Genomic DNA, 52,943 nt, shown 5'->3' on the forward strand with positions numbered 1-52,943 from the left:
TACGAAATCGAGCGGCGCGACGGTTACATATATGAATTCGCTCGTATCCACCCATGGCCTCAACCGAGTTACCATTCCCACCAAGTGGGTAGGCGCTACTTTGAGCGCTCAAAAATCAGAGCATATTCGGGTGGCATCTGAAATAGATAAGAATATTCCATAATGGGAAGGCCGTTGAGAGCTGTTACCACGCATTTATCTGCACCAATAGACGGGAAAACTCTACCAAAATCGCGGCCACAAGTCTTCCCTCTTACCAAATGGAAGAATTATGCGCCGTGTCACTCGACACTGCGACGTCTCTAATACAAGCTGAAATTGTTTCAAAGGAGGGGGAAATGGAACTTAAACGTGATAGAGGGACAATTACGAAGGTCACCCTTGAGGTGACATATCCTGACGGGTCAATCAAAGAAGCAGTGCTTGATGTCGACAACATCTCTGCACTTTACTTCGATGAGGCAGCTATGGATGAGGATACCAAACGCCACTTTTCTACATCTGAAGATTGGAAGGAAAATCCGTCTTTCGTCGGACGATCTGGACCAAAAATATTCAATGGGTGCCGAATAAGCCAGTGCCGAGTTAACTGGCCAGGATAAGGTAGCGAGCGCTATGCCATCTTTGACGTAGCGCTTTATACGGATTGTTTCACTTCTTCACTGCCTTCGAATGGCAGGGGAGCCGCAAAACATATGCGGCTCCTGATGTTCGGGGGAAGTGAGGGGATAGCGGCAATCGCTGTTATTCAGCGTGTGGAGAGGCCCTCCTTCAGCAAGCGCTTCTTCCGTCATGCTTTGGCCCGCTAGGCTTGTAGAGGCCGATGACGGCGCCGACGAGCTTGCTTTCCAGGTACTCGAAGCTGAAAGGCCCTTCAGCCCAGCCGCCGCCCCACTGAGGCACCATGCCTTTGCGGTTCGCTTCGGCGGCGGCGGTAAGCCAGCCCTCAAACTCGGCGGGTGTCGTGGTCCGCATGGAGCCGACATGCCATCGCGGTTCTTCACCGGCCTTCTGCCACGGTCCCGCACTGTGTCGGGCTTGGCAGACATTTCGCCGGCCGCCGATCCACTCAATCACGTAGATATCGCCCACGCGGGGTGTGCGGTCTTCAGTGTCGATCACCACGACCTCCCCCGGCTCGATAAAGGGGAGGCTGTGCCGGTCTGTCACCTCTAAGGCGATGCAGTGCGGCGGCAAGGTTCGGTAGACGTTCAGCGTGTTGTGCTGCTGGGGCCGGCTGGTGAGGGCGCTCATGCAGAAGCCCTCCGGCTTTCGGCGGCAGGCGCCACCATTGCAAAAGCAGCATCGTCGGTGTGCTGGATATGCACGCGCCATGTCATGCCGTGGATTTCCTGCATGAGTTCCGCGAGCTCACCTGCGAGACGCTCGACTTCTGAAAGCAAATTCTCCCCGCCATCCAACTGGCGGGAAATGTCTGGATGAATTGCTGGCCGGGTCTTCATGCCTTCGCCCTCCCAAGAGCAGCAAAGCTTTCCACGAAAGCCTCCGCAAATTCGAAGCCGAGCGAGTGATTGGCATGCAGCGCCGCAAGATAGCGACCCTTCAAAAGGATGGCTTCTGCTGACAAAGCCGGGAAGGATGCCACCTGCATGAGGAGCGCAACTTCCTTTTGCCCTATTTCGCCGCCGCCGGCCTCTTCGAATTCCTCCGCTGTAATAGCTTCGGAAGCATCGAGCGTGGCGCGATGTTCCTTGATGAGAGCAAGAAGTTTTTCGCGCTCCTCACCCTCTGTCATGGCTATACGGCGAGCTTCCGTCGACTGTGCTGCATCCAGATTTGCCATGCTGCCCAAGCAGGTCTGTACAGCCTGCTGAAGGTGATACTCCTGCATGCTGATGAAAGGCAGGGCGTCGATTGCCGTTTCAAGCTCAATGAGCTGTGCCTGAAACGGCTCGGCGGAGGCGTCATCAAGCGTGGCCTGCGCCACATAGAGCGGCAGCCACTTCGCATACAGCGCGGCGATGGTTGGTGTATTCGGGTCGAAAGAGAAAGGCTGGAGGGACTTTTGCATCACGCTTCCCCCCCAAGATCAGACCAAATTGCCTTTGCTATCCACATGCTCGCTGAATGGCGCTCGTCGCCTCCAAGGGTAGCGTAGGCGGCGGTGGCTCGAACCTTGAGGGCGATGCCTTCCAAGGTGCTGGCGCGGATTTCGACAATCTCCCGAACGACGCGGCGCAGTTGCGCTTCCGCATCCCAGTAAGCCTGAAGAGCCGCCTCAAGGCCTGACGCCTGAACTGCCGCCTCGACATCCTGCTCAAACTTAACGGCTTTGGCTCGTATGTCATGGGTGAAGCTGGGGTTCAACGTTCCCGCTTTAATCTGCCGATCAATTGCATAGACGCTGACAACCATCATGCGGCGACCGCTAACCGATTTCAGATCCGCAAATTTCGGGCTGGTTGGGTCGCGATAAAAATCGACCTGATGTCGCCACAATCCAGAATAGTGCTCTTCGAAAAGAACGCCTTCTCCTGTAGGCGCAAGGGCACGGAAAGCCTCTTGGAAGCGAGGCAGATTTTCCTCTGCCGTCAGGTACTGCCCATGCGCCTCATCAAGCGCGACGGTCAGTGCTAACAGTTCAGCGTCTTCGTGCTTCTTTGTCGTGGCGTGCGCCACGCCTACTGTGGTGAGTGCGGAGGCGACAGCGAGGACGCCAAGGAAAGTACGCCGGGTAGGCATGGCTTCGCCAGCGGACGGAATCATATTCGGCATGATGGTTCTCCTGATTGTTCGGTTTGATGCGGTCAGTGCGCCGTGATGGCGGCTATCTCGGTTTTGATGGCAGCACGGCGGGCGGCGGCGCTGTAGCGGAATGAAAGCGTGTCGGTATCGGCCAGAGCGGCGCGGAGAGCGCGGAGACGGTCACCGGCAGGGGTTCCAGCCAGCTTGGCGACCTTGGCAGCGATGGCGGCCTTGGTGCGGTTCTGCTTGGCAACGCGCCATGCGGTCTTGAGGCAGGCCGAGAAAGAGGCATCAACAATGCCGCGCTCGATCTGCCAAGCGGCGTACTGACGGCGGATATAGCGGTAACGCTCCCATGCATCCGACATGATTGCAGCTAGGTCGAATTTGGGCATGCCTTCGGCGGTGGCCGGAACGGTGGTGTTCGGCATCATCAACATCCTTAATTGGTTCTGGAACCTAATTAACTATGTCTAGTAACCTAGTTGCGAAAACTAGTCTTGTCAACAGCCATCTAGTTACGATAACTATTTTTATCAGTTTGAAGCGGAGATATCGATGTTAACAACCGGAAACCAGCTAAAGGCAGCAAGGGCTTTGGCGGACATTGAACAACGAGATTTGGCAGAAAAGGCCGGGCTCAACGTCAACACCATCAGAAACATGGAAGCGGCGGGTGGTGGCGCGATAGCGGGCCGCGCGACCAATGTTCAAACGGTGCAACGTATCCTTGAAGACCTGGGAATTGAGTTCCTAAACCATGGGAACCCCGGCGTTCGCCTTGTAAAGAAGGATACTTGATGCCTCCAGTCTTCAACCCGCGAGACAAAAGCCGGACTTCTGCCGGCAAGACCTACAACATGGTCAAGAAGCACACCCAACCGCCAGCCGATCAAGGCGGATGGATGGCGATAACTCGTGAGCTTCTGGAGTGCGCTGCTTATCGCTCGCTTTCCGTCAACGCTCGCAAGGCGCTAGATCGGCTGATTATTGAGCATATCTCGCACGGCCGAATGGAGAACGGAAAGCTCATCGTAACCTATGATCAGCTTTACGCTTATGGCGTGACCTTCGGAAGCATTGCCGATGCTCTGGAAGAACTAGCCTACAAACGGCTGGTGAAGATGACGAAGGGTCGCGCAGGCAATGGCACCGCACACCCTACAGTTTTCACCCTAACCTTTGACGGCACCCACGACGGTGCAGCGGCAACAAACGAATGGCGGTGGTTCACGATGGCCGAAGCCCGCTTGTGGTCTGAGGTGGTGAGAAAGCAACTGGCCGATGCTCGTTCGAAACCGGGCAGGAAGAAAAAAAGCCCGCTACGGGATTCCGTAGTCCCCCCGCTACGGGTTCCCGTAGTCGGTCGCCAAAACGGGGAGTGATGGGTGAAAAATTATCCTTTGTTTTCAATGGGCCAACCGACTACGGGTTTCCGTAGTGCTATATATACTCTGGTGAGGGAATGCAGCGCATGAGCAACGATGCCGACAAGCTACCTCTGTTCTCGTGGAAGCAGCCGGAATGCAGGCTGATACCCTTTCCCATGGTCAACCGGATAGGGCGCATTCGCGATACTGCAGCCAAGATGCTCGACAAGCCCACGGAAAAGAGCGCGGAGCATTACCGCCGGCAGGTCGATGAAGCCATAACCGGCCAGCTGTCAAAAATAGGCCTGCTGGGCGAAGCGATCGAAACCGAGCGGGCAGCCTTCTGGGAGGCGGTTGAGGCAGAAGTAACGCGGCAGGCTTACGGTTGGCGCTACGAGCCGGATGGCGCGGCTTGAGTTAATGGACTCCGAACCAGTTCCGCAATCGAATGGTCGCTCAAAGTCTCATTAACCCGCCCGCAACAGCTGCGTCCCTCTGACCCCCACCGATTAAACGCAATGGGGGCCAAGGGTAATTTGAATCAGGCAGCCTTTGCCTTGGAAGACGCCTTGTTAATCGAAGTAACTGCCAAGTTGGTGAGCTTGTTGTTTGTCGCCTTTTCTTGGTCGAGAATTTCACTGAGAAGCGTGTGTGCTTCCTCATGACCCAAATCCTTCGCCCATTCACGCAGTGACCCGTAGCGGGCAATTTCATAATGCTCAATTGCTTGGCAGGCAGCCAAAAGCCCTGCATCAAGTGCCGTGCCTTCAGCCTCTTTCATCAGTCCGTCAGCTTCTTTGATCAGGCCTTCGATGGCGTCGCACTTTTCACCTGATGCCTTCTTGCCGATTGATTTAAAGACTTGATCGAGCTTCCTTATCTGCTCCCTTGTTTCCGCAAGATGGCTCTCGGCGGCCTGCTTCAGTTCAGGGCTGGTGGCCGCTTTGGCGACTTTTGGCAGAGCCTTCGTTATTGCCGTTTCGGCGTAATAGATATCCTGCAAGGTATGTTCGAAAATGTCAGCTAGTGATTTCATGGTCTCTCTCCCTATTGTTTGCACCAGACAAACGAGAGACACCGGCAAACGTTCCCGCGCAGCGAAAGTTAGCCCGTCAGTCGCTCGGAGAACGCCAGGCTTCACTGATCAACACTGAAATCTGTCGCCAGACTTATGGATGGTATCACGAGCCGGATGGAGCACTCTAATTCGACTGGATACTGTCCGCACATTGCGTCATAAGCCAAGTTGCAACTTTGGGGGACGCTATGTTTTTTTCACACCTTGCTCGCATTCTGGCGGCGTTGGCCTTTCTCGTGGGTATATATAAAATTGGGCTAGGCATTTCGATCGCACAAGAGTGGCTTCTTCCGTACGAGGAAGCCTTGGCGCGTTATGCGCCTGGGGCAAAAGGCTCGGGCGCCCTGATCGATCGTGGCTTTTATACCCTCATTGTAGCCGTTGTTCTGGGCGCGCTGGCGGAGGTCAGCTTCCGCTTGCGGCAGATGCAACGAGACCGGTGACATGAACAGAGTTCTTTTCTCAATCGCGGTGACTGCTGCGTGGCGTTAAGGTGCTCGGTGGACAGCTTGAGGAAGTATTGGACGAATAGCGCCTTGGCGGGGTCGTTGAAATCTTTCATTATTCGGATGTTAACGCGGAAGGTCGCCTGAGCAATGCCTGCATTTAAAAAGATGGCTTCAGTTTTGCTTCTCTGCTTCGCGTCATCCGCCGCATCAGCCGATGATACTACGCAGAGCGTCTCACGGTCTGACGACTTCGAGAGGTACAAGGGGGCGTTCGTGACGGCTGCGCGGAAATTAATTGATGATGGTGCCTGTAAAGTATCGGACTTCGAATATGTCGGCGGCTTCCTGAAATCGATGAACCACAAGAACAAGCCTGTCTATTTTACGTACTGCGGCGGAATGACGATATCTAATCGGCTCTATCTGAATGTCTCGACCGGCGAGATATTCAGATAATCAGGCCTGCATCCAGTTGGTAGTACGAGGTTGCCGGCGGGTTTTCTGTCGCAGGACCGGATGGGCGGTTAGTTGTATGCCGCCCACTCGACCACAAGTCTGCCGTCAAGTGCCTTGGCCGCTCTTGCGAGCCGACCGTAATTCGGCTTAGAGCGCCTCCAGCAGCCGTTGCGAAAATACCTGCCGGTTTTGCTCTCCTCATCCAAATCCCGGAGGGTCCAGCCTATTTCCTCGATCCTCGCTAATATCGCGTCGATGAGATGGTGACCTGTTCTTTTGTACTTGCGGCGGGCACGCCTCATGCCATGTCTCTTGGCGGCGGCTTCTATTGCCCGCCAGGTCCCGCTCGGAAATTCCTCTCTGATTTTAACGCGTGAAGCGGTTGGATAGAGACGCCTCAACTTTGAAATCTCTGCCCCGGTCCACCAGTGAAGCTTCTTTGCGATTCCAAGCCTCTCGCACCGACCGTGGAGCGCCTTCAGACTACGCTCGGGGAATCTCAACTGCATTTCGGCGTACAAGGGGTAAAGAGATTTTACGATTTCGTCCTCTTCAGCAGTCCAGACTTTGAAGCCGCTCGGCGTGTACCCAGTCCGCCGGATGCGCTCTTTGACCTGCATGCTGATCGTCAGGGTTCTGTTGTGAAAAGAAAGATCCATGGCAACCTCCAGGCCGCAACCGTGACGTTGGATGAGTAAGAGAGCGTGACGAAAAAAGGTTTTCCACGATATCCCCGCTCTTCAGTCTTGGTTTTTATGTCGAGCGTCACCCTTCCAAAAGCAGTCATTGGCTGGCTTGACTCCTTGGCCTATGAGAACATAATAAGAACATCGCTTGGCACGGCGACGTGTGCCTATCGGAAAATTCAGGGACGATGTGAACTCTTGAACCGGAGAATGCGAACGTGCGCCTAGAAAGACGAGAACCGGAAGCCGATCCGGTGGATCACATCATTGCATGGCACGATGGAGACAGCCGCGCTGCGATAGAGACCCTTATGGAAGACATCCAGCATTTGCGGATGCAACTTGCTTTGGCGACCGCAGCAATGGGCAGAGGTTTTACACGCGGCTGGAAGCCCGAGGCCGAGCGGAAATGACATGCGCCATCGTCGGGGGATCGATCTTACCGGCGGCAAGAACCACAATCTGCCGCCAAAGCCCACGGGCATCTTTTTCCCCAACGCGCCACTCCTTCGGATAGCCACGTTCGAGACGCTAAGCAGTAGTGTAACTGCAGTGGGGTAGATCAATCGCTTCTAGTTCGGCGCGATGGGTCAACGCGACAAGGTGAAAAATCATTCAGCTGCGAGGGCATCCACGAGGGACCACTGGTGCGAACACCCCGGCTGTCTTAAATGGTGTTCTTCGGCTTTAGCCGCAAGACAGGCTGGCAGAGACGGGCGCAGGGACAAAATTCATCGGAGGCGCGTATGCATTGGTACAAGCGATTATGCTTTTGCGGCCTTTTAGTTGGTGCAAGGATATTTTTTACTTGGTTTGTCACCGTGGTTTTCTGCTGCCTTGTAACCACCCGCACATATGCATCTGACTCCAAAAAGGATGCCTCAATCAACGCAGTCCTTGAGTCATACATCCTGCGTGCCGCCAAAAAAGGTTCTTTCGACTACAGATCGCCAACTTTTATCAACGTAAGAGCGGGAACTGGCAGTGAGCCACTATTTGAATATATATCTGAATGGTACAAATTTTATGCAGAATTCCTCTCTTTCACGCAGGAAGAAAACAATAAAAATATTGCAATACTCATTGGGAAGGGCGTGTTGAAAGATGCGAAATCCGGCAAAATCACAGGTTTCGGATCCAGTTTCAACGTTGTAGATAGTCGTAAAGACTACTGTTATGTCGGCGCGATAAATGAAAATAATTCTGACGGTATTTTCCGTGAAGCATCAATTTTGATCGACCCAAGCATGGGCGGTGATTCACGAGAATGCCTCCTAGAATCTTTTGTAAGGCTTTTTGGCTTTCATTTTTCTGTGGCGTTGTTCGTTAAGGCGAACCCCCTTTATCATAAAGCGCTTTCAGGAACGCCGATAGATGAGGCGCAGCTGAAGGCATTTCAGATTAGAGAGAAGTGCCAACATTCCGTTGAAACTGCCGATTTCGAGGTCTGTGTCCGGAAGGCAGTAGGAGGCTGAGTTCCAAACCGAGCCGTGCTGCGCTGGTTGGGCTGTCTTTCCACGTCCACTGCTCCCGCAGCCTGTCAGGTTGCACAACTAAACCCTCCATGCGGCGGGTCTTTTATCTTGCTCGATGGAGCTTAAGAAGCACGGGCTTCATATGCTTCTGTCCAGGCCACTAGTTGCTTTTCTTTTGCATCGGCGCTTTTGAAGCTCCCGAACTGCATGCTCAGGCCGATCCAAAACCAGCGAAAAAACCAAGGTGCGACTATAAACAGAAGCGCCGCGGCAGGAATGGCCATTATAAGGTAGGCGACTGTCTCGCTTACCCCCAGAGCTAACAACAGGGCGTATGTCAGGACGACCGGCAAACAAGCCAGAATATACAGAGCCATTATCATCAGCATGATCGGTGGTGGTCGAATGATAGCTGATAGGCTCCGACTGAAACGCAGCGCCCATAGCTCACATCGATGACGGTGGTATGTGATAAGCTGCCAAAGATTCCGGATCATGTGTAAGTTGGCCCCTGCTTGTCCCCACCGCAGGATATCTCCAGAAGTCGGGTGAAACCGCAAGAGCCCAAACGTCTTTTTGGTCTTCCTAATAAAAATTCTAGTTGAGTAGACTCGACTCCAATCTCTCTGCGTGTTTGTCTTGCTGCTTGGGATTGGGGAATCCAATGAAGTATCGAAATTTTGCGATCGGCATTTTGCCTTTGGTTCTATCTGCATGTGGGTCGGTAACTTTGCCGGCAGCAGTGAAACTTGATAGCGGCGAAGCGCTTATCGGCACAACAACTGCTGCTGTGAGCGGCGGAACATTTCAAGTTGCCAATCCAACGGCATCAACGACTTGCACCGGAAACTATGACGCTCTCGACACAAGGCCGATCATTTCGGCTCCGTTCACTTGTACAGACGGAAGATATGGTACCGTTACCGTCTATAGGTCTCCCAACGGCATGGACGGGACGGGCTTGGTAAATCTAGCTGACGGAAACACAGGGCGGGTCGCATTTGGCAGATCAGCTGCTCGCGTTTTAACCGAACCATCAGTGGTGCCTGTTAACGCCAGTACGGCGGCGGCTGTCTCCGTTCCGAGCGTAAATGACACTGGTAATTGTCCCACGCCTGGCAGCATCGCGGCAGACGGCAAACGCTGCGGTGCGCGCGCTTCAGGCGGCGGATACATCACGCCCAGCAAACCCCGGCGCCCTTCCGTGTTCCGGCAATACCATACCGGCCCTCGTGGCGGTTGCTACTATCTGACCGCCAGCGGAAACAAGAGCTACGTTGACCGTAGCATGTGCAGATGAACTTGGGCTGTTGAAAGAGTTAAGGCTGTGAAGATTGCATTCGAAACCGACGGAATTTTCTTACTAGATCTAGTTAGGCGTTGCAGGAAATTGGCCACGAGAAAGGCCGGGAATATAGAGTGATTGGGAAAGTCGGTAATTCTCATCATATTGAGTTCGAAGACGAATGCACGGGTGGTTTGGCGCCTGCGTCTTTTGCTGTCTTCATATCCTTCATGATGCAAGGAGCTTGGCATTCCAAGGTTCGGCCAGTACCTTAAAATGCGAGTGAAAAACCGTCCTCGACGGGTGAAGCGGGACGAGGTGAAGAAGCAGTGAGTAACGGACCATAAATGATGAAACTGGCACGGTTCATCTGCGGGCTGTTTGCAATTGTGGCCCTTGTGGTCTTCGTAGGCTTGCTCACTATCGATCACTGGTTCTCAATCGGTGAGCGGGCGCAGGGAGGATATCCAACTCGGACGCCGGCGGAACAAGCAGAGGCGGAGGCTGGAGCGAGCGCAGCGGCCGACGCAGCCAGCGATGCGGCTAACGAGGCTTTGAAGGCTGCTCAGGACAGAGCCCCGTCAAAAGTAACAATGTGGGGAAACCGTGAGCGCCGAAGGGGATGAAAAGCCGATTGAATCACACGCACCAGCCCGCGAGCCCAGTTTGGGGATCCACGTTACGCTGGTCATCGTTGTTTTGGTCACTTTCTCGACGTTTGCCTGGGAGGTTTACCATGGGGAACTGGGGCGCCTACACAGTTCAGGTTGGCTTCTCAAGGAGGACGATCCGGTTGATTTCTGGATAAGCACCGGAATTTGGACCGCGATATTTATCCCCGTTTGTTGGCAGGCATTTAAGAGTTCGCGTGCCATCTTGCGTATTACGTACGGGAAATTTCGTGGTCTTAAAGACCAGCGACGGGACGAGGTGAAAAAGCAGTGAGCGAGCTGGGGGGCTTGGTGTTAATTCCGGATCACGAATACATTGCATACTTCGATGAGGCAGGAGACCCTGGAATAAAAAAGGTCGTTCCTGTTGATAATTCAGGCGGGACCGAATGGTTCACGCTTGGCTGCGTCGTCATCAAAGCCAGCCGCGAATCTGAACCTATCGATTTCATCAAGCGCGCTCGGTTGAGGATTAATTCCACCCAGCGCCCTGACATTCATTACAAAAACTTGAAACCGTGGCAGCGTGTGACAGTGTGCGCAGAGGCCGCCAAAGAGAACGCAAGGTTCTTTTGCCTCTCCTCGAACAAAATTTCCATGCGCAAATACAGTAACCCAAAGGCGGCGGCGGTCTCTCTGCACCCGAATAATTTTTTCTATAACTACTGTATTCGCATTTTGCTTGAGAGAGTAACCGCATGGGTAGAGGCCAGATCTCTTCAGGACTTTGGTGAGCCAAGAAAAGTTAAGCTGGTTTTCAGTGAGCGCGGCGGCCACTCATACAGGCATGTCGAAACATACACTGAACTTCTTCGGATACAGCAGGAGAAAGGCCGTCTCTTCCAAGATTTCAGGGCGCCAAAATTCAGTGTGCTCGATAAGGACCTCATCGAAGTAATCCGCCACAATCAAAACGCCGGGCTCCAAATGGCCGACATTGTCGCGAGTGCCTTCTACCAAGCGGCCAACGCCCGAGCATTGAACTGGAGCACTGAGCCTGCAAAAGCCTTGAAACCGAGAATGGCGACGGGAAGGTCTGGGGTCGCGAATGTCGGCCTAACGCTGTTGCCTTGGCGAACTTGGACATGCCCTTTGACGGAAGATCAAAAACAAATATTCCGATATTATGGTCACAGGGTGTAGGCGGCGGGCCCCGGCCTTGCTTTCATTGCTCGCGGATAGATCGCAATCCATTGTGCGACCGTCGATGCAACTGCTATCCCCTAATTCAGGATAACCAAGGGTGTTCCGGCGTTTCCCGCCGAATCCAATTATACAGGAATTACGTCCTATGTGAATCCGCTCCGGCGGGTTTCTTTTTTGGTCTGGAATTGAAAGATATTTCCCTTCTCTCCCGTTTCTGCACCTTTGAAGTCTTTGTCTTGAAGGATAATGGGGAAGGATACTCCGAGAGCAACGCCACCAAATTCAGCCCCCAAATCTCAATGGTGGACTCTCGGTTAAATGAGAGTACCTTCATCTATTGCCACCAACCGAATAAGTAGGCGGTGACAACTGAGGTGCTACGTGCTCCGCCTATTCGTGTGGAGGACGGTCGTATGCCCAACCATCAACTTTCAATGATTGTCTGCTGCGACGTGTACTCGCCCGCTGGCCCCCCACGCAATCGCGGTCGTGCCGTCGTAGCCAAGCGCAATCAGACGCCGCCGGATATCTAACGTAGAAATCACAGTAGTGCCCTAGGTCCAGGGAAATAAAAAAGGCCGCCCGAAGGCGACCCTTTCATTTTCTATGTCTTAGCCGTATGCGCGATTAGCTGGTGAATACCAAGTTGCCTTGCTCGGTCACAGATAGCGAAACCGTCGTGTCAGCGCTGGCAACCCCGCCGAAATGGATTCTTCGAACCGGCGATTGATCTACAGAGCCAATCCTGGGGAAGAAGTCAGACAGTTGGAACGAGAACACGCTTGTGCCAACGGGGAAGTCCCGCCACAGATCGGCCTCAGCACCTTCCTCGGTCACAAAACAGAACCGGAGCGAGCAACCGGTGTCGCCGGCCACCGATACCTTAGCGGACATCACCGAGTTCTGATTAACCCTCAGATTTTCAGGGTCGAATACAACATCGTTCCATTCGCCCGTAGCGGTTAAAATGTGTTCGCCAGAAAGGGCGCCCACTGGCAGATGCAATCCTCTCTTCGCGGCGAGATAATTTGACCGTATCTGGTTGACGACGTTCGCATTCCAAACCCGGAGACGGTCAAGAACGTCCAGACCGACATCATAGTTCGAAACAAAAAGCTGGCTCACACCTAAGTCAACGTTTCCGCTTTCGTGGGCGAACGAAACAGATGCGCCCACCGCGTTGAAGCCAATTTCCGAGAACTGCTGACGCCACCAGCCGATACCCTCCAACAGACTATGCGTCGGATCTCGGTGAAGGATTTCATCAACAATTTCCTTCGGTCCCGAATATGGCCCTTCTCCCACAATCGGCAGCATGTGGAGATGAACGGCCTTCTCGCTTACCCGCTTTAACTCCGCGAAAGCGGAATCCTTAAGCGGGGCGGGAATGTGCTCCATGGCATGAACAGAATATACGAAATCGAAATGTCCGTCTGGATAAGGCAACTGTTCGGCACCCGCCAGGACGACGTTGTCGTGCTCTCTGTTGGTAATTGCCCACTCGGAAACATCTATACCATGCGCCTCAACGCCAAGCTCATTCAGATGCTTGACTATAATTCCGGTAGCGCAGCCTATTTCAAGCGTGCGGACCGGGCGGAAGACATTGAAAATGAGTTGCGCAATTTCTCGATAAATCGCCGACGTGCGCGCCACCTCAAGGTAGTTGTTGTAGACTGTCCCCTTCGTCTGTCCGTTCTGGAAATAGTCCGCATCGAAGTAATCGTATTTCATGGCGTCTCCCTTTGGCGGGAAGCTACCACCCGGATATTTCAAACTCAATGTGTTCTATGAGTTCACTGCCTGCCACCTTTCGGAAGTCAATTTGCGATCTATGCACCGCGGCCAAGCTTGGTCGCTACGCTAGCAAACGGACAGCATAAAAGCCGATAGGAGGATTGCAGATCATCATTTTCTGCTGGCAGCGGCTTCGAGCTCTTCGATGCGTCTCAGCAGGTCCGCAGTCTCAAGCGCTTTCCGCTGAGTTTCCATGATCGAAACAACGCCCTGAGCCTCGGAGGGGGATATCTCGCCTCTGCCTACTGCCTGCAAGATGCCAGAGATAGCCGTAGGGATTTCGGACGCTGTGGCAGTGCTGGGGATGCTGATCTGGATCGGTCGTGCAACAGGAGCGGGGCGGGGGTGGATGTAAGCTGATGCCTTTTCGGCGGCCCAATCCCTTCGCTTCTGATCTGCTGCTTCATCCATCATCACCTCCAGCAGATATTCCAAGGGTGATTTTTTCGAGCCGAGGATATCAGCGGCCAGTTCCGCAGTGCGCTGGTTCATTGTTCCCGGCTTCCGGCCTGCTCCTGGTCTCGCTCCACCTATCTTTGCCATGCTCAAATATTTCCTGATTGTTTTCAGTGTACGGAGAGCAGCTCGGGCTCAAAATCCGCGGGAATGTCGTTGCCATCACGATCCAGATAGATCGTGGCGAAGCACACAACCCTATCTGTCGGCGTTTCGGTTATGCCTTTAACTTTCAGCATCTTGGACACGTCAGCCCTCGTATGGCCGGCGCCGGTTTGGACCAAGATGAGGCGTGCTCCACCGGTTCTGTCGCTCTCAAGCTTCTCTAGCCGCGATACGAGGCCTCTCATCTAATCCATCCTCAAAGGCTTACGCTCGCCCGCAATGTTTGCGTGGCCGGCGTTGAAAATAATAATCGGCTGGCGCCCATCTTGGTGAACGCCTTTGTCGGTGAGAAATGCACCGATTTCTTCCTGGGGATGACCATCGGCCATTACGACTACAACTGACCGCCGGAGCTTCGAATGAGACGCATTCTCCAGTCTTCCCACGCGTGCTCGGATACCTGCCATTATCGGACTCCTCTCTATTGTTGAGTTATCTTTGGTGGGTTTTCAAAGAAGGCGTAATCTGACAGCTGCTTCCCGGTCATCCGCTCCAGAGCAACGCCAACTGCCTGAACAAGAGCTGTGATGATGGCTATCGAGTTCAGCATTTCCTCGCGGCTTCCCGCGAACATCGGGGCTTCTTTCAAAAGAGCGATGGCGAACGCCTGCACGGCAAGAGCGTCGGCGGGATCAATCGGATTGGCGTGCATGTTGGCAATCAATCCACCGAGAACCGAAAAGGCGCTCTTGCGGACTTCCGGGTCCGGCTTACATGTCTCGTAGGCCAGAAACTCAAGAAGACCGCTTAGGCTCATCATGTCGAGTTCGGAAACTTGCATCTTTCGCGCTCCTGTAAAATCGGGCATTGTCGCTTGCATGTCGGTTTTTGCTTATCGTCTCGCCTATGTCGTCATCTGCTGCGCCGGAATGCTCGGGCTGTGGTTTGCCGTGCGCTGGCTGGTCTATGGCGTGTCGGATGATTTCGGCATCGGCATCGGCTTGGGGTTCGTCATTGGCGTACTGTTGATGTACGCCGTTGGCATTGTCGATAAACGGAACGCTCAACGTGGCTCCCGCAACGACTGAAGGAAGCCTGGGCTTGCCGAAAGCCCCAACACCTGCGTAGCCGTTCCAGCGCCGCCACCAATCGCAGCGTTCTGCGCCTGAAGCCTGCGAAGCCATGATAGGCTCTGCAATTGGTCCGCTGCCGCTGGTCCCCGAGCCGTGAGGATATCAGCGGCCCTCCCTCGCTGGGCAGCCATGGCAGCTTCGTTCTGGACCTGATTGAGTTTGCCGCCCAAAGCGGCAACGGCATCGCCAAAGTTCATGTTGAGCGCGGCTCGCAATGGGCCCTCTCCGCCCTGTTGGCTTCCCCACCTTTGCTGGGCCGCCTGCCGCCCTGCCGTCACACTATTACCTGTCGCGGCGTAAGAAGTGCCGGCGAATGTAGTTTCGCGATCAAGAGCAGTGATGAAGCGCTTTGCCTCGTCATTTCCCAGCAGTGAATAGAGCTTTGCCTTGTTCGCACCCTTTTCGAACATAGCACGCGCTGCGCCGCCGTCGTTGCGGGCGTTCATCATGACCTCATCCAGCGCGGAGCGTGCGCCCTGAAGGTAGGCGTCTCGGTCGGCACCGCTGAGTGCCTTGATTTCAGCAGCCACTTCGCCAGGGTGAACGCTGCGCTGAAAGACTGAGCGGCCATTGTCCAAGGCGTCAATCATGCCGGAAGGGCCTGAAAACGCCTTCAGCGCTTCCTTGTATTCCCCGGGAGCGCCCTCGATGAGCTTGTTCTTCATTGTGGTCAGGACGCGCGCTTCGTTCTTTTTGCCCGCCCGTTGCGCCACGCTGATTTGGTCATCAATTTCTCGCTTCACGAGATCCAGGCCGCGCACGTCGAGTTTTGCCGGATCGATCGGCAAACCTTCGTTCTGGGCTGTCCTTTGAGCGCTGCGCAAGGCCTTCTGCCCTGCTGGCGTTTTCAGAACGTTGTCCATGGCCTCTGTCTTCTGCAAAGGCACGGCATAAGCCCGGTCGTAAAGGGGCTGGGCGGCGTCGGCGCGTTGCTGCACATAAGCTGCGCGGTCAGCAATAATATCGCCAGCATTGCCAAGCGAGGCGTTTGCATCAGCGGTGATGCGCTGGCCAGCGCCTGCATCTCTGGTGCTAAGCGCGCTTCGTCCTACGGTTTGGCCGCGCCCTGGCATGGTGGTGACGGCCGAGAGGTCACCACGGAGATTATCGCCAAGGTCAGCAATCATGCCTTCGGGGCCAAGCTCGGTAAGACGCGCACGGGCGGCGGCGTCATCGAGACCATCAGCAGCAAGCGACGTGGCGAGGTTGCGCTCGACACCCTTGCCGGGACTGCGCACCCAGTCGAGAATCTTGCGAGTACCTGCGCCGATGGCCGCACCGGCGGCGGGCGCAATCCCCCCAAACAATGTGCCAAGCGCCAAGCCTTTGCCTGTCTCCGTCAAATCGCCACCGCTCCGGGCGGCAGCATCGGAGCCACCAATGGCCCCTCCAGACAGCATACCCGCAACCGTTCGCCCTCCCAGCGTTTCACCCGTAATGCCAAGCGCCCGCGCACCAAGGGCGCTTGAGGCAACGGGAGCGAGTGAAGCAACGCCGCTGGTGAGCTTGGCCCCTGTCGTCATCCACGGGTGCGCGTCCTGTGCCTGCTGGGTGATGTCCTGCGCTTGCTTCAGGTTTTCGTCATAAGTGCCGCCGTTCATGACGGTGGATGCGATGGCCGCGCCACGCTGACCAGCACCGAGCAAGGCAGGCCCGGCAATCGGCACGCCATCGGCAAGGCCGGTCAGTGTCGCACCAATGGTCCCGCTTGCGCCCTGCATGCGCTGCTGCTGTTCTTCGGCGTTGAGGAGCGCTTGCCCCTCCTCGAAAGACGGATGGCCGGCGGGGCTGGGGCCTGCGGATGGCATAAGTTCGAAACCGGGGGGAAGGGGCGGCATTCCGGCCGGGCCGGTGTTACCCGGTTGCTCCAGAACAAAGCCTTCCGGCAGCGGCGGATATGTTTGATCGGCCATTAGCGCACCTCTTCCCATTTACCGTTGCGGAGTTCGATCATTGCGCCAGTCTGGGGATTTTTGGCGCGGGGATATGTCGTGTTTGTACCGGGAGCCGGTGAAGCCGCTTGGCGTTTGGAAGGCGTAGGCGATGGGGTCTCACCTTCGTAGGCCGACGCGTTTTCGAGCGCCTTGCCCATGTTGGCGATTGCCTGCGGTGGCATACCGGCTTTGATAGCCTCCACGGCCAGAGCGCGCCGCTGACGCTTAGCATCGACGGTTGCGGGCTTGTCACCCGGCTGAGGCAGAAAGATTCGGCCATAGAGGTCTTCTTCCGACTTCGTGACGGCAGCGCCAGTGTCCTTGCGGAGAATAGAGGCAAGGAAGTCTTTTCCCGCGTCACGGGCAAGCTGAAATTCCTCAGTCTGCGCGTAGTTGCCAAGGTTCAACGGAATGCCGTTGGCGAGGGTTTCCCCAAGGCTCAACAGCGCCCCCTCGTGCTTGTTCAACAGAGGCATGGCTGCTGTTGCACGGGTGGAATAAACCGTGTCATTGCTCTGGCCTTCCGTCAAAGGCTTGACGCCAGCACCCTGATTGAAAGTGACGGCTCCTGTCGTCGGGTCAACCTGCAAAGACGTGCCAGACGGCGGGTTGATCGGATAGAACTTGCCATCCGGGCCGAACTGCCCAGCCTGAGCACCGTACTTGGTTGCTTCTTCAGGCGTGGCTTGCCGGAACTGCTGGCCAGCATTGGGAGAGGTGATCCACTCTTTGCTGTTCGGGTCGTAAAGAACTCCGTTGCCGGCGTTGACGAGGCCCTGTCGATCGGGCTTTGCAAAATTCCCCACAACGCTTGCGCCGCCCTGATTGTCGGTGCGGATCAAGTCACCATTCTGGCCAAGCATGAAATCAAAGCCCATCTTTCGGCCTTCGGTCGCTTGCTGCCAAAGAGCAAGCCCGCGTTCCCGAGTAATGGGGTTCTGCACCATGCGGCGGATAAGGTCAGCGTTGACGGGGATGGTGGGCTGCGACTGCGGTTGCGAGATGACCCTGCCGGATGAATCCGCAACCTGCATCGGTGCGCCGGACGGCTGGCCGGGAGCCGTGGGCGATGCCATGGTATAGGGCGCGGCGTCGGCGCGCGGTTCAACCTTCACCATGGGATCGACGTAAGCCGTTTCATTCCCGCGGGTGTCGCCCTGTTCAAGCGGGGCAATTGCCTCGATGGCGGCAGCCCCACCATTGGCCGGGGCGTTGCGGAATTCGTTGGCGTAATAGTTCTGAGCCATCGCCATGCGCCGGGCAGCTTCACCGCCGGGGCGGTCGTGACCGGCAAAGGCCCACGCCCTGTTCATAAGCTGCTGCGCTTCTTCGACGCTGCGAGCGTTGTTGAGGGCCTGAATAAGATTCGGGTCTTCCTGAAGGAAAAACCGCGCCTGACCTTCGGGGGAAAGGTCACCAGTCGCTGCAAGGGCCTGATAGCGCGGACCACGCCAAGACATGATACCGCCTGCCGTGCCAGGCTGGCCGCTCTCGCTTGGATCGCTCCATGTCCGGTTTGCGTTGGCAGCCGACCAACCGCTTTCCGCTTTGCCGGTCGATGCGACGGCAGCAAGCCCATACGGGTTCGTCAAGCCGCCAGCGCGCACCGTTTCGATGAACGGTTTGTATGTGTCGCCTTGCAAGTCGGCGCGTCCAGAAATAGCAGGCTGGCCGGGAATCTGTTGGGATGTAACCGGGCCTGTAAATGTGGCCTGCGGCTGTTGCTGGTTGGCTCCCCCGAACAACTTGCCGAGAAAGCCGCCACCGGATTCAGGGGAGGGAGCCAGACCGCGCGCGGCTAAATCCTCGTTGATGATTTTTCCAGCACCGGCATTCACCGCGAGGTTTTGAAGATTGCCTGCCAGTTTATCGAGCCACGAATGGTCGGGCTGGGGAATGATGGGATTGGCGACGGTGAGATTTGCAATTGCCATCAGAAGAGACCTCCGACCTTACCGCCGGTCAAGGCGCTGACGCCGCCGTTCAGGAGCTTGCCCAAGAAGCTGCCGCGCGCCGTGTTGTTCGCCTCCATGCCGGTTGCCCACTGGTTATTTGCGCCCATGATGCCCTGCGTCACGCCGCTTTCGAGGCTAAGCTGATCGTCGGCGGAATCCTGATAGACGCCAGACCTTGCGCCATAGCCTTGAGCCTGCCCACCAGCCGCCTGAAGGCCTTGAGACGAGACACCGGAGAGCCGGTCAAGCCAAGAGCCATACTCCTGATTTGCCAGCCCTTGGCCGTACTGTGAAAGCGCTGTAAGCGTGTTGCCGCTGCTGAGCATGCCAGATGCAGACGCGCCACGCAGAGCCGCTTGCGTGCCCTGATCAAGCGCGAACTGATAACCGGGGCCAGCCTGAAACGCGCTGGTAGCCGCTGCATTACCGTCCGCGCCGTTCAGGCCGATGGCGTTGCCGTACATCGTGTTTGCTGCCGTACCGCTGTCCACCCACGGCTGATAGGCGCCGATGGCCTTGTCCAGTTCACCAAGTGCGGACTTCTCACCATCCGCAATAATGTTGTTGCCGGTCGCCCGAAGCGCAAACAGCGCGTCCTTGTTCTGGTCGGATGCCTGCATGGTGGCTTTGCCGGTCTTGCTTCCGCTAAGGGAACTGAGGAAACCCATTATCTGCACTCCATCGTCTTGAGGTCGCCGGGGGCAAATAAGCCCGAGAAATTGCGGCCAGTTGCCCTGAGCTTCTCGGCGGCTGCCTGAAGCACGAATTCATTAGGGGTCATCCCCGAGCGGTTCGCAGCGTCGAAGAGGTTTTCGCGAAACCCTTCCATGACAGTCGCGCCCCGAAGCGCGATAGGAACGTGCCGCTCTCTCTTGGTTTTCGGCTTTGCGTCGTGGTTAGCCATCAGTCTTTCCCTCGCCGGTCAATGTAGCCTTCGGTGTAGACGTAGATTTCACTTCCTGACGCGGTTTCTCCGCGCGTTCTGATTTGGCCGCTGGAGTTCGTTCGAATGGTGATCGACCCGGCCGCCTGTCCATTGGCAACGCCCGACATGATGCCGCCTGCGTTTGAGTTTGAGCCGGCTGCTTCGTCGTTCTGCGCAAGGCTGCTGGCGATGGTACGGAAGGGTTGGTTCACGCCGACGACAAGGATGCGCAGACGAGCGCGAACGGAGAAGCCTGTTGGAACGGTCAAATTTCTCGTCTTGGCTGAAGTGCCGGGCGCACTGTCGGCCACATCGTTCACGGTGGCCTTCCAAAGGAACTCATCGCCGTCTTGCACAAAGGCTTTGATGACACCGGAGACGCGCACGATGGAGCCTACACGGCGGTATCGGGTATAACCGCTTGGATAGTTCGGCTCCGCCATGGGGTTGAGCGACTTGGAGAAGCCACGAGAAACCGTCGTGCCATTGCTGATGACGAAGCAATGCCAGGTGCCGTCTGATATGGCGCTGTCGAACCGGCCGCCGTTGCCAGAGCCGAAAGCTACGTCAAGCTGAGCCGTGCCGGAAGAATGTGACATAACGGCCGCCACGGCGCTCTCAGACGCGCAGACTCCAGCAGCGAAGTCAATGTCGTTCGTCGCGTCAGTGGCGTTGTTGGAGAGCGTGAGGCCGTTCAGCAGGCCCGTGGCGGCCACAAGGATGCTTGCCGAAAGCGCCGTGTCCGTATTGCCGAGATTGGTCAGCGCCGTTTGCAGGCCTGTGACCGTGGAAATGGCTTGCTCGCCCGTGTGGTTGGCGCGGTCGAAAGCATCATCCTCGATGCCCTGCGGGTCATAGACAGCCTGAAGCATGAAGCCTTCGGTATCGACCACCGCCGCGAAGGTGTCTGCAAAGCTCATGATGGAGTAGGTGTTTTGATCGCTATTCCAAGCAAGGAAGAAAACCTTGTTGTTGTCCGCAACCGATGGCACACGCACGATATCGCTCACGTCGAGCGAAACCGTCAGATCAGTGCTTCCGGCCGGGCGGGTAATCTTGATGCCCGTAGAACCGGAGATTTTTGCCGGGAAGCGCGGCAGGACACGCATGCGTAGGGTCATTGGCTTTTCGCCTTACTGTTTGAATTGATTGATAGAATCGCACATTTCAGCTTCTTTGAAAATTGGAAGCCAGTAGAAGCGAACGGAAGCCACTGGAAGTTTTTCAAACTTTTTTTCGCCTATTCGAACGGTGAAATGCCCAGATGGTCGTAAATCCGGCGCACGCGCGAATCGCTCCGGTTGCCTTCCCGAAGAAGCTCCAGCGCATCCCATAGCCCGTGCATCACCATTTCGAGCGCCGGGGCCGATATCTCGATAGGAACGCCTGAACCGATTTGCCGCCCTATGCCGTGGTCCCGGCAGTATTTCGTTATGGTCTTGCTGCTGCGGCCTGTTCTCCGCACAGCTTCGGCCATGTCTATGACTTCAGAGCGGCGCATGAGGATGGGGAAGGGATGGCTCATGCTGTAACCCTCCCTGTTGAGAGGTGCATGGCAGAGAAACGAGACCTTGAGGCTTTCGCCCCATCAAGAGCAAAAAGACCTTTCGGCGAATGAGCGTCCGATTTTTTCGTTTTCGCGTAAAAAGTCTTTTTCTTTGTTTTTGTCTTTTTCTCGGTCTTGTTTCCATCTCCCTCTACATCTCTATCTCCATCTCTGTATATCGAAAGGCTTTGGATAGGCTTTGCAAAGGGTATCATCGGAGCCCCCCATTCAGGTATCTGGTTGAGGCCAGCCGGTCGGGCATACCGAGCACGTTCGCGGCTGCCTTGTCGGCTTCCTGTTTGTCCAGAAAGTCCCGTGAGACTTCAAACTCCTGTTGGGCCGCTTCCCGCAATACGTCACTCTCAATGGACGCTATGACACGCTGAATGCCGAGCGCGTGCTTTCTGTTGGTAGGCGGATTTGTATCAAACCAACCGCACACAAAAACCTCTAGAGTTTCTGGGTCACTTATAACCAAACCGGAATCCGTCAGGGCGGCTAAAGCGTGACGGTATTGCTCTCCCTGCCATCCCAAATCATCGAGAGCGTAACCCTCAGGCAGGCGAAAGCACCCCGTTATGTTTTGGTGCTCGCATGTGGTCAGATAGAGCATCAAAAGTCGGGCCTCATCGGTCGGCAACGCCTTGAAGGCCCGGTTGCGCCAAATTTTCGGGGAAACCTTTGTAAAGTCACGCATCAGCCGTACACCCTCCGATTAAGCCGGAAGTTCTGTGCCAGCTTGCACGCCTCGCATGCCTGAAGGGCAGAAAGACCGAAATGGGCCTTCAGGGTTGGAACCGCCTGGGGCGGCGGCTCCTTCTGTTCGGCAAGCCATTGGGCTGCCCGTATAACCTCTGGGTTATTATTTGGCTCCCTCATGCTGCTGCCCTCCCATCGGCGGCAGAGGCTTCAGCCGGGATAATCTCGACTTCGGTTCGAATGACGTAACGAGCATGCGAGCCAGGGTATGGACCGCCATGCTTTTCATCTATCGTTTCGATCAGCAGTCCGTAGTCCTTCCTCAAACGGTGAACATATGCGGAATGCCGGGGCGCCGGATGGTCGATAGGGGTGACGCCGCGCTCCCCAGCTTCTACTAAAGCTTTGAGCATCCAGCCGAAGCGGCCGACTACGTTGAAAGGCTGACCATCGGGAAGAATACGAGCGGTGGTTATGATGCGTTTCGTCATGCTGCCAGACCTCCAAGACCTGTGAGCTGGCAAATGGTCTTCGCATGCCAGAAGGATACACGGCACCGACGCATGACGGACTTGACCGCCAGCAATTCAGATTGATTTTCGGGGGTGATTTCTGTAGGGTTCCAAGCATCAAGCCCCTGCGAAAGAGCATTGATATTGGAACCCGGTTTAGCGCCTGCCAGCGCTGCCGGGTTTTCCGTTTTCATGGCGAAACCTCAAGCGGCGCGCTGCTGTTTCGCGGCTTCAATGGCGCCGAGAATATCAGAAAGCGGAAAGCGGGTGATGCCGCCAAGTTTGACTGGCTGGGGAATGATGCCACGCTTGACATGGGCCCATACCGTCTGGCGAGCCACGCCTAGATAGGCGGCGGCTTCCTTGTCCGTCAGGAGCGGATCGGCAGGCTGAATGCGAGATGGTGTCATGGTGTGACCTCGTTTGTCGTATGATTACGAGGTCAGACTTTGGGCTATAATCCGCCCCTAGTCTTTGTGTTTATCTCCATGATAAATAACACGTTTTTTGGTTATAAGTGAATGCGTTTCTAACAGGTTTTTAGGTTAGAAGACGCGAGTTTTCTAACTTGCTCTTGCAGCTTTGAGCTTTCGTCGGGTGCCTCTTGCTTTGGCTGGCTCCGTTTGCACGGCCACCTTGAAGCGCTCAACGGACCTCAAGAGTTCGGCGTTGCCGAAACGTGGATGGTTTTGCAGCATGTCGAATGCCTCTGCCGGTTGGCTGTTTCGGATTTCGGCAATATGGGATGCGGCGTTCGTTGCATACTCCTCTTGTCTCGAAACGTGAATTATCCCGAATTCCTTGCGTGCATCCTTGCGCCACCCCTGAAGCGTCTCGCGATCTACGCTGTAGGCTTGCGCAATTTGCTGCCACGCATCGCCGGCCTTCATCCCTGTGCCACTCCTGAACAAAGCGAAGCATACCGCGTTCAACTGCTCTCGTTTTCGAAGCAGTCCCGCTTTCCTCCATCCTTTGACGGGCTGAAGTATTGGAGCAACCTTGCCGAAAGCAAGCGCCTCAAGCGCTTCGCACAGCTCCTCCGCAATCCCATCAGGAAAGCCACCGACATTGGCACGCAGGAGCGATATTGCGACCGCGCGGCGCTGGTCTGTTGTGAGCTTGCGGCCGGGCGGGCTCGTAAATGGGGAGCCTATTTCCGTACCGGCTATCTCGTGGCGGTGAGAATCAACCTTCTTTCTTGCCTCGATGTAATCAGGAAGCCCCCTAGTCTTTGATCCCGCAAGGGGAACGAAATCCAAACCCTCCAATGCAAGCCCCACTTGATGGTCAATTGCCCATTGAGCCGTTGTCTGCACCAGATTTCCTGCCAATATCAGAGCGTCAAAGGCGGCTAGATCCTTGCGAATTTCTGAACTTGCCCCATCGGCTGGGTCCGTCCGGTCTCGAAGGTCAACAAGATTAGACAGGAATGCTTCAGCAGCCCCGCCTAATTCACCCTTGGCGTAATTGTATGTTCGACCCCCGCTTTGGGCCTTTTCATCTTCTGACATGCATGCACCTTGCCGCACCTTTGAGACCGTAGGGAAACCGGAGGTGCATACCCGGCTTGTCGGATGGCCGTCTTATCCCTACGGGTTCGAAAATCTCTATCCTTCCACCACTAGTCGGACGAGTTGACCGCTCTTGCCAGTCACATGCTTTGCCCAGCGTTCAAGCAGCTTTCGGCGCTGTTCTAGGAAGTCCGTGCGCCGGTACGCGCGTTCCACTTTGCCGCCGACGGTATGTGCGAGAGTCGTTTCCGCGACGTCATGTGGTGTGTCGGTCGTTTCCGCGATCCAGTCCCTTAATGACGAACGGAAGCCATGGGGGCGATATGGCATTTTAGCCCGCTCCATCAGCCTGGACATCGTGGCATCAGAGATGACGCCTTTCTTGACGCTGGGGAAAAGAAACCCATCGCGAGCCAAAGGCTTGGCGGCTTTCACGATTTCAAGCGCTTCAGAGGGCAGGGGAACGCGGAAGTCTGCCGTCTTGCCTTTCCGGCCTTTCATTGTCTCCCCGGGTATTGTCCACACGTCCCCGTCGATCTGGTCAACATGCAAGAAGCGCAGTGGTCGCGAGCGAACGCCGGTAAGGATTAGAAGGCGCAAAGCGAGATGTGTTATCGAGCCGCCAGAGAGGAGCTCGTAGAAGGCTGGCACGTCTTGCCAAGGCATTGCGGGAATATTAGTTGCGTCGTGCCGCTGCTGTCCGAGGAGGGCTCGCGCTTTGGCCGTCGCTTGCAAATCGACGTCGAGACCAAGAGCTGCGGCATGTCTCATGCAAATGTCCAGGCGATTAAGTGCCTTTTGAGCCGTGGCCGCTTTGGTATGCCAGATGGGCGAGAGTGTATCGCGAATTTGCGTCTGTTCGATCTCGGCAACCGGCGTTTTACCAAGCCTAGGCAAAACATGTCGCTCTAGAGGACTGAACCAACGTCCCGCTTTGCCGTCATCCTTCAGTTCTGCCTTCCTGCTTTCAAATGCATCCTCGGCAACGTCTTTTAAGAGGTGAAGGCGTTTGACGGCCTCTCGCTTCTGTTTCTCGCGCTGGGTAATTGGATCCAAGCCGGATCGAGCGACTGCGCGCCAGCGCTCGGCTTCTTCGCGGGCCTCCTTCAATGAGACTTCCAAAATCGAGCCCAAGCCCATTTCGCGGCGCCTGCCGTGAACAGTGAGGCGCAAGACCCATTGGCCGCCGCCATCCTCACGCTTCACCAGCCAAAGCCCACCGCCGTCAGCGTATTTGCCGGCGGCGGCGTTCTTGACCGCAAGAGCGGAAAGATTGTTCAGGGTGCGGGCCATCCGTCCACCTTTCTATCCACCTTTTCAGGCGCGACTTACCGTGACCATTTATTACATAAGGTGACACGGATTTACAGTGGATAGACTGGGAATCAAGGGGATAGAGACACAACATGACGAGACCTTACGTGGCTTTACTGAAGTTCAATGCCCGCCGTCCGCACCACTTTCTTCCTGATCTGCCGTTTCTGCGCCTAACTCCCGGGCCGGCATCAAAAACGCCCGTTCACGGGTGCGTCATCTCTTCTTGAAAATCATCAACAAGACCCTATTGACCTTGCCACGATGGGAAGCCCTATCTTTTTTTTAACACAAGAAAAGAGGGGTCATACGCATGTCACAAATGGAGATCCGGGCGAGTCACCAGATTGCGATCGATGGCATGACATGCGCCTCCTGTGTCGGCCGCGTGGAAAAGGCGATTGCCAAGGTGCCGGGCGTTCTGAAGGCCTCGGTCAATCTCGCGACGGAACGCGCTGATATCTCCTTTTCCGGGCAGCCCGACGTGCCGGCCGTGATCGCGGCGGTCCGCAATGCGGGCTATGGCGTCGAAGAAAAAACCATCGAACTCGATATCGAGGGTATGACCTGCGCCTCCTGCGTCGGTCGTGTTGAAAAGGCGCTGAAGGCTGTTTCCGGTGTTTCCGATGCGACCGTCAATCTGGCGACCGAGCGTGCCACCATTCGCGTTGCCGGCAATGCCGCCTCTGCAGCCATCTTGGCGGAGGCAATCAAGCGGGCAGGCTATACGGCGAGCGAAATCATCGCCGACAAAGCCGGTGATGTGGAGCAGGATAGACGCGCTACGGAATTGCGCGGCCTGAAAATCAGCCTTGCCGTGGCCGCTGCGCTGACGTTGCCAGTCTTCGTGCTGGAGATGGGCTCGCATCTGGTGCCCGCCATCCATGAATTCGTGATGGAAACGGTCGGCATGCAGGAAAGCTGGTATCTGCAATTTGTGCTGACGACACTGGTCCTGTTCGGCCCCGGCCTGCGCTTCTTTAAAAAAGGTATTCCTGCACTGCTACGGCTGGCGCCGGACATGAATTCGCTCGTCGTATTGGGCACCGCCGCCGCCTGGGGATTTTCGGTGGTGGCAACCTTCCTGCCCGAAATCCTGCCGCATGGCACGGCCAATGTCTATTATGAGGCGGCGGCGGTCATCGTCACACTCATCCTTCTCGGACGTTTTCTGGAAGCGCGCGCCAAAGGCCGCACCAGCGAGGCGATAAAGCGGCTCGTCGGCCTGCAGGCGAAGTCCGCCCGCGTGCTGCGCGATGGTGAAACCGTCGATGTGCCGTTGCAGGATGTGCGCACCGGAGATGTGATCGTCGTTCGCCCCGGCGAGAAAGTGCCGGTCGATGGGCTGGTTCTCACCGGTTCTTCTTATGTCGATGAATCGATGATCACTGGCGAGCCGGTCCCGGTCACCAAGGCGGCGGGTTCCGAGGTTGTCGGCGGCACGGTGAACCGCAATGGCTCCTTCACCTTCCGTGCAACCAAGGTGGGTGCCGATACGCTGATCGCCCAGATCATCCGCATGGTGGAGGAGGCGCAGGCCGACAAGCTGCCCATTCAGGCGCTGGTCGACAAGGTCACCAACTGGTTCGTGCCGGCTGTCATGCTGGCCGCACTCGCCACCTTCACCGTCTGGTTCATCTTTGGGCCTGATCCGGCCTTGACCTTCGCGCTCGTCAACGCGGTTGCGGTTCTCATCATCGCCTGTCCCTGCGCCATGGGCCTTGCCACGCCGACCTCGATCATGGTCGGCACCGGCCGCGCCGCCGAGATGGGCGTGCTATTCCGCCGCGGCGATGCGCTTCAGACGCTGCGCGATGCCGACGTGATTGCCGTTGACAAGACCGGCACCCTGACGCTCGGCAAGCCGAAGCTGGTGCATTTCACCACGACGCAGGGCTTCGATGCGGATGAGGTGCTTCGCCTCGTCGCCTCGCTGGAGAACCATTCCGAACATCCGATTGCGGAGGCGATCGTCGAGGCGGCGAAACATGGCGGCCTGACGCTTGCCGATGCGGAAGGTTTCGAAGCGACCCCCGGTTTTGGTGTTGCAGCCATGGTTGACGGCCGCAGGGTCGAAGCAGGCGCAGACCGGTTCATGACGAAGCTCGGTTATGACGTCGCGATGTTTGCCGATGATGCCGAAAGGCTGGGCAGGGAAGGGCAGTCGCCGCTTTATGCCGCCGTCGATGGCAGGCTGGCCGCGATCATCGCTGTTGCCGATCCGATCAAGCAGACGACCCCGGAGGCGATTGCGGCGCTGCATGCGCTGGGCCTCAAGGTCACGATGATCACCGGTGACAATCGCCGCACTGCCGAAGCTATAGCCCGCCGTCTCGGTATTGATGAGGTGGTGGCGGAAGTGCTGCCCGACGGCAAGGTTGAGGCCGTCAAAAGGCTTGCTGCCGGCCGGCGACGTGTCGCCTTTGTCGGGGATGGGATCAATGATGCACCAGCGCTTGCTGCGGCCGATGTCGGGCTTGCCATAGGCACGGGCACGGATGTCGCGATTGAAAGTGCCGATGTGGTCTTGATGTCTGGCGATCTGCGCGGCGTTGCCAACGCCATCGCGCTCTCCAAGGCGACCATCCGCAATATCGGCCAGAATCTGTTCTGGGCCTTCGCTTACAACGCTGCACTCGTTCCGGTGGCGGCCGGAATATTGTATCCTGTCAACGGCGTTCTGCTGTCGCCTGTCCTTGCTGCCGGAGCCATGGCGCTTTCCAGCGTCTTCGTATTGACGAACGCGCTGCGCCTGAAAAGCTTCCGTGCACCGCTGGTGGACAGACCAGCGGGCATGCAGCTCGCAGCGGCCGAATAGGAGGCGGATGTGATGACGCCTGGCAACACAATCTTTCTGCCGCAGATCGGGCGCAGCATCTTGGCGGCGCAGGGGGAGACCGTGCTTCAGGCCGCGCTGGCCGCAGGGGTCACCTATCCGCATGGCTGTCGCATGGGCCGCTGCGGGGCCTGCAAATCGCATCTCATTTCCGGCGAGATCGATCTTCTCAAGCACACGCCCTTCTCCTTGACCGAAGAGGAAAAGGCGGACGGTCTGACGCTCGCCTGTCGGGCCATGCCGTTAAGCGACATGACGATCAGCTGGCTCGATGGGGCGGATGAGATCGCCGATATTCCGACCGGCCGCTTTGAGGGCGTGGTGGCGGAAGTGGTGGATGCGACACACGATATCAAGCTCATCCGTATCCGGCTCGACGAGCGCGGGCAGTTTGCCTTCAAGCCCGGACAATATGTGCGCCTGCTTTATGCGGACTGTTCGCCGCGTGATTATTCCATCGCCAGCCGGGTGGATGAGGAACTGATCGAATTTCACATCCGGCACGTTCCCGGCGGCATGACGAGCGGCCGCATCTTTTCGCTCGCCAGGGCTGGTGACCCCGTGACGATCGTGGGGCCTTTCGGTTCTTCGTTCCTGCGGGAAAAACATTGTGGGCCCATCCTCGGCATTGCCGGCGGGTCGGGGCTTGCCCCCGTCAAGGCGGTTGTCGAGGCAGCACTTGCAACGGGCCGTGAACGCCCGGTTCATGTCTATTTCGGCGCGCGCGCTCAGCGTGATCTCTATATGCTCGACCGCTTCGGAGATCTTGCCGCGCGGCATGGCAATCTGAGCTTCGTTCCGGTTCTCTCGCATGAAGACCATGCCGATATCAGGTGCGGTTATGTCGGTGCGGCGGTGGCGGATGATTTCGACGATCTCGATGGCTGGAAAGCCTATATTGCCGGACCGCCGGCCATGATCGAGGCGACGGTGCCGCAGCTTCTGGCGCGCGGCATGCGCGCCACAGACATTCATGCAGATGTATTTTTCACCCCGGAAAGATAGGAGCAGGATCGATGAACATTGGCACAGCCGCCACCGCCTCCGGCGTTTCTGCAAAGATGATCAGGCACTACGAGATGATCGGTCTGATCAAATCGGCAAACCGCACGGATTCCGGATACCGGGTCTATACGGCCAATGATCTGGAAACGCTGCGCTTCATCCGCCGCGGACGCGATCTCGGTTTTTCCATCGAAAAGATCAGGCAGCTCATGACCCTGTGGCGCGATCCGGGTGGCGCCTCCTGTGATGTCAAACGCATCGTCATGGAACATGTCGTCGATCTGGAAGCGAAGATGCACACGCTTCGGGAGATGGCAGACACGCTTCGAAACCTTGCAACCTATTGCCCCGACAATGGTGAGCCGGAGTGCCCGATCATTCAGGATCTGGCCCATTCCGAAAATGTCGATTTTGCACCGGTGGCTGTCGTGCCCAAACGGTCCGGCATGCTGAAGGGTACGTCCGGGCCGGTGATGGATTTACATCGCCTGGCGAAATAAGCGGCTTTTCCCTTTGGGGGCGAGCGTCGATTGCAGTGGAAATGCCAATTGCTGTGAAGGAGACAGGGCCATGTGGATACAGATAATACAGCGCTTCCTTATTCTGTGCCTGATGCTGGCGATCGTTTCCGTCATCGCGTTTCTTCTGCCCTATATGGCGGGCGGCGATCCGGCCCGCACCATCCTGTTTTCACGCATGCGCGATACGGCGCTCGATCCACATGCAGTGGAGGCGCTCCGGGCCAGTCTCGGGCTCGACCGGCCGCTTTATGTGCAATATTTCGCATGGCTGTCGAATGCCTTGCGTGGCGACCTTGGGTTTTCCTTCACAAGCAGCCAGCCTGTCGCTGCCGAGCTTATGCGGTCGCTCTGGGTGTCGGTGACGCTGGCGCTGACGGCGCTGGCGTTCGCGATCGCCGTCGCCCTGCCGCTCGGCACATTGGCGGCGATGCGTCCGGGCGGTCGTCTGGACAATTTCGCGACGCTGATGATCCAGACCTTCGTCGCAACGCCCGAATACTGGTTCGCGCCCATGTCGGCGCTGGTCTTTGCGCTCTATCTCGGCTGGTTGCCCTCGGCCGGATGGGATAGCTGGCGTTCCCTGGTGCTTCCCGCACTGACCCTGACGCTGCGGCCGCTCGCCTATTTCACGCAGGTGACGCGCGCCGCCATGGCCGAGGTTTTGCGCGCGCCCTATATCACGGCGGCGCGCAGCCGCGGCCTTGGCATGCATGGCACGGTCATGCGCCACGGCATCCGCAACGGCTCGCTGCCGGTGGTCACCTTCTTTGCCCTGTGGCTTGCGGGGCTGCTTGGCGGATCGGTGGTCGTGGAAGTGATCTTCGCCATTCCCGGCATGGGCCGGCTTCTCTACGACGCCGTGGTCAATCGCGACATCCCGATGCTGCAGGGTGGTTTCATCTGCATCGTGGCCCTGTCCATCCTGGTCAATACCCTGGCCGACAGCTTCTATGTCCTGATCAATCCAGCAATGCGAGGTCACCATGACCACTAGCCTCTTTCCGAGCGCGCCAGCCGCTGCCATGCCGATGACCATGCCCAAGCGCCCCTCTAGCCTGTCCCGCTTCACGGATTTCATCCGCTGCCGGCACTGGACCTTCTATGCGGGAGCGGCGATTTTTCTCGTCATCATCCTGCTGCTGGTGATCGCGCCGTGGATTTCACCCTATGATCCGGCAAAGCAGAATCTGCGTCTGCGGTTGAATGCGCCAAGCGCGCTCTACTGGCTGGGAACGGACCACCTGGGCCGCGATGTGCTCAGCCGGCTGCTGATCGGCGGCCGCTTCACGGTCACCATTGCCGCCATCACCGTCATTCTTTCTGTCGTGATCGGGACCTTCATCGGCATCATCAGCGGCCGCAGTCGCGGCATCCTCGACGAGGTGCTGATGCGCATCGTGGACCTGCTCATCGCCATACCTGATGTCGTGATCGCGATTTTCCTCGTGGCCATCTTCGGCCCGGGATACGGAACGCTGATCGCGTCGCTGACCATCGTCGGCTGGACACCTTTTGCGCGGCTGGCGCGGGGGCTGACGCTCTCGATCAATTCGCGTGAATATATCCGTGCCGCCGAGGTGCTCGGCTGCACAAGGCGCTTCATCATCTTCCGGCATATCATTCCCAACACGATCTGGCCTATTGCGGCCGTGGCGTTCCTGCGCTTTGGCCACAAGCTGATCACGGTGGGCGGGTTGTCATTTCTGGGCCTTGGCGTACAGCCGCCGGCCGCCGACTGGGCGCTGATGCTGGCCGACGCGCAGGCCTATGCGGAGCGGATGCCCGTTCTCGTCATCGCACCGGGTCTGGCGATCTTCCTTGCAGCGCTCAGCGTGACGTGGATCGGCCATGGCCTCAATCTGGAAACAAAGAAAACCAACGGTCATTGACGCCTGCGGGCGGGCAATGACGGATTTGACGATTGTCAAACATACGTGACGCAACGGAACAGGAAGGAGAGTAATATCGTCTGAAGCCGCATGAAAATTCGTGAATGCCTCCGATTCAATAAAAATAAGGGGAACTCTTATGAATATCGAAGGACAAACGCTTGCCAAGACGGCCATGTCTCCCGAATGCGCACCGCTTCTGGAGATCGAGGATCTGCACGTTTCTGTGCCGGCGCAAAACGGCCGCAAGTTTGTTATTTCGGGCCTGACGCTTTCCGTCAACGCCGGAGAAGTCGTCGCTCTCGTCGGCGAATCCGGATCGGGTAAGAGCATGACGGCCCTGTCGCTGATGCGGCTTTTGCCGCAGGGCGCGGAAATCAATTCCGGCCGCATTTCCTTTGCCGGGCGCGATATTCTCGCTCTTTCATCCTCCGAACTCGACGCGCTGCGCGGTGCCGATATCGGCATGCTGTTCCAGCAACCGCAGGCCATGCTCGACCCGACCAGCCGGGTGAGGACGCAGGTTGCCGAGCCACTCTGGATCCACCGTAAAATGAGCCGGCATGCGGCGCTGGACCGGGTCGTCGGTCTCCTGTCCGATGTCGGCATTCCCGATCCCTCAGCACGGGCGCAATGCTTCGCGCACGAGCTTTCCGGCGGCATGGCGCAACGTGTCATGATTGCCGCCGCACTGTCAGGCAATCCGCAGCTTCTGATCGCCGACGAACCGACGACGGCGCTCGATGTCACCGTTCAGGCACAGATACTCCGCCTGCTTGATGACGAACGCCGCAAGCGCCAGCTTGCCACGTTGCTCATCACCCATGACCTCTCGGTCGTCGCTGCTTTCGCGGACCGGATTGCGGTCATGTATGCTGGCCGCATCGTCGAAGAGGGGCCGACCCAGGCGATCCTCAAGGCGCCGCAGCACCCCTATACCAAGGCGCTCATCAGCTGTTCACTCCTGACCACCGACAGCGAGGGGCAATTGCTGACGATCCCCGGTTCGAGCGCGCAGGCCCATGACATGTCCTGCGGCTGCCGGTTTCATCCGCGCTGCACGCTTGCCAACTCGGCAGGCATGGGCGGCCGCTGCATGGCGTCGGAACCGGATCTGAATGCCTTGCCCGAAGGGCGCAAGGCGCGATGCTGGGCGGTCGGTCACGATCATGCCGCTCATGATCATGCCAGCCACACGGTCTGCTGAGGGAGGGCGACAATGTTATCGACAGCGACGACACAGACCCCGCCACCCGCGGAAAACAGGAGCCGGCCCTTTGTGGTCGCGAAGAACCTCTGCAAATATTATCCCATATCGGGCTTTGGTCACCGTGTGGTGAAATCCGTCGACGATGTTTCCCTGACGATCGGCGAGGGGGAAGTGCTGGGCCTTGTTGGTGAATCCGGATGCGGCAAAAGCACGGTTGCCGGGCTGATCACGCGGCTGACCCACGCAACCAAAGGCGAGGTCAGCATCGGGCAGAACGATATGCTGCATATGCAGGGCGAGGCGCTGCGGCGCATGCGCCGGGTCGTGCAACTGGTGTTTCAGGACCCTTATTCGGCACTCGATCCGCGCATGCGTATCGGCCAGAGCATGGAAGCGCCGCTTGCCCAGCATGGCATCGGCACCCGCGAGGAACGCACGGCGCGGGTTTTCCGGATGCTGGAAGAGGTCGGTCTTGACGGCTCTTTTTATGATCGCTATCCGAGCCAGTGTTCCGGCGGCCAGTTGCAGCGCGTCGTCATCGGCCGTGCGCTGCTTCTCAATCCGAGCTTCCTCGTCTGCGACGAGCCGACATCGGCGCTCGATGCCTCGATGCGGACGCAGATACTGAACCTTCTAATGGACATGAAGCGCCGTCACGGTTTGACGGTTCTGATGATTTCCCACGATCTGCGCGTGGTGCGTTATCTCTGCGATCGCATCGCGGTGATGTATCTCGGGCGCGTCGTTGAAATCGCTGATCGGGAGGAGCTTTTCCGGGCGCCGAAGCATCCCTACACCAAGGCTCTCATAGCATCGTCGATGCTGGACGAGACGGGGTTATATGCACCGGAAATGCTTCTGGACGGCGATCTGCCGAGCCCTCTCAATCCTCCTGATGGATGCAAATTCCACACCCGCTGCAAATATGCGACCGAGATATGCGGCGAGGTGGAACCCGTTCTGGAAGGCGTTTCCGGCGAGCATTTTGCCCGCTGCCATCGCTGGCGGGAATTGGGCTGAAGGACAACGCAGTTACAGTTTTCTGTGGTTGTAAAAACAGATGAATCGTGTGTTTGCGAATTAATATCGGAATAAAATTCCGAGTATAAAACGTAAAATAGATAATATTCGAATGGATAATCGAGAGATATCCATAGAGTATTCTTGTTGTCTTCGTAATTATTGAGTGAAATTTCGAGAAAATGTACGAATTGTGAGCGTTGTCATCAAAAATAAAAGGGGAGTCTTCTATGATGAAGCACGCACTTTTGGCGACGTGCGCCGTTGTGGTCTCGTTTGGGACGCAGGCGGCGACAGCCGGAACGATCACCTATGACGATTATACCGGCGTCAAGACCGGCTGGCAGATGGCTTCCGACGATGCCTATCTCGGTTCGCGCGCGGGGTGTTTCGAAAGCCTGGTCCGCGTCGGCTATGACACCGCACTGGAGCCCGGGCTGGCCGAATCCTGGACGCAAACCTCACCGAAGGTCTGGGAATTCAAGCTGCGCAAGGGCGTGAAGTTCCAGAACGGCGAGCCGCTTAACGCTGCGGCCGCAGTCAATGCACTCACCAATCTTCTCAAAGCGCCCGTTCCGGCTCGCGCCTTTTCGCCCAAGCTGATCGCTGCCGTCGATGCTGGTGGCGACGATATCGTGAAGATCACGACCATCGAGCCATCGGTGCTGCTGCCGGCGCAAATGGCAAGCCCGGCGACTTCGATCCTCGCGCCATCCGCCTATAAGGATGGCAAGGTCGATCCGATCGGAACCTGCACCGGGCCATTCAAGATCACCAAGGTCGATGCCAACCAATATATGGAGCTGACCGCGAACCATGACTACTGGAACGGCATGCCGAAGCTCTCGGGCGGCCGCGTGAACTTTATTCCGGATGCCGATACGCGCGCCACCCAGATAAGAAGCGGTGAAGTGCAGATTTCGCGCGTGATTCCACCCTGGGCGGTAAAGACCATTGCAGCCACGAAGGGTGTGAAGGTTGCGCCGATTACCGTGCCCCGGATTACGGAAATGCTGCTCAATAATTCGAAGCCGCCGTTCAAGGATATCAAGGTTCGGCAGGCGATCCGGGCTGCCATCGACACCGCCGGTATTGCCGACAGCATCTATGAAGGCGTGGTAAAACCCGCAACGATGCCCTTCGCACCGGGAGAGCCGTGGGCGCCGAAAGATGTCACACCCGCTTATGACGTAGAGAAGGCGAAGGCTCTGCTGAAAGAGGCGGGAATTGCTCCCGGCAGCCTGAAGCTGACGCTTCTCGCCTACACTGAGAGAACCGAACTCAAGGATGTTGCCGCCGTTATCCAGGCCCAGTTGCAGGAAATCGGCATCAAGGTCGATGTGCGTGTTGCCGATTACACTGCGATCGAGCCCGATCTCCTGGCCGGTAATTTCGACATGGTTCTTCTGTCACGCGGTTATGCCACTGATGTTGCAGAACCGATCGGTTTCCTCAACGCCGACTACACCTGCGGAGGCGGCTACAACATCTCGCATTATTGCAGTGAGGAGACGGACAAGCTGATCAAATCGGCCTATGCGGCGGCTGAGCCGGCCAAGCGTTACGCCATCTATGCCGAGGCGGCGAAGAGGGTTTACGACGAAGCCGTCACCGTCTACCTCATCCACGAGACCGCTTTCGATGCCTATTCGGACAAGGTCGAAAACTTCAAACCTCATCCGATCAACTACTTCATCATGACTAAGGATCTGGCGGTGAAATAAGCCGACATGACATTGCTGACGAGGTATGGCCCGGCTCGCAAGAGCTGGGCCATATTGCTGATATGGTGCCGCCACGCCGTGGCTGGATGCCGGATCAGGCCCACTGCCGTCCGGGCCAAATTTCTGGACAATGTGCGTGATATTGATTTGGAATGACGAGCTACGCCAAACACTCCGGCGTCATCCTCGGGCTTGTCCCGAGGATGACGCGAGAGGCGTGAAGCCTTCGCCGCCGGCTTCGGTAGAGATATCTGTTCGGGAGGTGTGGAAGGACGAAGCTTGATCTCGTCCGACGGCTGTCACGCAGGTTCAGCGCGAAGCGGGGCAGGCAGCGCGACCCGGCGGCGGCAGGATGAAAGCGCCGCCGGCATCTTTTCGGATCAGGCGCGTGCTTCCGGCGTATAGCCAGCGGCGGTGATGATTTCGGCAATACGCGCTGCATCGGAGACGCCGCCAACCACGACCGTGCGGCTTGCCGGATCGGCATGCACGGCAGCGCCGGGAACGGTCTTTTCGATCGCGCCCTTGATCACACCGGCGCAGTGACCGCAGGTCATGTCTTCAACGTGGAAAGAAAGGTCGGCATCGACGGGTGCGGCAGTGGTTTCGGGGTGATGCTGATGGGCGGTGCACATAGGCGGTTCTCCATGGTTTGGAATTCTAACGGGAGGAGCCTGGACTATTCCAACGTGGGAAGGTCAAGCGCTTTATTCGCGCATGCGCAACATGTGTATCGCCGGATCAGCTGCGCCAGAAGATCGGCATCAGCAGCACCAGAACCGTCAGGATTTCCAGACGCCCGAGCAGCATCAGGACCGACAGGAGATAAAGCGCCGGGTCGCTGATCGTGGAGAAATTGCCGACAGGCCCGATGATCGGGCCGATGCCGGGTCCGACATTGGCAAGCGCCGTCGCAACACCCGATGTGGCGGTGAGGAAATCATAACCCATCAGGCTCATGGCAAGGCTGCCGGCAATCCACAGCGCGATGAAACAGCTGATGAACAGAAAGATGGTGCGGATGGTTTCCGGATCGACCACCTGCTGGCCGTAGCGCACCGAATAGACGGCATTCGGATAGATCAGCTTCTTCAAGCCGGCCCGCGCCACATTGAAGATGATGAGGAAACGATAGGCCTTGATGCCGCCCGCCGTCGAGCCGGAGCAGCCGCCCATGAAGGTCGCGAAAAAGGCGACGACGACGACGAAGGGACCCCAGAGCGTGTAGTCGTCGCTGGCAAAACCGCCGGTCGACAGGATAGAGGTCATGTTGAAGAAGGAATGGCTGAGCGCGTCGTCCAGCGGCACACCGTTTCTAAGGTGATGATAGACGCCCACCGCAATGGAGATCGCGCAGAGATAACCGAGGAAGACGGCGATCTGCGGGTCGCGCAGCGTCTCCAGCCGGCGGCGGACGGCAAGCAGGATCATCACCGAAAAGGGCAGGCTGCCGAATATCAGGAAGATCGTGGCGATCCACAGCAGCGCGGTATTGTCGAAATAGGCGAATGACGCGTCATGGGTGGAAAAGCCGCCGGTCGCGACGGTCGACATGGCATGGTTCAGCGCATCGAAATGCGACATGCCGGCAAAATCGAAGGCCACCGTGCAGGCGATTGTCATGATGATGTAGATCGCCACGAAAGCCCGTGTGAAGCTCGCCAGACGCGCGAAGGGCCGGTCGTTGCCGGTATCGGAAGATTCCATGCGAAAGAAGGTCATGCCGCCGACGCGGAGCAGGGGCAGGATGAAGAGACCGAGGGCGACGATACCGATACCGCCGAGCCAGCAGAGCAGGGATCGCCACAGAAGGATGCCCTGCGGCGCGTTGTCGAGGCCGGATATGGCCGTCGATCCTGTCGTGGTGATGGCCGAAACGGATTCGAAGATCGCCTGACCGGGCGTCAGGTCGAGTTCCGACAGATAGAGCGGAACCGCGCCGATGATGGAAAACACCAGCCAGAGCAGGTTGACGAGCAGAAAGCCGAAACGTTTGTTGAAGGAGGTGATCGGTCCGCGGGTCGCGAGCGCGCATGCAAGTGCAAAGCCGCCGCACATGAAACCCGAAAGCGCAAACACCATCCAGTCGTCATTGCCGTAATAAAGATCGGTCAGTGCCGGCAGAAACATGGCCGTCGCAAGGTAGAGCCCGAAGATGGACGCCACATATATGACCGAGCGCAGAAGGTTGCTGTTCAAGAAATGAAACCCGGAGTTCGTTGCCGCGCTGAAATGAGTCTTTGTCTCGGACGCCTTCCTATGGCATAGCGGGTGCCATTATGAATTTCAATGGATTGACTATCGTGGACAAGCAGCTTGTGGAAGCAGCGCGGCGGGAAGTGCGGGAGATATTTCCGGAAACGCCGTTGCAGTTGAATGAACATCTCAGCCGTCGGTATGGCGCGTCGATTTGGCTGAAGCGTGAGGATCTGTCCCCGGTTCGTTCCTACAAGATTAGAGGCGCTTTCAACTTTCTCCGCAAGGCGGTGGCGAAGGCCGGCAAGGACAAGATTTTCGTCTGCGCCTCGGCCGGCAACCATGCGCAGGGCTTTGCTTTCGCCTGCCGCCATTTCGGCGTTCACGGCGTTGTTTTCATGCCGGTGACGACACCGCAGCAGAAGATCGAGAAGACCCGCATCTTCGGCGGTGAATTCATCAGCATCCGTCTCGTGGGCGATATATTCGACCAGTGTTACGCCGCTGCCCGCCAGCACGTACAGGATAATGACGGTTACATGGTGCCGCCCTTCGATCATGAAGACATCATCGAGGGTCAGGCTACGGTTGCTGCCGAGATCATGGACCAGCTTCCGGAAGGCACGAAGCCTGACATCGTCGTCATGCCTGTTGGCGGCGGCGGTCTTTCGGCTGGCCTCACCGGCTTTCTGGCGGGCACCGTCCGCAAGGAGAACTTCGTATTCTGCGAGCCCGAGGGTGCGCCGAGCCTGAAGAAGAGCCTGGAGCGCGGTGAACCGGTGACGCTCACCAAGGTCGACAATTTCGTCGATGGCGCCGCCGTCGCCCGCATCGGCGACCTGAACTTCAAGGCGCTGAAGGATTTCCCGGCCGAGCAGGTCATGCTCATTCCGGAAAACGCCATCTGCGTGACTATCATCGAGATGCTGAACCTCGAAGGCGTGGTGCTGGAGCCTGCGGGTGCGCTCTCCATCGCCGCGCTGGAGAAGCTCGGTCGTGAGAGGCTGGAAGGCAAGACGGTCATCGCCGTGGTCTCCGGCGGCAATTTCGATTTCGAGCGCCTGCCGGATGTGAAGGAACGCGCCATGCGTTACACCGGCGTGAAAAAATATTTCATCCTGCGCCTGCCGCAGCGCCCTGGCGCGCTGCGCGATTTCCTCAACCTGCTCGGTCCGGACGACGATATCGCCCGTTTCGAATATCTGAAGAAATCGGCCCGCAATTTCGGTTCGATCCTGATCGGCATCGAAACCAACGCGCCGGAAAATTTCGCCGGCCTGCTGGAGCGCTTCGAGGCCGCTGGTCTCGGTTATGAAGACATCACCGAAAACGACATCCTGTCGAACCTGATTATCTGATCGGGGAGTTAAAGACAGGGGAGGGCGGATCACCTCCGCCCTTCAAACGTGACATAGATTGAGGGAGTGAAAGCCATGGCATCGTTTTTTTCCAAAATCCTCTCGGCCTTCGGCTCCGGCCAGCCGTCCTCGGACGCGCCGCAGAAGGTGTCGCAGGCTGAGCCGCATGCGCATGGCGACTATCTGATCTATGCGACGCCGATCAAGGAAGGCGGTCAGTTCCGCCTGGCCGGCCGCATTGAGAAAAAGGCCGGCGACGAGGTGCTGGTGCATGAATTCGTGCGCGCCGATGTCTTCAGCAGCCTGGACGATGCGGTGGAGTTCACGATCCGCAAAGCGAAGCTCATCATCGATCAGAACGGCACATCGCTTTTCCCAGGAAAATGATGACGTTTTCTTGCCCCGCACATTAAGATTCCGTTGTTTGCTTCGGCCTATCGTCTCTGAAGGGCATGGAGTCGCGCCAATCAACCCGCGCGACGTGAATCGATAAGGCATGTGCCGATGCAGTGGGCAAATCTGGCCCTCTTTTTGACGGAGGCCATCGTCTATTTTTCGGTAATGACGGCCTTCCTTCATTACCGGCATATTCTCGGCATCGGTGTTTTTCTCACCGCGCTGGGCGTCATGCATTTTCTGGAAACCTATCTGGCGGCCGTCTTTTACGTGCAGCTGCCTTTCGGCGTGGCGTCGCCCGGTTCCTCGATCCTTTTTGCCGGCAAGCTGATGATGATCCTCATGCTCTATATGCGCGAGGATGCAGCGGTGGTGCGCCAGCCGATCTATGGCCTTTTTCTCGGCAACATATTGACCGTCATCATGGCCCAGATCATCCGTTTTCATCAGACGGTGGCGATCGTGCCCGGACAATCGGTCAGTACCGGCTTTCTGGACGAGATGGGTGTGCTGATGGTCTGGGGCACCAGCCTGCTTTACATCGACGCCATCGCCATCATCCTGTTTTATGAAAAACTGGGGCGGTATCTGCAGCGCCATATCGTCCTGCGTTTCGGCATCTGCGGTGTCGTCATCCTCAGCCTCGATCAGGCGGGCTTTTACGGTGCGCTGCGACTTCTGTTCAACGCGCCGGTCGATGTGTTTTATGATGGCTGGAAGGCGAAGATGGCGGCCGTCGCGGTCTATTCGCTGCTCTTCGCCATCTATCTGTGGCTGACATCGGCCAAGGGCCGTTTCCTGATACGCCGCAACATTGCGGATGTCTTCAACGATCTGACCTTCCGTGAGCGCTACGAAGAGCTGTTATCCCGCTCCGGACGCGACATGCTGACGGGTGTCTCGGACCGCGCCCGCATGGAGCTCGACGCGCCCTCCATCGTGCTTGACTGCGCCGAGAAGAGGCGGGCGATCAGCGTGCTCATCGTCGATATCGACCATTTCAAGACCGTCAACGATACGTTCGGCCATCTGCGGGGCGATGAAATTCTTCGGGAATTCGCAGCAGTCATGAAGCGGTCGGTTCAACCACATGGCCATCTCTATCGTTTCGGTGGCGAGGAGTTTGTGGCCCTGCTTCCGGCGATGACACACGAGGCCGCACTTGCCTTTTCCGAAGGTCTGCGTGCCGCCGTGCTGACGGGTCTGCGCCGGCCCGACGGAACGCCCCTGACTGTCAGCATCGGTGTCGCGACCGGTCTGGAGGATGGGCGAGTATTCCTCGAACTTCTTTCCGAAGCCGACTCGCGGCTCTATGCGGCAAAAAATAACGGCCGGGATCAGGTCCACGGCCGTTACGGAATGTGGGTCGGCTGATACCTTGCCGGTACCAGCCTCCATTCAATTGTCTCAGGCGGCCTGCGCCAGCTCTTCAACCTTGGCTTCGGCGGCGGCCACAGCCTTTTCGACGGCTTCCGGGCCAAATGCCAGGCCTTCGACATAGATGACTTCCACATCCGTCATGCCCATGAAGCCGAGAACGGTCTTCAGATAAGGAACGGCGTGGTTCATCGAAACGGCCGGACCTTCGGAATAAACGCCGGCAGCGGCCAGCACGATGTAGACCTTCTTGCCGGTGGCAAGGCCAACCGGGCCGGTTTCGGTATATTTGAAGGTCTGGCCGGCGCGGGCGACGTTGTCGATCCACGATTTCAGACCGGAATAGATGTTGAAGTTGATGAGGCCGGTGCCGATGACGACGGTGTCGGCTGCCAGAAGCTCTGCAACCAGCTTGTCGGAATAATCGGCGGCAACCGCTTCTTCGGCGGAACGCTGGTCAGGCGACTTGCGGATCGCCGCGGTCTTGACGGTGTCGAGATGCGGGATCGGGTCAGCGGCGAGATCGCGGTGAACAAGGGTGTTGGAAGCCGACTTGGCCTTCAGCTTGTTTGCGAGCTCACCCGAAAACTTGTTGGAAACCGATTCGTCGCCACGCGGGCTGGAGGTGATGAGCAGAATGTTGGACATGGTCTTTTCCTTGCAGATGCGATGGATTGACGGGCGCCTTGGGAGGGCAGGCGTGCAGGATGCACGTCCTTTGCCCCCTATATGGAAAATTGCTGCCATCAAGAAAACTGTGATAATGTGGAAGCAATCTATCGATGAAATGGATGGAACATGGACGCGAACCCGACACTCGACCAATTGCAGGTATTTTTGACAGTTGCCGAGACCGGCAGTTTCTCCGCCGCGTCACGGGCGCTCAATCGCGCCCAGTCGGTGGTCAGCTACACGATCGCCAATCTCGAGGCGCAGCTTGAAGTCAGCCTGTTCGAGCGCAGCGGCGTGCGTCAGCCGCGGCTGACGGACGAGGGGCGCGCCATGCTGGAGGATGCAAGGCGCATCGTCGCCGGTCTGCAGGAAATGCGCGCGCGCGCCAAGGGGTTGAAACAGGGGCTTGAGGCGGAACTTTCAGTCGCCATCAGCACCATGGTGCCGACGGAGGCCGTCGTGGCTGTGCTACGGGATTTTCGCAAGGAATTCCCCACCGTCACCCTCAGACTCAATGTCGGCGAGCTGGGCATGGTGATGGATATGGTACTCTCCCGCAAGGCGGGCATCGGCATCGGCGGAGCGCTGCTGCGTCAGGACGATGAACTCGTCGTTGAAAAGATTGGCCATTCCTTCATGCTGCCGGTCGTCGCCGCAGATCATCCGCTGGCGCAGATCGAGCGGCCACTGATCCTGGCCGATGTGCGTGAGGAGGTGCAGCTTGTCGTTACCGATGCGTCCGGGCTGACCAAGGGCCGCGATTTCAACGTGCTGTCCTACAAGACATGGCGGGTCAGCGACATCGCCACGAAATACCAGCTCATCAAGGGTGGTCTAGGCTGGGGCGGTCTGCCCGCCTCCATCGTCCGCAACGATCTTACCAACGGCAGCCTGAAAGCGCTTGAACTGGAGGCCTATGAGCAGGGCGAATATCCGCTCTTTGCGCTCCGCCGGGTCGATACCCCCGCCGGCCCCGCCGGTCAGTGGCTGGCCACAGCGTTTCAGCCGCGTCTCTCGGCTTGCCCGAACCAAAAGGATTTCAACGGAATGCTTACCGCGAAAAAGCAGAGGAACATCGCTATCGCCGCTGAGTGACAGTCTCGCCCTCCCGGCCCGTTTCAACCGGGAGGGCGAAGCTTTTAGAGAACCAGACGGAACTTCGCGAAACCTTCCGCGCCGTCACCGGCATCCTCGATTTTCGCGCCCTTGATATCTCCCGCATAGTGGCGGCCCTTCGGGCCGGTCTCGAAGATCGCCGTGGTATTGGCGACAGGCGCGAAGGACCAGTTGGCATCCGCAGACGGGTTGATGGTGCCCTGATCGATGATATAGCGCACGATCACGTCGCGGTTGGTATCGGGCGCCACGAAGATCACCTTGTCGCCGGCGATATCGGGGAATTTGCCGCCGCCGCTTGCCCGGTAATTATTGGTGGCGACCACGAATTTCTGCTCGGGATCGATCGGCTTGCCTTCAAATTGCAGGTTGACGATGCGGTTGCTGTCCGGATTGACGGCCTTGCCGTCCTTGTCGAATTTCGCCGGTTTGGAAATGTCGATCTGATAGGTCACGCCGTCGATGACATCGAAATTATAGGACGGGAAATCCGCGTTCAGCAGCGGCGCATCCTTTGCCCCGGCTTCGACCGTATTGAACATACCGGCCGACATTTCCAGCCAGTTCTTCACCTGCGCGCCGTTGATCAGCACCGCCTGCACCGTGTTGGGGTAAAGATAGAGGTCGGCGACGTTCTTGATGGCAATGTCACCAGCGGGGACATCGGTATAATAATCCGCACCGCCGCGACCGCCCGACTTGAAGGGCGCTGCTGCCGAAAGTACGGGCAGATCCTTGTATTGCCCTTCCTTCAGCATATCCTTGATGTACCAGGTCTGGGCATTGGAAACGATCTGCACGGATGGATCGTCCGCTACCAGCGCGAAATAGGAATAGAGCGGCGCGGAGGTCTTGCCGACCGGACGGCGCACATAGGCAAGGGCGGCCTCGTGATCGGCCTTGGCGGCGGCGAGGATTTCCGCTTTATCCGTGAAATCGGCGACGACCTTGCGGTTTTCGTCACGATGATAGATCGGCCGGGCCTCGGAGGTGAAGTCGACGATCTTCCAGCTCTTGCCGTCCTTTTCAAGCAGCAGATCGATGAGGCCCATATGCGAGCCCCAGAAACCGGCCATGACAGCCGGCTTGCCCATCAACGTGCCCTTGACCGCATCCGCACCCTCAATGCCGTCCCAGGTCTTCGGACCCGGGAAAACGAGGTGCTGGTGGCCGGTGAAGATGGCGTCGATGCCTTCGACGGCAGCCAGATAAAGCGAGGCGTTTTCCATGCGCTCCGTCTGGCCCTTGCCGTCGATGCCGGAGTGGGAAAGGGCGATGATGATATCGGCGCCTTCTTCCTTCATGACCGGAACCCAGGCTTTCGCTGCCTCGACGATGTCACGTGTCTGGGCCTTGCCTTCGAGGTTCTTGGAATCCCACATCATGATCTGCGGCGGCACGAAGCCGATGATGCCGACCTTGACCGGGCTCGTCACGCCGCCGCCGTCGCGGATCTGTTTTTCCAGAATGACATAGGGCTTGAAGAACAGCTCGTCGTTTTTCGGATCGGAAGCAAGCTGGCCCTTGGTGAGGTTGGCGCAGACGTAAGGGAAACCCGCGCCGGCCAGCGTGTTCGACATATAGTCGAGGCCGTAATTGAATTCGTGGTTGCCGAGCGTGCCGCAATCATAACCCAGCACATTCATGGCGTTGATCACGGGGTGCTTGTCGCCGGCCTTCATGCCGCGCTCATAGGCGATATAGTCGCCGAGCGGATTGCCCTGCAGGAAGTCGCCATTGTCCACCAGCATCGAGTTACCAGCTTCGGCGCGGATGGTGTCGATGATCGAGGCGGTGCGGGCGAGCCCCATCGTGTCGTTCGGCTTGTCGGCGTAATAATCATAGGGAAAGACATGAACATGGATGTCAGTCGTTTCCATGATGCGCAGATGCGCCTGGTTGGTCGCTGCGCGCGCAGCAAAAGGGTGCAGCAGCACCAGCGCCGAGGAGGCCGCGATGCCGCCCAGAAGCGAACGCCGGGTGATGGGGTGGAGAGCGAGAAGCGACGACATGGGAACTCCTTCGAATGAAGCTTGCTCTGTCATGAAAAACGACAGGGTAGAAGCAATCGCAGAGGAGTCCATCACCAAAATGACAGGCCCGTGACGGATGGGCCTGTTTTCAACCGTTTGATAAATTTTTTGTCACGGCAGCGCAGCGCGGGTGTCGCCGTACCGGAGAATGCGCATCGTCCGCCCTGCGCATTCCTCTTCGCTGGACCAGCGGATTAGCGGGCGAGGGTCGGTTTCACGTCTTCATGGAAGAAGCGGAAATAGGAGGAGAGCTGCGCCAGCGTGTTGGTGGAAAGCTTGAGCTGCAGGCCGAGGCGGTTCATGTGCTGCCACTGCACGACGCCTTCGATGAAGCCCAGATCCTCACTCTGCACCTTGACCCGACTGCCCTTGGCGGCGGCGAAAGGCCCGTCCAGTTCGAGCGCCATCCCCGTCGCCGAAAGATCGACCACGCGTCCCCTGGTCGACTGGCTGAAATAATGCACGGTCGCAAAAATTCTGGTTTTGCTGCGGGGCGCAGTCCGGGTCGCCATATTGAGGTTATTTGTCATGTTGCTGCTCAAATCAATTGTTTCCGATACCATGCATCATGGCGCAAAAAGCTTGAGAGCCGTTTAGTTCTTCTCTTAAAATTGCAGGTAATTGCCGATTATGCTGTGTCGATACGGCACTGATAGCAATTATTACGGGCGGATCGCACATGCACATAAGCGACATCAGCGCGCTCCAGAAGGCGCCGTGCGCGCGACACGATCTCGCCCGTCGCCGTCACCGCGCCGGTGCCGTAGACGATGCGGTCATCGGCTCCATAACCCCGCACGATGTAATCCGGGCTGTCCAGCATCGGCGGGACATCCTGCGTCTGCGGATAGCGCTCACAGGCCTCGGCATGCAGAAAAACCGGTCCCGTTTCCGCATAAGGCTGTAGCGAGGGGAAAGGCCGGTAGGCGAGGATCAGCATCCCGTCGCCTTCGCCGATCTGGCGAAGGCAGTGGCGGCAGGGCATGCCGCCTGGAGAAACGGCTTTTTCCGGCGGATTGCCATAGGCGTCGGCGGCTCCCGCCCGGAAGGCCTCGGCTTCCTTAGCCGGCATTGCGGTAAAAACGAGATCGGTCATGTCGGGGCCTTCTGGGTTGGGATCGGCGTTGCTTCTTTGCAGCTATGGTCCCGAAATGGATCACTATCCACCCGATTCTTGACAGGCGATGCAACCAGCCCATTGCGTGACTCGTTAGCTTCGGGAATCAGTGACGCTCCTCGTTTCCCGGAAGGTCTGATTTTATGTTCCGTCGTTTTCTGGCCGCCGTTCCGCTGGCTTTCGTATCGTTGACGGCTCCGATGCAGGCCGAGGCGCAGGTCGCCTCCGGTCTCGACGGCCTGTCCGACGATCAGCTTCAGCAGGCGGTCAATTTCGTTATCGGCAACGCGATCTTCTCGCTTTATCACGAAGGCGCACGCATGCTGATCTCGGATTTCGGGACGGCGGACACGGCAAGTGTTCAGGCCCCGGCCGATCAGCTGGCCGGCACGCTCATCCTTCAGGCCAATGAGGAATGGCTCGACACCGCGCTCGTCAACGCCACCGACAGCTGGTATCTCGCACGTGAGGCGGAGACCCTGCCGGCGCACGAGGCTCCCGTCTTTTCCGCGCTGGTGCCCGACAGGAGCCGCGACCGCAACATGGCCTGCCTGATGGTCGGCCGTGACAAGGATGGTTATGGCGATCTGGCCGCCATGATGGGGCTCAACAATGCCGAGTTCGACAAATGCGCCGCCGCCTATCCCGGCGTTGCGTCGGCCTGGGAGAATTTTCTGAGCAGCCACCGCAGCCAGACGCCATCCAGATTTGCCGTCAGCTATGTGCCGCCGCGCGATCCGGAACTTGAGCCCTATGCCATCATGGTCAAGGAATCGAAGATTCTCGATCTCATCAGCCGCAGCTTTGGCGGCTATGGCCTGAAGGGAGACGTCAAGCTGACGGCCAGGTCCTGCGGCCGTCCCGATGTCTACTGGTCAGCCGAAAAGCGCGAAATCACCTATTGCTACGAGCTTGGTAAATTCCAGGCGGAGCTGATTGCCGATCATCTGCTGAACACGGTCACGGAAGACAAGGGGGCCGCCGGCGGCCATATTCCGACGGCGGTCAATCTCGAACGGGAAATCTGAGGCATATTGCCGGACGCTGGTGATCTGGCCTCCTGAACGGGGAGGGGGCCAGCCACCCCTCAATTGCGCATCGAGATTTCCAGAAGTTCCGTATCGGCGAGCGGCTCCACCCAGGCTTCATAGGTGCCGACGGGCGAAAAGCCCATCATCTGGTAAAGCTGCAACGCGCGCGGATGGTCGAGCGTATTGGTGGTCACCGTCACCCGCTGCGGATTGTCCTGCCAGGCGGCATAAAGCGCCTGCAGGAGAAACCATTTGCCGACGCCGGCACCGATCGCCTCTTCGAGCAGGCCGAAATAGGACAGCTCTGTCACCTCGTCGCTCGCCTTGTTCAGTTCGAAGAAACCGGCGGGCGCACCGTTCATATAAAGGACCGTGACGCTGTTTTTCGGATCGCGCAGGATGGCGGAAAGCTCCGCATCGCTCATGCGCATGCGCTTTTGCCAGTGCCAGCGCTTCCCCACCCGCCAGTAGAGATAGCGGTAGAAATGCAGGGGAATATTGTTGACGCGCATCAGCGCCGTCTGGATGTTGACGGGGATAGGCAGGCTGACCTTCGGCGGCGCGGTCATTTCGAGCTGCGTCACATGCGCCTTCAGCGGCCCATGCGATACCACAGGAACGGGCTCGGCGGGGCCGGTAACAATAGGCGTATCTTCCAGTCCGCCCCATTCCGACCAGGAGCCATCATAGAGCGAATTGTCCTGATGGCCGAGCGATTCAAGCGCCAGCGTAATGACGGCGGCGGTGACGCCCGAGCCGCAGCTCGTCACCACCGGCTTCGTAAGGTCGATGCCGGCATCGGTCACCATCTTGCGGATGGCGGTGAGGTTCTTGAAATGACCATTCTCGGAAAAGGCGGTCGCGGGCAGGCTGCGCGCGCCGGGCATATGGCCGGAACGCATGCCGGCACGCGGCTCGGCCTCGTCGCCGGTGAAGCGGCCTGCTCCGCGAGCATCGGCGATCTGCTTTTCACCGCTGTCGACGATGCCGCGCATCGTTGACAGCGACGTCACGCGCTTTTCGTTGAAATCGGGTGTGAAGGTTGCGGGTTCGATTTCCGGTGTGCCGGTTTCGAGCGGCCGGCCTTCGCGCTTCCAGCCGTCCAGTCCGCCATCCAGCACATAGGCCTTGCGCACGCCCATCACCCGCAGCATCCACCAGACGCGCGGTGCGGAAAAGAAACCGGGGCCGTCATAGACCACGATCGTGTCGGTATCGCTGAGCCCGAGCTCGCCAGCCTGTTCGGCAAAGAACTCCGGCGAGGGCAGGGAATGCGGCAGGCCGGTCGTATGATCGGCGATCTTGTCCTGATCGAAGAACACGGCGCCGGGCAGGTGACCGGCCGCATATTCTTCCGCGCCGTTGCGTTTATGCGCCGGCAGATACCACGAGGCATCAACGAGACGAAACCCGGCCGTGCCGAGTTGTTTTTCCACCCAGTCCGCCGAAACGACGAAACGGCTCTTATCCGTGCTCACGATGTCTCTCCTGATTTCAGGCAGCAGCTTCAGGCGCGCCGAAACGAATGCGGAACCGCCTGTTCTCCTTGCCCTTCTTTTCTATCTTGGCAATGTGAATATCGCCCACTTCCTGCGTTTCGGAAACATGGGTGCCGCCGCAGGGCTGGCTGTCGATGGCAGAATTTTCGCCGATGCAGACAAGGCTGACCCGGCCGAGGCCCATTGGCGGGCGAACATTCTTGGATTTGACGATGCCCGGATTGGCCTGCAGCTCCTCGTCGGTAATCCATTGCAGGAAAACGGGATGGTTGGCTTTCACCAGGTCCATCAGCTTTGCCGTGACCTCATCCTTGTCGATGGTCTCCGACATATCGAAATCGACACGCGATTCGTCCTCGCCGACGGCGGCTCCGGTGATCGGCCATTGGCAGACAACGGACAGAAGGTGGCAGGCGGTATGCATGCGCATCAGCTTGTAACGGCGTGGCCAGTCTACATGCAGGGTCAGCTTTTCGCCGATCTCGGGGGAAGGCTGGCCTTCGAGCGGCACATGGACAATCACGCTTTTGTCGGCACCGTTTTTGGTGATGCCGAGTTCGATGCGCGACCCGTCTCCCCGCTCGAGAAAGCCGCTATCGCCCGGCTGGCCGCCGGAGGTGGCGTAAAAGCAGGTCTGATCCAGCTCTATGCCGCCATCCTCATGCACCGCCGTGACGATCGCTTCTGCGGTGGAAAGATAAAAATCGTCACGGAACAGGGCATTCACAGGCATTTCGGCATGTCCTCAAACGGTTTCGTACGGAACCGCAATCTCGCTTTTCGTCGCCAGCCACTGTGGAATCGGAAGTCCCTTGGAACGCAGGAAATCCGGATTGAAGAGCTTCGACTGATAACGATTACCGTAGTCGCAAAGTATCGTCACGATGGTATGCCCCGGACCAAGCTCGCGGGCAAGGCGGATTGCGCCGGCAATGTTGATGCCGGAGGAGCCGCCGAGGCAAAGCCCTTCTTTCGTGACCAGATCGAACAGAACCGGCAGCGCCTCTGCATCGGAGACGCGATAGGAAAAGTCAGGCGTGAAACCTTCCAGATTGGCGGTGATGCGGCCCTGTCCAATACCCTCGGTAATGGAGGACCCTTCCGACTTCAGGACGCCGTGCTTGTAAAATTCGTAGAGGGCGGCACCTTCGGGATCGGCAAGGCCGATCTTGATGTCGGGATTGAAATCGCGCAGGCCATCAGCCACGCCCGCAAGCGTTCCGCCGGAGCCGACCGAGCATATGAAACCATCGACCTTGCCGTCCGTCTGATCCCAGATTTCAGGAGCGGTCGTTTCGATATGGGCCTGACGGTTGGCGATATTGTCGAACTGGTTGGCCCAGACCGCGCCGTTCTCGTCGGTCGCGGCAAGCTGTTTTGCCAGCCGCCCGGAGACCTTTACGTAATTGTTCGGATTGGAATAGGGGGCTGCCGGAACCTCGACCAGCTTTGCGCCGAGAAGCTTCAGCGCGTCCTTCTTTTCCTGGCTCTGCGTCTCGGGAATGACGATGACCGTCTTGTAGCCGAGCGCATTGGCGACCAGCGACAGGCCGATGCCGGTGTTGCCCGCCGTGCCTTCCACGATGGTGCCACCCGGCCGCAACTGTCCGCGCCGTTCGGCGTCGCGGATGATGTAGAGCGCTGCGCGATCCTTCACCGACTGACCGGGATTGAGGAACTCCGCCTTGCCGAGGATTTCACACCCCGTCGCTTCAGAGGCGGCTTTCAGACGGATGAGCGGCGTATTGCCGATAGCACTGAGCGCAGAGGAGTGAATGGTCATGATTGAGCCTTCTTGTCTGAGCGGAAATTAGGTGCCGTTATGTCCCGTTACAACCGCTTCAAGGCAAGAAATTATCTTCCCGGCTTTGGCTTAGCCACGCAAAATTTTGCCGATACCCAATTTTATGCGTTTTTCTTGACTTCGGCATAGGCGGAAAGCGCTCTTTCCCGCGCCTTTCCATGGTCGACGATCGGCAGCGGATAGGTCTTGCCAAGCTCGATGCCCGCCTTCTTCAAGGCCTCTTTGGGCGCCTCGAACGGCTTGTGGATGTATTTCCGGTCGAGCTTTTCAAGCTCCGGCACGAAGCGGCGCACATAGTCGCCATCGGCGTCGAATTTCTCGCCCTGCAGGATGGGGTTGAAGATGCGGAAAAACGGCGAGGCGTCCGCACCCGAACCCGCCACCCATTGCCAGTTGGCGGCATTTGAGGCCGGGTCGGCATCAACAAGCGTATCGCGGAACCATTTCTCGCCCTTGCGCCAATCGATCAGCAGATGTTTGATGAGGAAGGAGGCAACGATCATGCGCACCCGGTTATGCATGGTGCCGTGTCGCCACAATTGCCGCATGCCGGCATCCACGATCGGATAACCCGTCATGCCGCGCGTCCAGGCCTTGAAGGATGTCTCGTCGTCCCGCCAGCCGAAGGCGTCGAAACTCTCGTTCCAGTTCTTCTCGTCCAACTCAGGGAAATGAAACAGCAGGTGATAGCAGAACTCCCGCCAGACGATTTCCTTGCGGAAACGGCTGATATCGTTTGAGGCGATATGCCGGGAAAGCCCCTTCGTCGCGTGCCAGACGGTGGCGGGTGATATTTCACCCAGGGCCAGATGCGGCGAGAGCATGGAGGTTGCGTCCTTTGCCGGAAAATCGCGACCTTCTTCATAGCCTTTCAGGACGCCATCGATGAAATCATCGAGTTTCTCCTGCGCGCCGCCCTCGCCGGGAGCCCAGATGTCGCTGAAGTGTTTCGCCCAGTCTGGTTTAGTGGGCAAGAGCTTCCAATCGGAGAGCTTCTCAGATTCCGGCCATGCCTTCGGCGCTTTCAGGCTCTTCGGCGCGTCCGCCGGCGCATGCGGCTCCTCGCCGCCCTCTAGCGCCCGCCAGAAGGGCGTATAGACCCGGTAGGGACCGCCGGATTTCGTCTGCAGCCGGGATGGTTCATGCAGCAGGTGCCCGGAAAAGCTGCGAACGGTCAGGTCATCGTCGCGCAGCTTCTGCTTCAGCGCCTTGTCCGTCGCCACGCCTGTTGGATCGTAACGGCGGTTCCAGAACACTGCGTCAGCGCCGGTTTCGGATATCAGCTGGCGCAGCGTCTCGCCGGCGTCGCCGCTTGCAAGAACAAGGCGACCGCCGATTTTTTCCAGCGCGGCGGAAAGGCAGGCGAGGGAGTGGTGAAGCCACCATTCCTGCGCGCCGCCGAGCGGGCCGCAGGATTTTTCCCTGACATAGACGGGGATGACGGGGCCGCCATGCTCCACGGCGGCAAGCAGGGCAAGATTGTCCGAAAGGCGCAGGTCCTTGCGGAACCAGACGATGGCGGGGGAGGCTGTTGTCGGCATGAAAGGACCCGGTTCACTTCCGCTTGAACGAGTGTTGAGACGCTTTGTTCCGCAAATCGGCTAGAATGGAAAGATGGAGGTACATGGTTTCTCGAGGGTTATTTTTTCGCCCTTGAAACCGCTGATGAAGGGAACCAACTGGAGGGGCCGGCGTTTGTCGCGGGTTAATAGAGCATGGAAGTGCAATCAATGTTGCTGAACGACGTTAAGTGGGAAAAGCCGGTTACCATCTCCCTTGAAAACGGTGCTCCCCGGATTTTCAATGGCGTTTACGAAGCCTTCGATTTTCTTCAGCACGAATGGCCCGAACGTGGCGACAAGGCGCATGAACAGGCGCTGCGTCTGTGCCGCGCCTCGCTGATGGGCGATGTGGCGGGAGAAATCGCCCGCACGGCTTTCGTTGCCGCCAGCCGGCAGGCGCAATGCCTTGTAGAAGAGCAGGGCAAAATCGCATCCTGAGCGGATTTTCAGGACTGACGCGTAAAGGGCCACCCGCCAAAAACGGGTGGCCTTGTTTGTTGAGAGGCAGGAAACGGGTTGTTTCGCATGCGGGATATGGCATCGTGCATGCGAAAAGGCGAATGAGTGACGGCAATGAGCAATAACTACGGCTATATTGTTTTTCCGACGGCCCTTGGCCATTGCGGCCTTGCCTGGGCGGGGCGGGGTATCGCGCGTCTGCAATTGCCCAGCTCTGACGCCGGTGAGACTGAAAAACTTCTCCAGAAGCGCCTGCCATCCGCCTGCATTGCCGTTCCGGAAACACGCACGCGTGAGGTGATTGCAATGATCACCCGTTATTTCGGCGGCGAGCAGATCGATTTTACGACCGTAGAACTCGATCTCGCCGGACAGGAGCGATTTTTCCTCGATGTTTACGCTGTTGCGCGGCAGATCGGCTGGGGCGACACCACGACCTATGGCGGCATCGTAAAGACGCTAGGCCTCGGCATGGAAAAGGCCCGCGATGTCGGTCAGGCCATGGCGAAAAATCCGGTGCCACTGATCATTCCCTGCCACCGGGTTCTCGCTGCCGGCGGCAGGCTTGGCGGCTTCTCCGCACCGGGCGGAACCACCACCAAATTGCGCATGCTGGATCTCGAAAATGCCGGCCGCAGCCGCGCCGATGAGGCGCAGGGCAGCCTGTTCTAAGCAATGACAGATCAGCGCACATGAATAGGTGTCTGATTTCTGCCCATTTCTCGTCAAATTGTCGCTAAATTGTCACAATACACGGGCGCCCTCTAACATAAGGGCGAGACGTTTGAGAGTATCCGCGTTAATTCTATCCGTTGCCTTGTCTTTTACAGTCGTTGCATCGGCCTCGGCCGGCATGCTGAACCAGGCGGAAAAATACACCGGGCTGCACGAGTCCAAGAACAACAAGAG

63 protein-coding genes (2 of these 63 only partly in view) are annotated in these 52,943 nt (G+C 57.8%); 27 read left to right on the forward strand and 36 right to left on the reverse strand.

Features of this window, described 5'->3' with window-relative positions; genetic code table 11:
* Positions 1-163: the final stretch of a hypothetical protein gene (locus DA915_RS28630; protein ID WP_153064520.1), read on the forward strand. The gene continues 245 nt to the left of window position 1, outside the view; 163 of the gene's 408 nt are visible here — the last part of the coding sequence; the start codon falls outside the window, past its left edge; it ends in the stop codon at positions 161-163.
* Between the two features lie 175 nt (positions 164-338).
* Complete coding sequence (locus tag DA915_RS28635; protein ID WP_153064521.1) at positions 339-602, forward strand: hypothetical protein; 264 nt, start codon at positions 339-341, stop codon at positions 600-602.
* 169 nt (positions 603-771) lie between these two features.
* Here the strand turns inward: DA915_RS28635 and DA915_RS06040 are convergent, their stop codons facing one another.
* The 5 genes from DA915_RS06040 to DA915_RS06060 are packed head-to-tail and all read right to left on the reverse strand — an operon-like array spanning position 772 to position 3,137.
* A complete protein-coding gene (locus DA915_RS06040) occupies positions 772-1,254 on the reverse strand; it encodes a S24/S26 family peptidase (RefSeq protein WP_107675379.1) in 483 nt (160 codons plus the stop codon).
* Positions 1,251-1,463: a hypothetical protein gene (locus DA915_RS06045; RefSeq protein WP_107675380.1), complete on the reverse strand. Its 213-nt coding sequence runs from the start codon at positions 1,461-1,463 to the stop codon at positions 1,251-1,253. Before DA915_RS06045 ends, DA915_RS06040 begins: the two co-directional genes overlap by 4 nt.
* Positions 1,460-2,032, reverse strand: coding sequence for a hypothetical protein (locus tag DA915_RS06050; RefSeq protein WP_107675381.1), 573 nt, complete (start codon positions 2,030-2,032; stop codon positions 1,460-1,462). Before DA915_RS06050 ends, DA915_RS06045 begins: the two co-directional genes overlap by 4 nt.
* Positions 2,032-2,736, reverse strand: a complete 705-nt coding sequence (locus tag DA915_RS06055) for a hypothetical protein (protein ID WP_107675382.1) — start codon at positions 2,734-2,736, stop codon at positions 2,032-2,034. The genes DA915_RS06050 and DA915_RS06055 overlap by 1 nt, the downstream gene beginning before the upstream one ends.
* 32 nt (positions 2,737-2,768) lie before the next feature.
* Positions 2,769-3,137 carry a hypothetical protein gene (locus tag DA915_RS06060; protein WP_153064522.1) on the reverse strand — a complete coding sequence of 123 codons (369 nt, stop codon included), beginning with the start codon at positions 3,135-3,137 and terminating at the stop codon, positions 2,769-2,771.
* Positions 3,138-3,264: 127 nt separating this feature from the next.
* Here DA915_RS06060 and DA915_RS06065 point away from each other — a divergent pair, with 127 nt between their 5' ends.
* From DA915_RS06065 to DA915_RS06075, 3 genes are all read left to right on the forward strand, one after another.
* A complete protein-coding gene (locus DA915_RS06065; RefSeq protein WP_107675384.1) occupies positions 3,265-3,507 on the forward strand; it encodes a helix-turn-helix transcriptional regulator in 243 nt (80 codons plus the stop codon).
* Positions 3,507-4,091, forward strand: coding sequence for a hypothetical protein (locus DA915_RS06070; RefSeq protein ID WP_107675385.1), 585 nt, complete (start codon positions 3,507-3,509; stop codon positions 4,089-4,091). The genes DA915_RS06065 and DA915_RS06070 overlap by 1 nt, the downstream gene beginning before the upstream one ends.
* Before the next feature lie 89 nt (positions 4,092-4,180).
* Positions 4,181-4,492, forward strand: a complete 312-nt coding sequence (locus tag DA915_RS06075; RefSeq protein WP_107675460.1) for a DUF6074 family protein — start codon at positions 4,181-4,183, stop codon at positions 4,490-4,492.
* A gap of 125 nt (positions 4,493-4,617) precedes the next feature.
* Here DA915_RS06075 and DA915_RS06080 read toward each other — a convergent pair whose 3' ends face one another.
* The gene (locus tag DA915_RS06080) at positions 4,618-5,112 is read right to left on the reverse strand and encodes a ferritin-like domain-containing protein (RefSeq protein WP_107675386.1); all 495 of its coding nucleotides are present in this window, start codon (positions 5,110-5,112) and stop codon (positions 4,618-4,620) included.
* A 230-nt stretch (positions 5,113-5,342) separates the two neighbouring features.
* Here DA915_RS06080 and DA915_RS06085 point away from each other — a divergent pair, with 230 nt between their 5' ends.
* Positions 5,343-5,597: a hypothetical protein gene (locus DA915_RS06085; RefSeq protein ID WP_107675387.1), complete on the forward strand. Its 255-nt coding sequence runs from the start codon at positions 5,343-5,345 to the stop codon at positions 5,595-5,597.
* 530 nt (positions 5,598-6,127) lie between these two features.
* On the opposite strand, the gene DA915_RS06095 is transcribed toward DA915_RS06085, so the two are convergent.
* Positions 6,128-6,718 carry a hypothetical protein gene (locus DA915_RS06095; protein ID WP_107675389.1) on the reverse strand — a complete coding sequence of 197 codons (591 nt, stop codon included), beginning with the start codon at positions 6,716-6,718 and terminating at the stop codon, positions 6,128-6,130.
* A gap of 245 nt (positions 6,719-6,963) precedes the next feature.
* Here DA915_RS06095 and DA915_RS06100 point away from each other — a divergent pair, with 245 nt between their 5' ends.
* Positions 6,964-7,158: a dehydrogenase gene (locus DA915_RS06100; RefSeq protein ID WP_107675390.1), complete on the forward strand. Its 195-nt coding sequence runs from the start codon at positions 6,964-6,966 to the stop codon at positions 7,156-7,158.
* Between the two features lie 258 nt (positions 7,159-7,416).
* Entirely contained in the window at positions 7,417-8,220 is an 804-nt protein-coding gene (locus DA915_RS06105; RefSeq protein WP_153064523.1) for a hypothetical protein, read from the forward strand.
* 122 nt (positions 8,221-8,342) lie between these two features.
* Here DA915_RS06105 and DA915_RS06110 read toward each other — a convergent pair whose 3' ends face one another.
* Entirely contained in the window at positions 8,343-8,717 is a 375-nt protein-coding gene (locus tag DA915_RS06110) for a hypothetical protein (RefSeq protein WP_192886421.1), read from the reverse strand.
* Between the two features lie 1,394 nt (positions 8,718-10,111).
* Between DA915_RS06110 and DA915_RS06120 the strand changes: the two genes are divergently transcribed.
* Together DA915_RS06120 and DA915_RS06125 are read left to right on the forward strand one after the other, a co-directional pair.
* On the forward strand, positions 10,112-10,450 hold the full coding sequence (locus tag DA915_RS06120) for a hypothetical protein (RefSeq protein ID WP_107675394.1): 339 nt from the start codon (positions 10,112-10,114) through the stop codon (positions 10,448-10,450).
* Positions 10,447-11,319 carry a DUF3800 domain-containing protein gene (locus tag DA915_RS06125; protein WP_107675395.1) on the forward strand — a complete coding sequence of 291 codons (873 nt, stop codon included), beginning with the start codon at positions 10,447-10,449 and terminating at the stop codon, positions 11,317-11,319. Before DA915_RS06120 ends, DA915_RS06125 begins: the two co-directional genes overlap by 4 nt.
* 630 nt (positions 11,320-11,949) lie before the next feature.
* On the opposite strand, the gene DA915_RS06130 is transcribed toward DA915_RS06125, so the two are convergent.
* The 5 genes from DA915_RS06130 to DA915_RS06145 all read right to left on the reverse strand — a co-directional run bounded on the left by DA915_RS06130 (position 11,950) and on the right by DA915_RS06145 (position 14,521).
* A complete protein-coding gene (locus DA915_RS06130) occupies positions 11,950-13,056 on the reverse strand; it encodes a class I SAM-dependent methyltransferase (protein WP_107675396.1) in 1,107 nt (368 codons plus the stop codon).
* 174 nt (positions 13,057-13,230) lie between these two features.
* Positions 13,231-13,611 (reverse strand): hypothetical protein, encoded by a 381-nt coding sequence (locus DA915_RS06135; protein WP_107675397.1) that lies wholly within the window; start codon positions 13,609-13,611, stop codon positions 13,231-13,233.
* 74 nt (positions 13,612-13,685) lie between these two features.
* Positions 13,686-13,925, reverse strand: a complete 240-nt coding sequence (locus tag DA915_RS06140; RefSeq protein WP_107675398.1) for a hypothetical protein — start codon at positions 13,923-13,925, stop codon at positions 13,686-13,688.
* The gene (locus DA915_RS28640) at positions 13,926-14,147 is read right to left on the reverse strand and encodes a hypothetical protein (protein ID WP_153064525.1); all 222 of its coding nucleotides are present in this window, start codon (positions 14,145-14,147) and stop codon (positions 13,926-13,928) included. It lies immediately after the preceding gene.
* 14 nt (positions 14,148-14,161) lie between these two features.
* Entirely contained in the window at positions 14,162-14,521 is a 360-nt protein-coding gene (locus DA915_RS06145; protein ID WP_153064526.1) for a hypothetical protein, read from the reverse strand.
* A 37-nt stretch (positions 14,522-14,558) separates the two neighbouring features.
* Between DA915_RS06145 and DA915_RS06150 the strand changes: the two genes are divergently transcribed.
* Positions 14,559-14,768 carry a hypothetical protein gene (locus tag DA915_RS06150; RefSeq protein WP_107675400.1) on the forward strand — a complete coding sequence of 70 codons (210 nt, stop codon included), beginning with the start codon at positions 14,559-14,561 and terminating at the stop codon, positions 14,766-14,768.
* On the opposite strand, the gene DA915_RS06155 is transcribed toward DA915_RS06150, so the two are convergent.
* The 13 genes from DA915_RS06155 to DA915_RS06215 all read right to left on the reverse strand — a co-directional run bounded on the left by DA915_RS06155 (position 14,744) and on the right by DA915_RS06215 (position 25,188).
* The gene (locus DA915_RS06155; protein WP_107675401.1) at positions 14,744-16,726 is read right to left on the reverse strand and encodes a hypothetical protein; all 1,983 of its coding nucleotides are present in this window, start codon (positions 16,724-16,726) and stop codon (positions 14,744-14,746) included. The two genes, DA915_RS06150 and DA915_RS06155, sit on opposite strands and share 25 nt — an antisense overlap.
* Positions 16,726-18,681: a hypothetical protein gene (locus tag DA915_RS06160; protein ID WP_107675402.1), complete on the reverse strand. Its 1,956-nt coding sequence runs from the start codon at positions 18,679-18,681 to the stop codon at positions 16,726-16,728. The genes DA915_RS06155 and DA915_RS06160 overlap by 1 nt, the downstream gene beginning before the upstream one ends.
* Positions 18,681-19,370, reverse strand: coding sequence for a hypothetical protein (locus DA915_RS06165; RefSeq protein WP_107675403.1), 690 nt, complete (start codon positions 19,368-19,370; stop codon positions 18,681-18,683). The genes DA915_RS06160 and DA915_RS06165 overlap by 1 nt, the downstream gene beginning before the upstream one ends.
* Positions 19,370-19,606 carry a hypothetical protein gene (locus DA915_RS06170; RefSeq protein WP_107675404.1) on the reverse strand — a complete coding sequence of 79 codons (237 nt, stop codon included), beginning with the start codon at positions 19,604-19,606 and terminating at the stop codon, positions 19,370-19,372. The genes DA915_RS06165 and DA915_RS06170 overlap by 1 nt, the downstream gene beginning before the upstream one ends.
* Positions 19,606-20,637 (reverse strand): hypothetical protein, encoded by a 1,032-nt coding sequence (locus DA915_RS06175; protein WP_153064527.1) that lies wholly within the window; start codon positions 20,635-20,637, stop codon positions 19,606-19,608. Before DA915_RS06175 ends, DA915_RS06170 begins: the two co-directional genes overlap by 1 nt.
* A gap of 230 nt (positions 20,638-20,867) precedes the next feature.
* Positions 20,868-21,152 (reverse strand): hypothetical protein, encoded by a 285-nt coding sequence (locus DA915_RS06180; RefSeq protein WP_107675406.1) that lies wholly within the window; start codon positions 21,150-21,152, stop codon positions 20,868-20,870.
* Positions 21,149-21,388, reverse strand: a complete 240-nt coding sequence (locus DA915_RS28645; protein ID WP_153064528.1) for a hypothetical protein — start codon at positions 21,386-21,388, stop codon at positions 21,149-21,151. The genes DA915_RS06180 and DA915_RS28645 overlap by 4 nt, the downstream gene beginning before the upstream one ends.
* Positions 21,385-21,870: a hypothetical protein gene (locus DA915_RS06185; protein ID WP_107675407.1), complete on the reverse strand. Its 486-nt coding sequence runs from the start codon at positions 21,868-21,870 to the stop codon at positions 21,385-21,387. The genes DA915_RS28645 and DA915_RS06185 overlap by 4 nt, the downstream gene beginning before the upstream one ends.
* Positions 21,871-22,048: 178 nt before the next feature.
* On the reverse strand, positions 22,049-22,363 hold the full coding sequence (locus tag DA915_RS06195) for a hypothetical protein (protein ID WP_107675409.1): 315 nt from the start codon (positions 22,361-22,363) through the stop codon (positions 22,049-22,051).
* Positions 22,360-22,578, reverse strand: coding sequence for a hypothetical protein (locus DA915_RS06200; protein ID WP_107675410.1), 219 nt, complete (start codon positions 22,576-22,578; stop codon positions 22,360-22,362). Before DA915_RS06200 ends, DA915_RS06195 begins: the two co-directional genes overlap by 4 nt.
* A 9-nt stretch (positions 22,579-22,587) precedes the next feature.
* Positions 22,588-22,794, reverse strand: a complete 207-nt coding sequence (locus DA915_RS06205) for an AlpA family transcriptional regulator (RefSeq protein WP_107675411.1) — start codon at positions 22,792-22,794, stop codon at positions 22,588-22,590.
* Positions 22,795-22,947: 153 nt separating this feature from the next.
* Positions 22,948-23,895, reverse strand: a complete 948-nt coding sequence (locus DA915_RS06210; RefSeq protein ID WP_107675412.1) for a hypothetical protein — start codon at positions 23,893-23,895, stop codon at positions 22,948-22,950.
* A gap of 96 nt (positions 23,896-23,991) precedes the next feature.
* Positions 23,992-25,188: a site-specific integrase gene (locus tag DA915_RS06215; protein ID WP_107675413.1), complete on the reverse strand. Its 1,197-nt coding sequence runs from the start codon at positions 25,186-25,188 to the stop codon at positions 23,992-23,994.
* A 334-nt stretch (positions 25,189-25,522) separates the two neighbouring features.
* On the opposite strand from DA915_RS06215, the gene DA915_RS06220 reads away from it, so the two are divergent.
* From DA915_RS06220 to DA915_RS06255, 8 genes are all read left to right on the forward strand, one after another.
* The gene (locus DA915_RS06220; RefSeq protein ID WP_192886422.1) at positions 25,523-28,027 is read left to right on the forward strand and encodes a heavy metal translocating P-type ATPase; all 2,505 of its coding nucleotides are present in this window, start codon (positions 25,523-25,525) and stop codon (positions 28,025-28,027) included.
* A 12-nt stretch (positions 28,028-28,039) separates the two neighbouring features.
* Positions 28,040-29,050, forward strand: a complete 1,011-nt coding sequence (locus DA915_RS06225) for a 2Fe-2S iron-sulfur cluster-binding protein (protein WP_107675415.1) — start codon at positions 28,040-28,042, stop codon at positions 29,048-29,050.
* Between the two features lie 11 nt (positions 29,051-29,061).
* Positions 29,062-29,550: a Cu(I)-responsive transcriptional regulator gene (cueR, locus tag DA915_RS06230; protein WP_003502249.1), complete on the forward strand. Its 489-nt coding sequence runs from the start codon at positions 29,062-29,064 to the stop codon at positions 29,548-29,550.
* A 70-nt stretch (positions 29,551-29,620) separates the two neighbouring features.
* On the forward strand, positions 29,621-30,565 hold the full coding sequence (locus tag DA915_RS06235; RefSeq protein WP_026363441.1) for an ABC transporter permease: 945 nt from the start codon (positions 29,621-29,623) through the stop codon (positions 30,563-30,565).
* Positions 30,555-31,460: an ABC transporter permease gene (locus DA915_RS06240; protein ID WP_060724071.1), complete on the forward strand. Its 906-nt coding sequence runs from the start codon at positions 30,555-30,557 to the stop codon at positions 31,458-31,460. Before DA915_RS06235 ends, DA915_RS06240 begins: the two co-directional genes overlap by 11 nt.
* 139 nt (positions 31,461-31,599) lie before the next feature.
* A complete protein-coding gene (locus DA915_RS06245) occupies positions 31,600-32,667 on the forward strand; it encodes an ABC transporter ATP-binding protein (protein WP_107675416.1) in 1,068 nt (355 codons plus the stop codon).
* A 12-nt stretch (positions 32,668-32,679) separates the two neighbouring features.
* The gene (locus DA915_RS06250; RefSeq protein ID WP_020810787.1) at positions 32,680-33,690 is read left to right on the forward strand and encodes an ABC transporter ATP-binding protein; all 1,011 of its coding nucleotides are present in this window, start codon (positions 32,680-32,682) and stop codon (positions 33,688-33,690) included.
* 230 nt (positions 33,691-33,920) lie between these two features.
* Positions 33,921-35,414 (forward strand): ABC transporter substrate-binding protein, encoded by a 1,494-nt coding sequence (locus DA915_RS06255; protein WP_107675417.1) that lies wholly within the window; start codon positions 33,921-33,923, stop codon positions 35,412-35,414.
* A 380-nt stretch (positions 35,415-35,794) separates the two neighbouring features.
* Here the strand turns inward: DA915_RS06255 and DA915_RS06260 are convergent, their stop codons facing one another.
* Entirely contained in the window at positions 35,795-36,049 is a 255-nt protein-coding gene (locus DA915_RS06260) for a heavy-metal-associated domain-containing protein (RefSeq protein WP_003502257.1), read from the reverse strand.
* Between the two features lie 106 nt (positions 36,050-36,155).
* Positions 36,156-37,613 (reverse strand): TrkH family potassium uptake protein, encoded by a 1,458-nt coding sequence (locus DA915_RS06265; protein ID WP_003502258.1) that lies wholly within the window; start codon positions 37,611-37,613, stop codon positions 36,156-36,158.
* Between the two features lie 80 nt (positions 37,614-37,693).
* Between DA915_RS06265 and ilvA the strand changes: the two genes are divergently transcribed.
* The 3 genes from ilvA to DA915_RS06280 all read left to right on the forward strand — a co-directional run bounded on the left by ilvA (position 37,694) and on the right by DA915_RS06280 (position 40,738).
* Positions 37,694-38,968 (forward strand): threonine ammonia-lyase, encoded by a 1,275-nt coding sequence (gene ilvA / locus DA915_RS06270; RefSeq protein WP_107675418.1) that lies wholly within the window; start codon positions 37,694-37,696, stop codon positions 38,966-38,968.
* Positions 38,969-39,043: 75 nt separating this feature from the next.
* The gene (locus tag DA915_RS06275) at positions 39,044-39,355 is read left to right on the forward strand and encodes an HlyU family transcriptional regulator (RefSeq protein WP_003502261.1); all 312 of its coding nucleotides are present in this window, start codon (positions 39,044-39,046) and stop codon (positions 39,353-39,355) included.
* A 117-nt stretch (positions 39,356-39,472) separates the two neighbouring features.
* Complete coding sequence (locus DA915_RS06280; RefSeq protein WP_080866074.1) at positions 39,473-40,738, forward strand: diguanylate cyclase; 1,266 nt, start codon at positions 39,473-39,475, stop codon at positions 40,736-40,738.
* A 33-nt stretch (positions 40,739-40,771) separates the two neighbouring features.
* On the opposite strand, the gene DA915_RS06285 is transcribed toward DA915_RS06280, so the two are convergent.
* The gene (locus DA915_RS06285) at positions 40,772-41,389 is read right to left on the reverse strand and encodes an FMN-dependent NADH-azoreductase (protein WP_003502265.1); all 618 of its coding nucleotides are present in this window, start codon (positions 41,387-41,389) and stop codon (positions 40,772-40,774) included.
* A gap of 150 nt (positions 41,390-41,539) precedes the next feature.
* Between DA915_RS06285 and DA915_RS06290 the strand changes: the two genes are divergently transcribed.
* Positions 41,540-42,508, forward strand: coding sequence for a LysR family transcriptional regulator (locus tag DA915_RS06290; RefSeq protein WP_107675419.1), 969 nt, complete (start codon positions 41,540-41,542; stop codon positions 42,506-42,508).
* A gap of 44 nt (positions 42,509-42,552) precedes the next feature.
* Here DA915_RS06290 and DA915_RS06295 read toward each other — a convergent pair whose 3' ends face one another.
* The 3 genes from DA915_RS06295 to DA915_RS06305 all read right to left on the reverse strand — a co-directional run bounded on the left by DA915_RS06295 (position 42,553) and on the right by DA915_RS06305 (position 45,658).
* Entirely contained in the window at positions 42,553-44,541 is a 1,989-nt protein-coding gene (locus tag DA915_RS06295; protein WP_107675461.1) for a bifunctional 2',3'-cyclic-nucleotide 2'-phosphodiesterase/3'-nucleotidase, read from the reverse strand.
* A gap of 215 nt (positions 44,542-44,756) precedes the next feature.
* Complete coding sequence (locus DA915_RS06300; protein ID WP_004441225.1) at positions 44,757-45,092, reverse strand: PilZ domain-containing protein; 336 nt, start codon at positions 45,090-45,092, stop codon at positions 44,757-44,759.
* 98 nt (positions 45,093-45,190) lie between these two features.
* On the reverse strand, positions 45,191-45,658 hold the full coding sequence (locus DA915_RS06305; RefSeq protein WP_107675420.1) for a DUF1203 domain-containing protein: 468 nt from the start codon (positions 45,656-45,658) through the stop codon (positions 45,191-45,193).
* Positions 45,659-45,822: 164 nt separating this feature from the next.
* Here DA915_RS06305 and DA915_RS06310 point away from each other — a divergent pair, with 164 nt between their 5' ends.
* Positions 45,823-46,707 (forward strand): DUF4344 domain-containing metallopeptidase, encoded by an 885-nt coding sequence (locus tag DA915_RS06310; protein ID WP_107675421.1) that lies wholly within the window; start codon positions 45,823-45,825, stop codon positions 46,705-46,707.
* A 59-nt stretch (positions 46,708-46,766) separates the two neighbouring features.
* Here DA915_RS06310 and sseA read toward each other — a convergent pair whose 3' ends face one another.
* The 4 genes from sseA to DA915_RS06330 form a co-directional block, all read right to left on the reverse strand.
* Complete coding sequence (gene sseA / locus DA915_RS06315) at positions 46,767-48,188, reverse strand: 3-mercaptopyruvate sulfurtransferase (RefSeq protein ID WP_107675422.1); 1,422 nt, start codon at positions 48,186-48,188, stop codon at positions 46,767-46,769.
* A gap of 16 nt (positions 48,189-48,204) precedes the next feature.
* Positions 48,205-48,942, reverse strand: a complete 738-nt coding sequence (locus DA915_RS06320) for an alanyl-tRNA editing protein (RefSeq protein ID WP_087743784.1) — start codon at positions 48,940-48,942, stop codon at positions 48,205-48,207.
* Positions 48,943-48,954: 12 nt separating this feature from the next.
* Positions 48,955-49,992, reverse strand: a complete 1,038-nt coding sequence (locus DA915_RS06325; RefSeq protein ID WP_107675423.1) for a cysteine synthase A — start codon at positions 49,990-49,992, stop codon at positions 48,955-48,957.
* 122 nt (positions 49,993-50,114) lie between these two features.
* The gene (locus DA915_RS06330; protein ID WP_107675424.1) at positions 50,115-51,554 is read right to left on the reverse strand and encodes a deoxyribodipyrimidine photo-lyase; all 1,440 of its coding nucleotides are present in this window, start codon (positions 51,552-51,554) and stop codon (positions 50,115-50,117) included.
* Between the two features lie 189 nt (positions 51,555-51,743).
* Between DA915_RS06330 and DA915_RS06335 the strand changes: the two genes are divergently transcribed.
* The 3 genes from DA915_RS06335 to DA915_RS06345 form a co-directional block, all read left to right on the forward strand.
* On the forward strand, positions 51,744-52,013 hold the full coding sequence (locus DA915_RS06335; protein WP_003502285.1) for a DUF982 domain-containing protein: 270 nt from the start codon (positions 51,744-51,746) through the stop codon (positions 52,011-52,013).
* Positions 52,014-52,148: 135 nt separating this feature from the next.
* The gene (locus tag DA915_RS06340) at positions 52,149-52,706 is read left to right on the forward strand and encodes a methylated-DNA--[protein]-cysteine S-methyltransferase (RefSeq protein WP_107675425.1); all 558 of its coding nucleotides are present in this window, start codon (positions 52,149-52,151) and stop codon (positions 52,704-52,706) included.
* 112 nt (positions 52,707-52,818) lie between these two features.
* A protein-coding gene (locus DA915_RS06345) for a TIGR02594 family protein (protein WP_020810805.1) crosses the window boundary here: on the forward strand, positions 52,819-52,943 show its beginning. The gene runs 319 nt beyond the window's last position; only the first 125 of its 444 coding nucleotides appear in the window; the start codon lies at positions 52,819-52,821; the stop codon falls past the right edge of the window.

The sequence above is a fragment of the Agrobacterium sp. LAD9 genome, from assembly GCF_003031125.1.
GTDB lineage: Bacteria > Pseudomonadota > Alphaproteobacteria > Rhizobiales > Rhizobiaceae > Agrobacterium > Agrobacterium radiobacter.

What these genes read in the sequence shown, in the direction of transcription:
- DA915_RS28635 (WP_153064521.1), top strand. Translation starts at nt 339, where the DNA reads ATGGAACTTAAACGTGATAGAGGGACAATTACGAAGGTCACCCTTGAG.
- DA915_RS06040 (WP_107675379.1), bottom strand. Translation starts at nt 1,254, where the DNA reads ATGAGCGCCCTCACCAGCCGGCCCCAGCAGCACAACACGCTGAACGTC.
- DA915_RS06045 (WP_107675380.1), bottom strand. Translation starts at nt 1,463, where the DNA reads ATGAAGACCCGGCCAGCAATTCATCCAGACATTTCCCGCCAGTTGGAT.
- DA915_RS06050 (WP_107675381.1), bottom strand. Translation starts at nt 2,032, where the DNA reads ATGCAAAAGTCCCTCCAGCCTTTCTCTTTCGACCCGAATACACCAACC.
- DA915_RS06055 (WP_107675382.1), bottom strand. Translation starts at nt 2,736, where the DNA reads ATGCCGAATATGATTCCGTCCGCTGGCGAAGCCATGCCTACCCGGCGT.
- DA915_RS06060 (WP_153064522.1), bottom strand. Translation starts at nt 3,137, where the DNA reads ATGCCGAACACCACCGTTCCGGCCACCGCCGAAGGCATGCCCAAATTC.
- DA915_RS06065 (WP_107675384.1), top strand. Translation starts at nt 3,265, where the DNA reads ATGTTAACAACCGGAAACCAGCTAAAGGCAGCAAGGGCTTTGGCGGAC.
- DA915_RS06070 (WP_107675385.1), top strand. Translation starts at nt 3,507, where the DNA reads ATGCCTCCAGTCTTCAACCCGCGAGACAAAAGCCGGACTTCTGCCGGC.
- DA915_RS06075 (WP_107675460.1), top strand. Translation starts at nt 4,181, where the DNA reads ATGAGCAACGATGCCGACAAGCTACCTCTGTTCTCGTGGAAGCAGCCG.
- DA915_RS06080 (WP_107675386.1), bottom strand. Translation starts at nt 5,112, where the DNA reads ATGAAATCACTAGCTGACATTTTCGAACATACCTTGCAGGATATCTAT.
- DA915_RS06085 (WP_107675387.1), top strand. Translation starts at nt 5,343, where the DNA reads ATGTTTTTTTCACACCTTGCTCGCATTCTGGCGGCGTTGGCCTTTCTC.
- DA915_RS06095 (WP_107675389.1), bottom strand. Translation starts at nt 6,718, where the DNA reads ATGGATCTTTCTTTTCACAACAGAACCCTGACGATCAGCATGCAGGTC.
- DA915_RS06105 (WP_153064523.1), top strand. Translation starts at nt 7,417, where the DNA reads ATGGTGTTCTTCGGCTTTAGCCGCAAGACAGGCTGGCAGAGACGGGCG.
- DA915_RS06110 (WP_192886421.1), bottom strand. Translation starts at nt 8,717, where the DNA reads ATGATCCGGAATCTTTGGCAGCTTATCACATACCACCGTCATCGATGT.
- DA915_RS06130 (WP_107675396.1), bottom strand. Translation starts at nt 13,056, where the DNA reads ATGAAATACGATTACTTCGATGCGGACTATTTCCAGAACGGACAGACG.
- DA915_RS06135 (WP_107675397.1), bottom strand. Translation starts at nt 13,611, where the DNA reads ATGAACCAGCGCACTGCGGAACTGGCCGCTGATATCCTCGGCTCGAAA.
- DA915_RS06140 (WP_107675398.1), bottom strand. Translation starts at nt 13,925, where the DNA reads ATGAGAGGCCTCGTATCGCGGCTAGAGAAGCTTGAGAGCGACAGAACC.
- DA915_RS28640 (WP_153064525.1), bottom strand. Translation starts at nt 14,147, where the DNA reads ATGGCAGGTATCCGAGCACGCGTGGGAAGACTGGAGAATGCGTCTCAT.
- DA915_RS06145 (WP_153064526.1), bottom strand. Translation starts at nt 14,521, where the DNA reads ATGCAAGTTTCCGAACTCGACATGATGAGCCTAAGCGGTCTTCTTGAG.
- DA915_RS06150 (WP_107675400.1), top strand. Translation starts at nt 14,559, where the DNA reads ATGTCGGTTTTTGCTTATCGTCTCGCCTATGTCGTCATCTGCTGCGCC.
- DA915_RS06155 (WP_107675401.1), bottom strand. Translation starts at nt 16,726, where the DNA reads ATGGCCGATCAAACATATCCGCCGCTGCCGGAAGGCTTTGTTCTGGAG.
- DA915_RS06160 (WP_107675402.1), bottom strand. Translation starts at nt 18,681, where the DNA reads ATGGCAATTGCAAATCTCACCGTCGCCAATCCCATCATTCCCCAGCCC.
- DA915_RS06165 (WP_107675403.1), bottom strand. Translation starts at nt 19,370, where the DNA reads ATGGGTTTCCTCAGTTCCCTTAGCGGAAGCAAGACCGGCAAAGCCACC.
- DA915_RS06170 (WP_107675404.1), bottom strand. Translation starts at nt 19,606, where the DNA reads ATGGCTAACCACGACGCAAAGCCGAAAACCAAGAGAGAGCGGCACGTT.
- DA915_RS06180 (WP_107675406.1), bottom strand. Translation starts at nt 21,152, where the DNA reads ATGAGCCATCCCTTCCCCATCCTCATGCGCCGCTCTGAAGTCATAGAC.
- DA915_RS28645 (WP_153064528.1), bottom strand. Translation starts at nt 21,388, where the DNA reads ATGATACCCTTTGCAAAGCCTATCCAAAGCCTTTCGATATACAGAGAT.
- DA915_RS06185 (WP_107675407.1), bottom strand. Translation starts at nt 21,870, where the DNA reads ATGCGTGACTTTACAAAGGTTTCCCCGAAAATTTGGCGCAACCGGGCC.
- DA915_RS06195 (WP_107675409.1), bottom strand. Translation starts at nt 22,363, where the DNA reads ATGACGAAACGCATCATAACCACCGCTCGTATTCTTCCCGATGGTCAG.
- DA915_RS06200 (WP_107675410.1), bottom strand. Translation starts at nt 22,578, where the DNA reads ATGAAAACGGAAAACCCGGCAGCGCTGGCAGGCGCTAAACCGGGTTCC.
- DA915_RS06205 (WP_107675411.1), bottom strand. Translation starts at nt 22,794, where the DNA reads ATGACACCATCTCGCATTCAGCCTGCCGATCCGCTCCTGACGGACAAG.
- DA915_RS06210 (WP_107675412.1), bottom strand. Translation starts at nt 23,895, where the DNA reads ATGTCAGAAGATGAAAAGGCCCAAAGCGGGGGTCGAACATACAATTAC.
- DA915_RS06215 (WP_107675413.1), bottom strand. Translation starts at nt 25,188, where the DNA reads ATGGCCCGCACCCTGAACAATCTTTCCGCTCTTGCGGTCAAGAACGCC.
- DA915_RS06220 (WP_192886422.1), top strand. Translation starts at nt 25,523, where the DNA reads ATGTCACAAATGGAGATCCGGGCGAGTCACCAGATTGCGATCGATGGC.
- DA915_RS06225 (WP_107675415.1), top strand. Translation starts at nt 28,040, where the DNA reads ATGACGCCTGGCAACACAATCTTTCTGCCGCAGATCGGGCGCAGCATC.
- cueR (WP_003502249.1), top strand. Translation starts at nt 29,062, where the DNA reads ATGAACATTGGCACAGCCGCCACCGCCTCCGGCGTTTCTGCAAAGATG.
- DA915_RS06235 (WP_026363441.1), top strand. Translation starts at nt 29,621, where the DNA reads ATGTGGATACAGATAATACAGCGCTTCCTTATTCTGTGCCTGATGCTG.
- DA915_RS06240 (WP_060724071.1), top strand. Translation starts at nt 30,555, where the DNA reads ATGACCACTAGCCTCTTTCCGAGCGCGCCAGCCGCTGCCATGCCGATG.
- DA915_RS06245 (WP_107675416.1), top strand. Translation starts at nt 31,600, where the DNA reads ATGAATATCGAAGGACAAACGCTTGCCAAGACGGCCATGTCTCCCGAA.
- DA915_RS06250 (WP_020810787.1), top strand. Translation starts at nt 32,680, where the DNA reads ATGTTATCGACAGCGACGACACAGACCCCGCCACCCGCGGAAAACAGG.
- DA915_RS06255 (WP_107675417.1), top strand. Translation starts at nt 33,921, where the DNA reads ATGATGAAGCACGCACTTTTGGCGACGTGCGCCGTTGTGGTCTCGTTT.
- DA915_RS06260 (WP_003502257.1), bottom strand. Translation starts at nt 36,049, where the DNA reads ATGTGCACCGCCCATCAGCATCACCCCGAAACCACTGCCGCACCCGTC.
- ilvA (WP_107675418.1), top strand. Translation starts at nt 37,694, where the DNA reads ATGAATTTCAATGGATTGACTATCGTGGACAAGCAGCTTGTGGAAGCA.
- DA915_RS06275 (WP_003502261.1), top strand. Translation starts at nt 39,044, where the DNA reads ATGGCATCGTTTTTTTCCAAAATCCTCTCGGCCTTCGGCTCCGGCCAG.
- DA915_RS06280 (WP_080866074.1), top strand. Translation starts at nt 39,473, where the DNA reads ATGCAGTGGGCAAATCTGGCCCTCTTTTTGACGGAGGCCATCGTCTAT.
- DA915_RS06285 (WP_003502265.1), bottom strand. Translation starts at nt 41,389, where the DNA reads ATGTCCAACATTCTGCTCATCACCTCCAGCCCGCGTGGCGACGAATCG.
- DA915_RS06290 (WP_107675419.1), top strand. Translation starts at nt 41,540, where the DNA reads ATGGACGCGAACCCGACACTCGACCAATTGCAGGTATTTTTGACAGTT.
- DA915_RS06295 (WP_107675461.1), bottom strand. Translation starts at nt 44,541, where the DNA reads ATGTCGTCGCTTCTCGCTCTCCACCCCATCACCCGGCGTTCGCTTCTG.
- DA915_RS06300 (WP_004441225.1), bottom strand. Translation starts at nt 45,092, where the DNA reads ATGACAAATAACCTCAATATGGCGACCCGGACTGCGCCCCGCAGCAAA.
- DA915_RS06305 (WP_107675420.1), bottom strand. Translation starts at nt 45,658, where the DNA reads ATGACCGATCTCGTTTTTACCGCAATGCCGGCTAAGGAAGCCGAGGCC.
- DA915_RS06310 (WP_107675421.1), top strand. Translation starts at nt 45,823, where the DNA reads ATGTTCCGTCGTTTTCTGGCCGCCGTTCCGCTGGCTTTCGTATCGTTG.
- DA915_RS06320 (WP_087743784.1), bottom strand. Translation starts at nt 48,942, where the DNA reads ATGCCTGTGAATGCCCTGTTCCGTGACGATTTTTATCTTTCCACCGCA.
- DA915_RS06325 (WP_107675423.1), bottom strand. Translation starts at nt 49,992, where the DNA reads ATGACCATTCACTCCTCTGCGCTCAGTGCTATCGGCAATACGCCGCTC.
- DA915_RS06330 (WP_107675424.1), bottom strand. Translation starts at nt 51,554, where the DNA reads ATGCCGACAACAGCCTCCCCCGCCATCGTCTGGTTCCGCAAGGACCTG.
- DA915_RS06335 (WP_003502285.1), top strand. Translation starts at nt 51,744, where the DNA reads ATGTTGCTGAACGACGTTAAGTGGGAAAAGCCGGTTACCATCTCCCTT.
- DA915_RS06340 (WP_107675425.1), top strand. Translation starts at nt 52,149, where the DNA reads ATGAGCAATAACTACGGCTATATTGTTTTTCCGACGGCCCTTGGCCAT.